Origin of the sequence: Paenibacillus sp. PDC88 (assembly GCF_900106725.1) — a bacterium.
Lineage (GTDB): Bacteria > Bacillota > Bacilli > Paenibacillales > Paenibacillaceae > Paenibacillus > Paenibacillus shunpengii.
In genome coordinates, this window is the sequence record NZ_FNNT01000017.1 from 1 (window position 1) to 52,473 (window position 52,473).

The following is a 52,473-nucleotide window of genomic DNA, read 5'->3' on the forward strand; positions in this document are numbered from 1 at the left end:
ATCAACTTCGTTGCGTTTCAACTCTCGTCGTCAGCAACTTTTATATCATATCATGTCCGGTTTAGAAATGCAAGCTTTTTTTTAAAAGTTTTTTTAACTTCTGATCGAAGCTTACTTGCCATGTTCTTGTTGAAACGGCTTATTTCTTGGCCGGAATTAGAATATACCATGCACATAAAAATTATGCAACACTTTTTTTAAGAAAAATTTAATTGCTAATCTCTCTTCTATTAAACTCATCCCTCGATGAAGACTCACTATAAACAAAAAACCTGTCTAAGTGACAGGCAAGCTTGTTTGTAGTTCTATAATGATAGAGATGAACTCATTATCCGCATATACTCATCCAGATGATCTGCCGCGCTAAAGACAGGTTGTCCGTGACATACCTCCACTCTGCGTGGCTTCAGCTCTTTGACTACACGGCTGCTTCGCACAGCTTCCTGCATATCAGCTGTAAACATGGGCATCGGGCGATTCAACCTGCCTTTCTTAGATGTAAATAGATCACCTGCGAGCAGAACTCCATCCTTCTCATGATAGTAAACGACATGTCCTGGAGAATGCCCAGGTGTATGATAACACTTTAATGAGCCCACACTCTCAATCCTGCCGTCCTGATCCACTGAAAGAGGAGTTGCGAGCTGCTTAGGCAGTGAGGCGGCAGCTTTTTTTCGACGAGGGTAGGCTATATCTCCTTCCATATAGGGGATCTCAACAGGATGCACATAAACAGGGACCTGATGATGTTCTCTTATTGAAGTCACGGAGCCGACATGATCGGAATGTCCATGAGTAAGTACAATCTGCCGAATCGGTCCTGCTCCCAGTTGCTCAACGAACTTCAGTATTCCTTTTGCCATGGAACCCACTCCGGCATCCACGAGAGTCACTCCATCCTCTTCTGCTACAATCCATACGCGCACCGGAAACAGCATCCACGTCTTCAATGCCCAAATATGCTCGGAGACTCGCTCTATTTTCATTGTCTTACCTCCTTGATTTTAGCTTCTCGGTAAAGCCCAATAATACGATCTCAAATGATTCCTTAAATGTAGGCAAGAGTCTCGCTGATAATTCCTCAGCTGTCTCGCTTGATTGATGATAGGTTCCCACGATCCCGTGCAGCATATAAAAATATATTCTAGAAAAGGACAACAATACCTCACTTAGTTCTTCAAGCTGATAGATGTCTCCAAGAGCTCTTTTAAATAGATTAAAAAGTTCATTGCGCAGTTTATTAAGCGGAAGCTCTGGCTCGATATCCACCCTCTCTGTATTGGTTCCGAAAAATATCGTGTGCATGTTGCGATGATGCAAACAGAATTCAATAAAACGCCAGCTCACTTCTATAAGCCTCTCTTTAGAACTCATACTCGTATCATCAAGTGCCAGAAGCATATTCGACTTTAAACGCTCCAAAGGTGGTACAGATAATTCGTGAAGCAGCGCTTGTTTATCTTTGAAGTAGATATAAATCGTTGTATGTGAGCAGCCTGCTGCTCTTGCAATCTCTCTCATCGACACCATATCAAAGCCACGTTTCGAGAAAAGCTCAGCTGCCATGGCCAAAATGACCCGTTTTGTTTCTTCAGAACGAATTTCTTGCCTGTTTCCTGCCATTAAGAACTCTCCTTGTAAGTAACCACTGGTTTGTAACCTCTGGTTATAATATAACCAACGGTTATGTAATAGTCAACCATCAATTTCCATTAAAAGAAATGGAGTTCTTTTTGTGGCTAAATAGCTAAATCAACTTCCTAGCTTGCAGCTTCAATGTTTGTCTACAGTACTTCTTATAAAAAAACCGAGTCAGGCTCGGCCTGCTCGGAATTCATTAAATGACGATATTACTTTTATTTAGTCGCCTGTAATAGCCCCATGCCAAAATCCAGGCCGCGAGGATGCACCTCCCGGAATTCTTCTTCTATAGAAAGAAGCAGCTGCAGATCAGCCGGGATCTCGTATTTTCCAAAGTTAAGACGGACGGATTCAGACGAAAGATCATGCATCGTGATAATCCCCTTTTCAACTAAGTATTTAAGCTACTAATACGAGATCCCTCTATATTATTCCTCTATTCTCTCTGCAAGCTCAGCTCTTATTCTCCTTTAAGACAATAGCCGTCAGCGGCTCCAGAATAATCGTATCTGCCGTGAGCTTCACTCCAGTCGGATGATCCAGCCGGATGACTCCTGCACGTGTTTGGTCTACAACAACTTCACATGAAGTGAAGTCCTGTTGTAATCTGAGCTTCCTTGACTTCTTGTCCGCATTTACAAACACATGATAGCATTCTCGCTCATCACTTGAGAGACAGCTGTATGCGATGACAAGATCTGTTTTTTGAATATCCGGTGTATTTATTCGTGTTACATTGCGGTCGATCAGCTCCATGCTGCCCAAACGGAATGCATCTGAAGCCTTCCTGAGTTCTATCAGCCCTTGAAGATGCTTGCGGGTCTCGATATTTACCGGGTATTGCTCTTCATCTGTGACTTTTGCCCACTCGAACATGTTGACGGCATCCGTTGAGTCGTGAGAATCATTAATATAATAGTGGATCTTATCTCCGGTGGACGTAAACTCATGGAATTTATGCTCCGGTATACCCTCTGCCTTCCATTGCTTCGTTCTTCCATACTCCTGGCCTGCATGCAGGAACACCGTTCCCTGAGAAGTCAGCACAAGCACATGTCCCAGCCGAATCCGCTGATGAATTTCCCGATCGTCCTTAGGAATCTCTGGATCTTTATCTGTTGAGATCGCAATTACATCATAGAGCGTTAAATTGTCGTGCGCTTCAATATATTGAACCACATCCCCCGGACTATCTGCCGCGATATTGGAGGGCTGTGCCTTTATGTTGTTGAAGATGAGTTCGATGTCTCTTGGCCCGCCTGTTAGAAAACGGGGTTCCCCCTCATTTCCAAAACCCGACTTCAGCTCATTGCGGATTTCATCTGAGAAAACACCGACATCGTCTGTCTTGTCCATCCAGTCCTGATCTGCAGCAAGGCCCTTCAAAGCCGGATCGGATTCATCTCCTGCAAAGGTACGCCATCCTTCACCGATAAATAGTGCTTGAGGGTTGATTTTAGCTGCTTCATTATATGCCTTCTGCACAGCAGGGTACGTGGCATCTCCCATCATATCCCAGCGCAGACCATCGATTTTATACTCACTAAACCAGTATTTGACCGAATCCACCATCAGCTTCTCTGCCATCTTCCGATCTGTCGCCAGATTATTGCCGAAGCCCCCGATAAATTCTCCCTTGGCATTCTGCCAGGCATAATAACCGGGTACAATATCATTCAGGAACTCCGGGAGTGCCATGTGCGTGTATACGACATCGAGGATAACACCCATTCCGGCCTCGTGAATGGCATGGATGAGTGACTTCAGCTCCTTGATGCGAAGCTCGGGGTCAGCAGGATTCTCGGAATACGCCCCATCTGGTGAAAAATAATTGTGCGGGTCATAGCCCCAGTTATATTCATTGTCGAGGGCAGAATAGTGAAGCTCTCTCTCTCCCATCTTCAGCTCATTCCCTAAATACCAAGCCATAACAGGCAGCAGCTGAACATGGGTCACTCCCAGCGATTTAATGTAAGCTAATTTGTCCTCAAAAGCTCTGTAGGTCCCCCATCTTGCAGACAACTCCCCTTCAATCTGAGGATCAGCGGTAAAATCACGGATATGAATTTCCCAAATGATGGCGTCTTCTCTTTTGTTGTATCCTTTAATAGAAGCAAAGCTCAGATCAGCGACACGAGTTCGTTCCAAATCTACAATAGCCGCCTTGCCAATAAGGTCGCCGTCCTCACCTGGATCGCCCTTGGTATCCACTCGTGATGGGGCCATGGATCTGGCATAGGGATCAAGCACCTTTTTGGTGACACCCTGATTTGTAACTTCATATTGATAAAAATAACCGTGAAGGTCATCTGCAGATAGATCATCCGGTGATAGAACCAAACTCCAAATACCGCGTTCTCCTTGAACGAGCGGGAATTGGCCAGCCAGCTTCGTATCGTCATTCGGATGGTATAGACTCACTTTAACTTTAGAGGCAAGTGGAGCCCATAATTTCAGTGTTACAGTACCGTGATGGTAATGAGCGCCTAAGTCATCACCGCTGTATGCATACTGCTCATCGAATTGCTTCCAATCGACTGGATTGTGTGAAGCTGTGGAATGCGTAGTTTTATGTACGTTCAACTGATTTTGTTCGATCATACCTTGAGCCTCCGGTTCGTTATATAATCGTGCTGCTAAGCTGGAATTAACCAATATACGTCCTATCTAATTACACGGGCTGCAACTGACTCCATTGCATAACTCATTTCAACTAATAGGTATTTCCCAAACCCATTCAAAATGAAACATCTTCAATATAAATTTAATTCATCGTAAATGCAACCGTTTGCATAACTTTGCACTAACTTTTTATTTTCTTACCACTTCAGCATTCTTCTTATTCACTTCAGGATTCTTCTTATTTTTAGAAAGAAAAAACCCAGTCTTTTAAATAAAGACCAGGTTTCTCTACTGAATGTATTACATTAAGATCGACTCAATACGAGCTCCAGACGCACATTCACATCATTTTCTGTCTCCACAACGACATTATGCGGGTTCTCCATCCCAAAATCATCAAATGTCACTTCCGTTTGTCCGGACAATAGCAGGTTTCCTTCCTGATAGCTGACTTCAGAGAAGAAGGTCACATCCTTTTCCATCCCTCTTACCGTCATGGTGCCTTCAATCGTTACTGGCACAACCTCACCTTCTGTCCACTCCTCCGGAAGTCCTGTAAAGGTGTCGGCAGTAAAGGTAGCCTCAGGGTATGCTGCTACATCAAAAAAGTCGCTCTCCTGTAAATGATCATCACGCTGAGCATTACCTGAATCGAGGGCCGACATATCCATGATGCCTTCAGCCGACATCGACTCCGGTGCTGTAAAATCAATACTCCATGCTCCCGTCACCGCATCATTCACAAAGTTTACGGTTTCTTGAGAAGTTGTAATAGACCAGTATACTTTGGATTCATCCTGCAGCGCCCAGGCTCCAGTTAACTCTTCACTGCTTACGGTCTGTGCTTCACCCGAAGGCTCTGTATTGCCAGACATAACCGATTCAATCTCTACATTGTTGCCAAGAAAATTGTTGATTCCTCCATAAGCGGCTGTGCCGCCAACAATAAGGGCCGCTGCTGCTCCTGCAATAATCCAATTTCTCTTTTTCTTATTCATTATTATTCCTCCCAGCATCTCTCATGTTTTTGATCTAATCTATGGTTTCTCTCTCGTGTTCTGGCTGCGGCATGAAAGAATCATAGCAAAGGAATGTGTCAGGAGAATGTCAAAAGAAATAGAGAAGTGTTTATGATAAAATTTATGCATATCCTTGCACAAGGACAGCCATCGTTCTACGTTCATGTGAAAACAAATCAACCTTTAAATGATTAGAGAATAAAGCTTGTACCGTTTAACTGTAACGGATAAATAGAGAATTAGACCTGTGCTGTAATCCGGGAGGAGAAAGGAGAAGGTGTCTGTTGAAAAAAATAATGATCGTGGAAGATGAGCGGGCTATTTCAAAAGTACTCAGCGCTTATCTGAAAAAAGCGGGATTTGAAGTGAACGCTGTATATGATGGAGAAGAAGCCGTAAGGCAGCTAACCATTCAGGTACCGGCGCTTGTCATATTGGATATTATGCTCCCCCGCAAAAACGGCTGGGAAGTGCTGCAGCACATCCGAAAAACGAGCAGCGTTCCTGTCATCATGCTTACCGCCAAGGACGGTATAGATGATAAGCTCATCGGATTGAACAATGGGGCCGACGACTATATGTCCAAGCCTTTCATCCCCGAGGAGGTCGTTGCCCGTGTGAATGCCGTACTGCGCAGACCGCTTGGCTGGACAGACAATGAGGAGCATAGACGCAGCTATGGCTGTCTCTCTCTCGATTTTCGCTCACAGAGAGTCATGTTAAACGGAGCCGACGTCCCGCTTACTCCGCGGGATACTTCTGTACTCTTCTTTCTCGCAGAGCATCCCAATCAAACCTTTACACGGGAGCAGCTAATCGAGAACATCTGGGGACTGGATTACGAAGGCAGTGATCGGGCTGTGGATCTATCGATTAAACGGATCCGGCATTCCCTCTCCCACTGGCCTAAAGAAGAAGGAGATATCAAAACATTACGAGGAACGGGGTATCAATTTTGGATAAACCGCTGAGATCGATAAAAGTATACTGGACAAGGCGCTATTTCCTCGCCCTCTTCGCTGGGCTGGCAATCCTGAGCCTGCTGTCCTTCTGGTGGGTCAAGCATGAATCCATGGATCGGCGGCTTGAGACCACCCGAATCCTTGCCCAAGAGATCGCTGACAAAATCGTTCAAGGAGCCGGCAGCGATGAGGTTGAGTACCACAGGCAGGATTTAAATGCGCTCATCGATAAACGTAAAAATATGATCGAAAAAAGCGCGGGCATGTGTGTCATTATTACGGATCAGGAGGGTAAACCTGTGTTCTCCAACCCTCCGATGCCAGAAGAGCAGTTGAAGCAACGGATTCTATCGCCGGAAGCATCTGGCTCGAAAAAGATTACCGCCCCTATTATGCAATCAGGGACAGAAATTGGCGAGGTTATCCTGCTCCTTCCAATAAAGTCGTTCACGATCATTACGGACCAAACCTGGCTTGTTGCCGGGGCCTTTGTCTTTCTTGCCGTCCTTGGGTGGGTCACAATCCACCTGCTCACAAGAAAATTGGTCAGCCCGATCCGTGATGTCGCCGAGGCAGCACGCGAAATACGCCAGGGTAATTACAATGTAACTCTAAGCACCGACGTGAAGGAACAGGAAATTTATGAGCTGACGACCTCGTTTAAGGAGATGTCCGAGCGTCTGAAGACGTTGGAGCACTCCAGATCATACATGCTTGCAGGACTGACACATGAACTGAAGACGCCTGTCACTTCCATCAAAGGATTGCTTCATGCCGTACAGCAAGGCGTCGTTGAACAAGAGGAAGCTGGCGAATTTATGGAAGCTGCACTCAAGGAAACGAATAGGTTAGAGCATATGGTTGCTGATCTGCTGGATTATAACGCCATTGCAGCCGGAGTCATTCCGCTCAGGCCTGAGTCAATATCAGCGGTTCCCTTCTTCAGAGAAATGATCTATCAATGGTCACTTCATCAGAGCTGTGACATGCAGACGCCTGAGCTGACGTGGGAAGAATCCGTAACAGAGACTACTCTATGGGGAGATCCGCTGCGTATCCAGCAGATCATGACGAACCTGCTCAACAATAGTGTGGAATCTGCAACAGAAGATCGACAGTTTCATTTAAGCGTCCATGTAGCTTCAGCGGGAAGTCAGGACTTGTCCATCGTCGTTAAGGATAATGGCAGGGGTATACCGGCAAACGAGCAGGAGCTCATCTTCGAACGCTTCTATCGCGGGAATGACAAACAGGAACGGGTTCGTGGATTAGGGCTGGGTCTCAGCTTCAGCAGATTGCTAGCCGCTAATATGGGCGGTCATCTGCGGCTTATCGAAACCTCTACTGCAGGAAGTATGTTTGAGCTTCAAATTCCTTTGACCTCTGGAAAGAACTGAATACACGAAAAACAGCCGCTTGTATGAATTGTGAACTTCGCCCTGTTGTTAGATGGCGTTCTAACTATGGAGGGATCACTTCATTCAAGCGGCCGATTCATGTTTAGGCGTTATTTTTAGATGAGATGCTTACTTTCTTTTCAGTTCCAAAATGCTGTTGCTTAAGGCACGGCGCTCATTGGGTATTTCTCGCTCACGGAATCGCTCATCCAACGTGTCCAGCCCTGCACGATAACCCAGAGCGATAACCGCTTGCAGCTCAATGTAATCCGGAATGTCTAGAATTTCACGCGCTTTGTTTCGGTCATAGCCTCCCATGGCCCGAGTAGCCAGCCCCAGCAGATGTGCCTGCAGTGCGATGGAGCCCCAGGCAGCACCTGCATCAAAAGCATGTGCTCCATTAACTCCACCGTTCTCGTCTCTGCGTGTATCTGTAGCAAGCAGAATCAGAACAGGCGCATGATCTGACCATATCCGGTTACCAGGAAGTATGAATTCCTTGAACAGCTCGCGCTCTTCTTCTGTCTGAGCGATATAAAAACGCCATGGCTGCAAATTGTTGGAGGACGGCGCCCAGCGTGCGGCCTCAAGCACCGTATACAGCACATCTTGTGGAACCGGTTGATCCGCGAAGGAACGGGAAGACCAGCGCTCCACAAACAATGGATTCACCGGATAGTCCGGTGTCCGATGAGCACTCACATCCTGCAAAGATACTTCCAGCACATTCTGACGCTTTGTCTCATTATTACTCATTCTCTATCACTCCTTGTTTGGTGTTATAAAAAACAGAGGCATCGTCCCTATGCAGTAGAGCAACACCTCTGTTTGTTCACAGTCAGCTATATTTATGTCATGTCTTAGATAACTTACAAATTCGATGAGATTGGTATAGATTGAAAATAGCACCAACGAATTGGTGTGTCAATCTATATTTAGGATTATACTTAGAAGCAGGATATCCAAAGGAGGCAGCAATTCATATGGCAATTTCATCAGAACAAACCGCTGTAGGATTCATTGGTACAGGCGTAATGGGCAAAAGCATGGCAGGACATATCCAGAAGGCAGGGTACAAGCTTCATGTATACACAAGAACTGCAGAGAAGGCAGCCGAGCTCGTAGAGCAAGGGGCCGTCTGGCATGAAACTCCTGCTAGTCTGGCTGAGGCCTGTCAGGTCATCATAACCATGGTCGGCTATCCGAAAGATGTGGAGGAGATTTACCTCGGTGAGAATGGACTTATCGCAAACAGCGCTCAAGGAACTTATCTGATTGATATGACGACGTCCAGTCCTCAATTGGCAGAACGCATCCATCAAGAAGCCGCTGCAAAAGGACTTCATGCCCTGGATGCTCCCGTATCAGGTGGTGATATCGGCGCGCGAGATGCGAAGCTGTCCATTATGATCGGCGGAGACGCTGCGGATTTTGAGGAGGTCACTCCTCTGTTTAAGCTGATGGGAACCAACATCGTTCACCAAGGCGCAGCCGGTGCGGGACAGCACACCAAAATGTGTAACCAGATCGCCATTGCCTCGAACATGATCGGGGTAGCGGAAGCACTGGCTTACGCCAAGACTTCAGGACTTGATCCGGAGACGGTACTGAAAAGCATCGCGACGGGCGCCGCTGGCAGCTGGTCGCTCAGCAACCTCGGCCCTCGCATGATTGGCGGCAACTTCGAGCCTGGATTCTATGTGAAGCATTTTATCAAGGACATGCGTATTGCGCTTGAGTCGGCGAAGGAGATGGGACTGGATACACCAGGCCTCGCGCTCTCTGAATCCATCTATGAGCAGTTGTCCAAGCTGGGTTACGATGAGAAGGGAACCCAGGTCATTTACAAACATTTTATTGAATAATAGCTTACCCGAATGCTTGAAGCTCCTCTTTCGATCCTTGAAGGAGGGGCTTCATTTCTTTTAGAAAAAAATAGGTCCATTTGCTCTCTTAAAATTAAATGAATAAGATTGAAGGACAGACAAAAAAAGGGGGTCTGCAGATGCCGCGTACTATATACGAGCTGGTTGAAATTGATGATAAACTGCCTTTTGACGTGTCGCTGCATCAGGTGAACTATGTACCAAGCCACTGGCATAACAGTGTGGAGATCATTTTTGTACTCAATGGCAAGCTGGAGGTTAGAGTTGGTACAGAGACGCAGACCATCACAGAGGGCGACATCTGTCTGATCAATCAGTCGCATGTCCATGAGGTTGTCGGTCTTACTTCCAACATCATTGCCACTTTCCTAGTTCCTGTGCCTTATCTCAAAGTACATGTACAAGGCATAGATCAAATGTATTTTGATGCTTTGGCAGGTAAACCCGATATGGAAGACAATGAATCCTACCGGCGCATTCGTCACCTGCTTGCAGAATTGGTTCTGCTGAAATATAAACGAGGCAAGGTTTACGAGCTGGACATGCAGACTCGCATGCTCTCTGTCTTTGCCATTCTAATCAAGCAGTTTCGAAACGACCCGGTGCAGGGAGCAGTCAACGAGAAATATAAAGAACGTATGCTGAGCATCATCAATTACATTGACGATCATTATAAGGAGCCCATTTCACTGCAGGCCTTGGCAGAACGCGAGTACTTGTCTGTACCCTATCTGTCCAAATTCTTCAGCGAAAATATTGGTCTCAACTTCCAATCCTATTTGACAAGCATCCGGCTAAAATATGCTGTGGAGGAGCTATTACGTAATGAAGGGACCTCCGTCGCTGACATTGGATCGAATCACGGCTTTCCTAACATGAAATCATTCTATACTGCTTTTAAAAATAAGTACCATAAGACGCCAAACGAATATCGCCAGCAGTATGAACGATCCATCAGCATACCGTCTCACGCACCGGACTTCTCGACGAGCTATGCAGAATTTAGCCAGACAAGGGCGCTGGATATCATTGAGCAGTTTTTGGAATATATGAAGCAGGAAGAGAACACAGACACTTCCGTACTTATCGGACGTACGTCTACTGCAAGACAAGTGAATGTTACTCATTCCAAAAGATCCATTCAGCATACGTGGAAGAACCTGATTACGATCGGAAAAGCCAAGGAAGGTCTGCATGCAGACGTTCAGGATCAGCTCAGATACTTGCAGGCGCGCTGCCCGTTCAACTATTTACGGTTCCACGGCATTTTTGACGATGAAATGATGGTCTATGATGAGGTAGATGGAGAGCCGCGGTATCATTTTCGTCTGACGGATCAATTGTTCGATTTTTTATTGTCTATTGGTATAAGGCCGTTCATTGAGCTTGGATTTATGCCTTCCAAATTAGCACAAGATCCGGAACAAACCGTGTTTCGCAATAAAAGCTGTGTCAGTCCTCCCATTTCCATTAGGATGTGGTGCGAATTGATCGATCATTTTGTCCGCCACTGCGTGAATCGTTATGGACTCAAGGAAGTCAGCAGCTGGAGATTTGAATTCTGGAATGAACCCGAGCTCGCCTACTTTTGGCCGGGATCGCAGGACGAATACAAAGAAATGTATTTGCAGACTTACCGTACGCTCAAAAGTATATCTACAGAGCTGCAGATCGGCGCACCAGGAAGAATATTAATGATTCCATATGATTGGTTTGCAGGTCCCTTCTATCAATTCTGCAGAGAGAACAATGCGATTCCAGATTTTATTCCGGTGCATTACTATCCGAATGAGCTTGTTCCTGAGACCGAAGAAACACACAGACAATCATACCCGGATCTCATTCATAAGAAGATGAATATATTCAGCGGTATTTCAAAAGACTCCGATCGACTGAACAAGATGCTGAACCAGGAACTAACGATAATGAAAAGAGAAGGTCTTGATCATCTTCCGATTCACATCACGGAGTTCAATTCGACGACCGACCACCGGGAATTAACCAATGACACGCTTTACAAAGCAGCATATATCGCCAAGAATATTGTTGAAAACTTGGACAAGGTTGAGAGCTTCGGCTATTGGGTCCTAAGCGATAACATTGAGGAATTTACTGCATCGTGCCATCTCTATCATGGAGGTATGGGGCTCATGACACAGTATGGTATTCCAAAAGCAGCCATGCTCAGTTATGAACTACTCTCAAAGCTGGGGGATCAGCTCCTTGATCAAGGTGAAGGATTTATTGTAACCCGTAATAAGGAGGCCTATCAGATTCTCGCCTATAATTACTGTCATTATGACGAGTTGTATTTGGCAGGAGATGTATCTCTGATCCATCAGACAAGCCGATATCATCGGTTTAAGGATGAGAAAATATTAAATCTGGAAATAGCGCTGCGTGGTCTTCCTGAGTGTAATTTTCGCATAACCAGACAGAAGCTGACTCGACAGCAAGGGAGCAGTTATGATGCCTGGGTTCGGATGGGAGCCCCGGAACAGTTAAGCTTGGAAGACATCCAGTACTTAAAATCAACTGCATTGCCGGAAAGGTTTACGGAAATCAGGACGCCGAATGAAGCACAATCTTTTGTTTTTGAGCTGGAGCCGCACGCTGTTGAGTTAATCGAAATATCGCCTCTACTATAACAACGAACAGATAGGTCAATTTTTAATGTTGGACATCTTTATTTCAAAACATCATCTGTCCAGAGATTAAAAATTGATACTAAAACAGATAAAGAAGCCGCCTGCCGAAAAGCAGACGGCTTCTTTACAATATAAATGTAAGCGTTTTATGAAACCGCTTTAATAAGTTGTTTATTTCATTTGGGAGGTTATGAATATGGGGGAAAATAGAGTGAAAGGCCAACAGTACACCCCGCTCGGCAGACTGAAAGCATCCGTTATTTTTGGATATTTCTGTATGATGATTGCTTTGATGACACCGGCTACCCTGCTCTTAACGTTTAAAATTTTAGAGATCACACCTGACGCAAGTGCATCGAACGCTGCTTTTGGTGTTGTAACAGGCGTCGGTGCCTTCTTTGCCCTCATTGGCAACCCCGTTGGCGGTGCCCTTAGCGACCGTACGAACATCAGGTTAGGCCGCCGGCGCACTTGGATTATAATTGGTCCAGTGGTTGCGTGTTCCGCGCTTGTACTTATCGGATTTGCAACCGAAGTATGGCAAGTCGTCATCCTGTGGTCTATCGTGCAGCTGTTCTTCAATTTCGGTATGGCAGCTTATACAGCGCTTGTTCCGGATCAGGTTCCCGTTGAAAAACAAGGCTCGGTCTCGGGTCTGATCGGCATTGCTATTCCGGTAGCTATCGCGCTAGGTATGGTCCTGATGAACCTTATGCCAAATGCATCTACTCCTGCAAAATGGATTACACTTGCGATCATTGGTATTGCAGGTCCAATTATAAGCACCTTCTTCATCAAAGACGGCAAAGTTGAAATTGAACGAGAAGCAAGCTCCGTTCCGCTTGGCGAAAAGCTGCGTAATATTTACCCCAATCCCCGGAAGCATCCTGCCTTTACTTGGGCGATGGCAGGTAAATTCCTGCTTATGATGGGATATTGCAGCAGTGTTTATTTAACGATGATGCTTGTGCAGCGAATGGGACTCTCCGAAACGGCTGCAACAGGTGTTGTTACGACGATTAACATTGCTTCCATGGCAGCGGCGGCCGTTATGAGTGTGCTCGGCGGCACGCTGTCCGATAAATTCGGCAAGCAGAAGCCATTCCTGTACGTATCGGGAGCCATTATGGCGATTGGCGTATTCATCTTTGCCTTCTTCCCAAGTATTCCTGTATTCATTGCAGCTTCTGCCATCATCGGTCTCGGTTATGGATGCTTCTCTGCTGTAGATACCGCGCTGGTAGCACGTATTCTGCCGAACAAGGAAAATGCCGCAAAGGATCTTGGATTTATGAATGTAGCCAATGCCCTCCCTCAATCCATCGTTCCCGCTATCGCACCGTTTCTGCTGGCTGTCGGCGGATGGGAAGGCTTCTATATCGTGCTCGGCCTATGTGCCGTGCTGGGCGTTATTGTCGTTAAGCCGCTTCCAGAGCGAAGCAGAAAAGATACATCGTTGGGTTCTAAAGAAAGCAATGTAGATGATCACATCGGCCCGACGCATACCGTTTCCTAATAAAGAATACGAAGAAAAAAACAGCTTTATCGCTGGAGGAGAAACACATGACAAAACATACTGACGAAATTAAAACTCAAGAAATCAAATATATTAAAAATGAACGAGGTCCCCTGCTGGGATACACGAGTGGATCAGGTGTTCAAATCATAGAAAAAGACGGTCTGTTCTTCAAGGATCTAAGCAAGAACGGAGCTCTCGACAAATATGAGGACTGGCGGCTGACCCCTGAAGAAAGAGCAAAGGATCTGGCTTCCAAAATGTCTGTAGAGCAGATTGCCGGACTTATGCTCTACAGCAAACATCAATCCATTCCTGCTTCAAGCCATGCCTGGATCAAGAGCACATATAACGGCAAAGCCTATGAGGAGAGCGGAGCTCATCCGTGGGACCTGACCGATGAGCAAAAGGAGTTCCTGGCAAACGATCACTTAAGACACGTACTGGTCACTACGGTAGAAGGCCCGGAAATTGCTGCGAAGTGGAATAATAACGTTCAGGCTTACGCAGAAGGCACCGGACTTGGAATCCCGGCCAATAACAGCTCCGATCCCCGCCATGGCTCGGATTCAAGCTCCGAATTTAATGCAGGCTCCGGGGGACAGATCTCCATGTGGCCGGAATCGCTGGGACTCGCGGCAACCTTTGATCCGGATGTAACAAGACGTTTCGGGGAGATTGCTTCCAAGGAATACCGGGCGCTCGGACTTACGACGGCTCTGTCCCCACAGATTGATATTGCCACAGATCCGCGCTGGTTCCGTTATAACGGCACCTTCGGTGAAGACGCTAAGCTTGCTGCGGATATGGCGAGAGCCTATGTAGATGGTTTTCAAACCTCCGATGGGGACCTCGAAATTCACGAAGGCTGGGGCTATGACAGTGTAAACGCCATGGTAAAGCACTGGCCGGGCGGTGGATCGGGGGAAGCCGGACGGGACGCCCACTATTATTGCGGACAATATGCGGTTTATCCGGGGAACAACTTTGAAGAACACTTAATCCCTTTTGTCGATGGAGCATTCAAGCTGGATGGAAAAACCGGTGAAGCCTCTGCCGTTATGCCGTACTATACCATTTCCGCAAACCAGGATATGAAGAATGGTGAAAATGTGGGGAATTCCTATAATTCTTATCTTATTACAGACTTACTGCGCGAAAAATACGGTTATGACGGTGTCGTTTGTACAGATTGGGGGATTACCGGAGATATTTGGGGTGATAAGGATTCCTTTTTGTCTGGAAAACCATGGGGTGTCGAGCATCTGTCTATAGCAGAACGCCACTACAAGCTGCTCATGGCCGGTGTGGATCAGTTTGGAGGCAATAATGAAGTCGGCCCTGTTCTGGAAGCCTATGAAATGGGTGTTAAAGAGCATGGAGAAGCGTTTATGCGTAAACGCTTTGAGCAATCTGCCATTAGACTGCTGAAGAACCTATTCCGTCTGGGTCTATTCGAGAACCCATATCTAGATCCACAGGTAAGCTCCGAAATTGTAGGAAACGCTGAATATATGCGTGAAGGCTATGAAGCGCAGCTGAAGTCGATCGTTATGCTCAAAAATAAAAATAACGTGCTGCCGCTTAAAGTGAGAAGTAAAGTATACATTCCGCAGCGCTATCTTGCTGCCAGCAAGGATTGGTTCGGCAATCCCATCCCTGAGCGCACAGAATATCCCGTGAACCTGGAGGTGGTCTCGAAGTATTTTGAAGTGACGGATCAACCGGACGAAGCCGATGTTGGACTTGTATTTATCAGCACACCGAAATCAGGCACCGGCTACAGCAAGGAGGATGAACTACAGGGCGGCAATGGATACGTGCCGATCAGTCTACAGTATGGTACGTATACAGCGGAACACGCACGTGAGCTTAGTCTCGCAAGTCATCCATCCGATATCGATGGAAACCGGTCATATAAGGGTAAGCGCGTAACACCGCAAAACACGAAGGATTTAGATGCCGTACTTGATACTAAGGCCAAAATGAACGGTAAACCAGTAATTGTCTCTATGCTGCTATCCAATCCGACCGTGGTTGAAGAGTTTGAAGCGGAAGCGGATGCCATTCTTGCCAACTTCGGCGTACAGGATCAGGCCATTATGGAGATCCTGACCGGCGAAAGGGAGCCATCCGGCCTTCTTCCCATGCAAATGCCGGCCCATATGCGTACCGTAGAGGAGCAGCTGGAGGATGTAGCTCATGATATGGAGTGTCATGTAGACAACGAGGGCCACGTGTATGATTTTGGTTTTGGCTTGAATTTCACTGGCGTCATACAAGATGAACGCACCGAGAAATATGGCAGACAATCTGCCCAAGTATAATTAGCGAATAGTGGGTTTAGCATAGTAACGCTGACGCAAGAGGAGTACTCTTGCATCAGCGTTATTTTTTTTCAAAGATTCAAATGGGAATTGATCGGTTTACGAATATTTATATGCATGAATCAAAAAACCAAGATACTCATATTTCAGTCCAATAATACAAAACCTAAGTAATACATCCTTCCCGCCTTTTGCTCACAATTCTTCCCTTTTCCTATGTCATAGATAAATCAATCCCGCTGTGCTAAAATACTAAGGTTGCTCCTGCAATTATTCTAGGGAGGTTTATATATTCGCCATGCTCATTATTGGTATTGCCGGAGGAACCGGCTCAGGTAAAACTACGGTAGCTCGCTCTGTTATTGAACGTTTGGGGTCGAGCAAAGTGACTTTTATATCTCAAGACAACTACTATAAAGATCAGGCTCATCTCAGTCTGTCCGAACGGGAGCTCACGAATTATGATCATCCATTCGCCTTTGACAATGAGCTGCTGATCCAGCACCTCGCAGCACTTCGTGATGGACAGACGGTCCATGCGCCGGTCTACGATTTTACGATTCATGCCAGATCCTCTTCGGACACGGTAGAGCTGCATCCGAACAACATCGTGATGATCGAAGGACTTCATGTCCTATCGGATGAGAAGCTCCGCGAGATGCTGGACATTAAAGTATTCGTCGATTCCGATCCCGATGTGCGTATTCTGCGACGTGTCGTTCGTGATATTGAGGAACGTGGACGTACGATCCAATCCATTAACCAGCAGTACCTCGCTACAGTGAAGCCCATGCACGAAGCATTTATTGAACCATCCAAGAGATACGCCGATATCATCATTCCGGAAGGCGGGCATAACGAAGTCGGAATTCAGCTGTTGTCCATCCTCACCGAGAAGTATTTATCCGGCGACAAAAAGTGGTCCGGTACAAGATTATAATCCATATAAAAAGGAGACCCTGCAAAGCATGCCGCTTGCGTGAGGATCTCCTTTTTTATTTGCCACGTAACCTTTATCCCTCAATATGTGTCTATATGTATAAGAACGGATACAAGGGAGTGAGCCATATTCGTACAGCAGAAAAATGGGCAATGTACCCTATGCATCTGCTCATCATGTTTATGATTAACCTGTTCTTCGGTTCCATGAACTTGTTCTGGGCCGTGTATGAAAATCACAGCATTTTGTCTACAGCTATCTCCCTGCTCTACCTGGCCACCTGGATGCTCTATGCTCTATTCATGAGACGCCGCAGCGGGGATTTCATGATTCTAACCTCTATTTTTTGGCTAGGCGGTTTGGCATTGCTCGCCTTGCTTTATACGGTAGAGCAGGCAAGCATTATCCTTTTATTGTTATTCTTTAGCTCAATTCACGGTTTCACTCTCAACCTGGAAATGACAGATCTCTGGCTTGTCTTTGAATATGGTCTCATTTCCCTAACCTGTTATATTGTCGTCATCGCGGTTAATTGGATTAGTGCCAGACGCTACAAACAAAACAAGCCTGAAGTTCCTTTTAACTAAAGGTGCTTCAGGCTTTGCACTACGATTAGGCTGTACGTTTGTATGCTTTGAACGGAACGTCCTTTTCCTTAGTTCCCGCGAACGGCGGTTTGATCGTCAGCGCTATAAGCACCGCAACAATACAAAGCGCACCGATGACGATAAAGGTTGGCTTGAAGCCGCCAAGCATGGCAGCAATGAAGGAGCCGGACAGTGCCCCGATACCAAAGCCTTGGTAGACGATGCCGTAATTTTTCGTATGATTCTTCAGACCGAAGAAGTCACTCACAATGGCCGGAAATACTGTAATGTTGCCTCCGAAGCAGAAAGCAATAGCTGCCACACAGACGAAGAACAAACCGTAACTCAGCGGTACCGCACTTAGCACGAGCGCAGCGGCTGCTGTAATGGCCAGCGTACATCCTACCAGCTTGATCCGGCTCACTTTATCCGACAACGCACCTAGAATCAGTCGTCCTGCGGTGTTAAAAATAGCGATCATGGCCACCGCATTGGCTGCCGTAGCGGCATCCAGATGCGCCAGCTGCATACCGATATCCTTGACGATCCCGATCAGATAGAGTCCGCTCATACACGCTGTGAAGAACACTATAAACAATAGGTATGCTTGTTTGGTCCGCAGCATTTCACCTGTGGTATAGTCTTTCGCTCCTTGAAGAGGTCCTGCCACCTGCTTCGCTTCTCTCCCGCCACTCTCGGAGACAGACGGAGCGACGCTTGCTTCTCTAACAAGCAGTGAACCGGTAATAATCATCGCCATGACAATCAATCCCCAGTAAAGAAACGCCTGAGATACACCAACGGATTCAATCAAACCGCCGTTAATGTATTTAAAGACAAGGCTTCCTGTACCGTAGGCTCCGACGGAAATACCTGAGATGAGACCTTTTCGGTTCGGGAACCATTTAATTAGGTTAGATAAAGACGTAATGTAAGCCGTTCCGTCGGCAAAGCCGACAATAACGCCTGCCAGCACATATAAGGCCGCAAGCGAGCTTGCCTGCGAGCTGAGCATTAGCCCAATACCGAGCAATATACCGGACACGGCCGTCAGCTTCCGAAGCCCTATTTTCTCTTGAATCTTACCCGCAAACAATGTGGCGAAGGCAAGCGCAAAGCTTGTAATGGAAAAGGTAATGGATACGGAGCTGAGCTCCCATCCGAACTTACTCACAAGCGGAGCGTTAAACAAGCTCCATGTATAGATGGTCCCAAGACCCATTTGCATAATAATAGTGCCGAGCACATTAAGAAAGCGGTTGCTATTCTTTGAGTTCATATCTCGTTCCTTCTTTCTCTCGCTGTTCTAAGCGTACGATGCAGTGCCCCTTACGCTACTTCATTGTAACGCTTTCACAGAGAGTTCTAACGTGTTCAGGAACGAGATAGCACAAATTAAGAATGAACTGCATTCATATGCGCATGAGCTGCTTGAACTCCTTCGCTTTGCTGCGGCTGACAGGAATCTCCACATCCAGATCCGTTAATTTCAGCAGATACGTATTGTTGAACCAAGGGATGATTTCACGTATCTTGGACAGATTGACCAGATAGGAGCGGTGACAGCGATAGAAAGACTCCCCAGGCAGGCGGGAATGGAATTCGCTAATGCTGACATTCATTGTGTATGTCTCTGCTCTGGTAATCACTTCTGTTGTCTTCTCCTGGGCAGAGGCATAATAAATATCGTCACTATCTACCACGATAATCTTGTCATTCTTCCATAGATTAACCTTACGAATAGCCGGCTTTGACTCTTCTTGTACAGGCTGATGCCGCTGCCCATAAGCAGCTTCCAGCTTCGCCAGCATGGAGGATATGCGGGCTTCGCTGTAGGGCTTCAGAATATAATCAAAGGCTTCGATTTCAAAAGCCTCGGCCGCATGCTCTTTATACGCTGTAGTAAACACGATATAGGGCTTCACCTGGAACTTGCTAATATTCTGGGCAAGCAGCACACCGTCAATCGAAGGCACGTTAATATCCAAGAACAGAACATCCACCTCGTGGCTCTGTAAATATTTGAGTGCATCCAGCCCATCCTCGAATTCCTCTTCAATCTCAATGCTGCTGTGCGTTCGAATCAGATAGGCCAGCTCCTGACGGGCGAGAACCTCATCTTCTACAATGATTGCTTTCATGCCTGCTTCTCCTTTTTTACATCAAAAAATATTTCGGTGCCTTGAGCCAACCGCCGGATATGCAAACCCTCTCCGTAAATGAGCTGAACACGCTGGTGCACGTTATGCAGTCCGATGTGATGCTCAGGCATATTACCTTCCTGCACCTTCTTAATGATCTCCTCCGGAATGCCAGCTCCTGTATCCGCAATGGTAATCCGCACCCTTCCTTCGTGCTCTTTCACGGCAATCGTGACAGTACCTGGTCCTTTTGTTTTCAGTATCCCATGATTAATGGCATTCTCCACCAGCGGCTGAATGATGAGACTTGGAATTCGTACCTGTACTTCATCAATGTCGTACTCCACGTTCAGGCGGTGGCCAAAGCGGGCTTTTTCAATCTCTACATACTGCTGTACCTGCTGCAGCTCGGCATGGATATCGATCATTTTATCTGTAAGCTCCAGATTATAGCGCATATATCCCGACAGATTCACGATCAGCTCTCTGGCTTTATCCGGATTGATTCGAATCGACGAGGCAATTGCATTCAGCGCATTGAACAAAAAATGAGGATTGATCTTCGTCTGCAGCGCCTTCAGCTCTGCCTTGTTCGCCATTTCTTTCATCCCCTCTACCCTGGATACTTCCATCAAGGTCGAGATCATTTGCGACAAACCAATCGCGAGGGCTTGCAGTGAATCTGTGATCTTATGTGCCTTGGCATAATAAATTTTCAGCGCCCCTGTGATCTCTCCCTTCTCTTGAAGCGGAATAATCATCAGTGACTTGATGAATGCATGGGTATGCGCCGTATCGTTATTTCGAATCGTAATTTGCCCGCTTGAGATCGTCTTCTTCGTCTCTTCACTAATAATCTCGTGACGCTCCAGATAGTGCTCTTCCCCCACGCCGACATATGCCAATATCAGCTTCGTGTCCGTGATCGCCACCGCGTCCGCACCAATGTCATCCTTAATAATCCGGCAGATCGTATGCAGCGATTCCTGGTTAATGCTTCGGAAATAGGGGAGCGTCTTGTTCGCAATATCCAGCGACAGCTTGGCCTGCTTGGCCGCTACAACCTCCTTCTCCCCCTCTACGCTTTGAACCAACAGGACAATAAGACCCACACTGACCTGGCTCAAGATCATCGGCATAGCAATTCGCGAAACGATCTCGATCCCTAATGAGGAGGGCTCGGCCATCACTAATATGAGGATCATCGTTAAAGCTTCGCACGCCATACCAGCGAGGATCCCCGCTTTCCACCTCTGCTCGGCTGACTTCAGCTTGTATATGTACCCTGACACGACACCTGCCGTTATGCTTGTGATCAAACAAGGGATGGAAGTGACACCGCCGATGTCGATCAAGAAACGGTGTATGCCCGATATGACGCCCGTAACGAGTCCCACCCAAGGACCGAACAATATTCCACCTGACATAATTGCAATAATTCGCACATTGACGAGTGAGCCTTCGACATTAATACCGCTGTAGGTCCCAAACAAAGCAAACCCGCTGAAGATCAGGCTGGCAATGGTGAGCTCCTTCCATGTCTTGTCTCCGTTCTGAAAAAAAGTCCTGAAACGGGGTACCCGGATCAGCACGAACAAGCACATCAGCAGCAATGCAGCCCGCTCTAATAGCTGCAGCAGCATCAGTAAAGTACTCTGCATGATATGTGACCTCCCCATCCGATAAATCGTGCTCTCATTATAGCCATGGTATTTTTATCTTGTCTAATTCCCCTCACTTTCTTCCATCCGTATTCAGGTAAAAAATAAAGCAGCTCTATTGAGCCGCTCGAGGAATGGATCGTTTATTTGGTCTGATCATAAGATATAAATTTATTGATGAAGCTGCGCAGGTTTTGGCTTGTTTCATTTAACTGCTCGATCGCGGTCATAAAGTTCATAACCAGCTGCGCCTGATCCTGTGAAGCATGGGCGATCTGTCCAATCTCTTCTTCCATCTGTTTAATGGATTGCTGGACACTGTCCAGGGAGGTCTCAATCTGATGCGTCGCCTCTTTAGTGTCAACTGACAGCTTGCGGACTTCCTTGGCAACAACACCAAAACCCGCTCCTGCTTCACCAACACGCGCTGCTTCGATCGCAGCATTAAGGCCCAGCAGGTTTGTCTGCTCAGAGATCTCACGAATAAATCCAGTGACATGATTGACCGCTTCGGATTTTTTCACCGCTTCTTTGGAATTGTTCAAGATTTCATCCGAGGTAGCGGACAATTCTTCGGAATGCGCAGCCACTTGCTGAATACCACTTAGCAGCTGTTCGGCAATCTGCTCTGTGGCCCCCATATATTTCTCAAGCATTTCCTGGTTCTCCAGGCTGTAGTTTACGCTGAGTGCAGCCAGCATTTCTCCATTCTCGTCCTTGATAGGCAGAAACATCGCTTCAAAAGGATATTCGTAGCCGGAGTATTCCACCCGGTCCACCGTCTTCACATATCCGTTAGGGAAAAATGAGAAATTCCGATTATGCTCATCCAGCGGATACCCTGCCTCAAATCCAAACTTCAAAGATTCACTGTCAGACCAATACAATATTTTCTCACGGTCAAATATAGCAATAGCTACATCCTCACGGATGACCTCCTTAATGAACGGCATGCTCTTAATCAGCGCGTCTACAATATTCATTATATTTTCCTCCAGATCTCTGATTATCAATTCGTTGATTCGCTTAATAGATATGTCGGCATAATGTGAATAACATTACAGACATTAATTGTATATAGTGGTGCTAGATCTCTGGTTGATGGAAATTAATAAGGAGCCGCTATAAGCAGGCTCCCTTAAACTCTGATACAAAAAAAGAGAGCGCCCGGCATCATAACCGTGCTGCTCTCTTTTTTTGTATAATAACCTCGCCTATTGAGACTGCGATTCTCCATTTGTAATGTGGAACTCCAGCATCATCTGCTGTAGTCTTGAGCCGAAGCCCTCGGCTGCTTCCATGAAATAGTTCTGCTTCACAATAAAGCTGCCGCCTTTTTCGTTGTCGAACACATAATACCTGACGATCGGGTCATTCCATTCCGAACCGCCAGTACCGCCAATGGCTCTAACTTCCCAGCCTGTGACCGGCGTCTCAATAGCTTCCACAGCGTGTACTTTGGAGTAATCCTTCTCAAGGGTTGCCTCAATGTCGGCTGCCGCATCCTCCGGAAGCATGGCTACCTGGTAGATTTCCATCGACACCTCTGGATACGGCTCTCCTGGCGGATCAGCGAGTACAATCTTGTCCATTCCCTCCTCTTGGATCATTTTGTACATCGTGGTATCAAAATAAATGACGTACTCCTGGTCTGTCCCTTCGTGCAGTGTATCAACACTTGTGGAAGGCATGCCTTCAATCTCTGTCTCCACTGTTTTTTCCGGTGCGAACCATTCCCTTACCTGCTCGACGAGTGCTTGTACGGGCGCGGTTGGCAAGCTCATGACGATAAGAATGGAAGCAGCCGCCACTGCCGGGATAATCCATCGCTTCCGCTTCGATTTCTGCTTCCTCCTTGCAGAATACAGCTCCCCTGCTGCTTCCGTATGTCGACGCTCCTCCTGAATTTGTCCCTTGATGGCTGACCATATCTTGTCCTGTTGCTGTACCGATTCATCCGTCCCTGCTCTCAGCCCGTCCTTCAGCTGGTGATCCAGCTGGTTATCTCGTTCTTCGTTATGAGCCATCCTGCTCTCCTCCTCCATTCAGCCTCAGCCAGCCTTGCAGCTTCTGCCTTGCTTTATACAATCTCGATTTGACGGTGTTTACGTTCAGATCCAGCATCTCAGCGATATCCTTTTCCGCATAATCATTTACGTACTTCAGAATGATCGGAATTCGCTGCTGATCCTCCAGTCTCTGCACCATGTCGTATATATCGCCGTGCTCATCAAAGGTGTAGCGGTCATGCTGCGCTGGCAGCACACGCTCATCCGTCAGCTCCGTCGGAACTAACCTTGAATGCTTCTCCAAATATCTGTTGCATTCATTAACCAAAATTCGATTAAACCAAGGTTCAAAGGGTTTGTTCAGATCAAAGGTATTCAAATTTCGGTATACTCTCATAAATGTTTCTTGCACAACATCCGCTGCACTTGTGGAGCTTCTCGTTATGGCCGTCGCCGTGCGAATCGCTTTGTCGGCATAAACTCTGTAGAGCTGCTCGAATAATTCATCGCTGTACTCTTGTTGGAGCTGCCTGATCAGGTCTTGTGTCAACGCGCGGCCCCCCTTTCTGTATGTCAGTCATATATAATACTCTGGGATCAGGATAAAAAGTTTTCAGTGAAATGAAAATGGATTCCGATCTGTAAAAAAAGAAAAGAACCGCGCTGTTGGCTGCACGATTCTGACGAGATGATTAACCAATCAACACAAATGACAGCGATAAGAATTATCGACCAATAGTTCCCAATAAACCAAATGGAAAAGAAATTGATCATACGGGGTAGGGTACTCCTTTCTACACTAATGAAGCTCTCCTCCAATTATCTTGATATCCTCTTCGGCATTTGCAGCTGTGATCGCAGCAATTTCAAGACCTTTTACAATGTGATCAAGACATAAGCTAGGGGCCCCCGAGTTCAATGTCTGCTCAGGAAGATACGGGATATGAATGAAGCCGCCGCGAATATGTGGTGAGTAGGACTGCAAATAATGCATTAAGCCATAAAATAAATGATTGCATACAAAAGTACCTGCTGTATTGGACACGGCCGCAGGGACGCCGGCTGCTCTCATCGCTTCTACCATCTTTTTGATCGGTAATGTAGAAAAATAGGCGGCAGGCCCATTGGGTACAATCGGCTCATCAACCGGCTGCTGCTGTTCATTGTCTGGTATACGGGCATCATCTACATTGATCGCGATGCGTTCCGGCGTAATCTGTGTCCGTCCGCCAGCCTGTCCAATGCAGATGACAACATCGGGCTGCTCTTTTTCGATAGCGGAAATGACATGCTGAATGGACTTGGCAAAAACGGTCGGGATTTCATAAGCAACCAATTTCACATTGCTCGTCTTCTTGCAATTCAGCCGCTTCACAGCTTCTAGCGCAGGATTGACCCGTTCACCCCCAAAAGGGTCGAATCCAGTTAACAGCACCTTTTTATCCATCTGATATGCCTCCATATGCTATGATCCTTGATTTCTCTACTATATCCTATATTTACCTGGTGAAAATATCCATGGCGTTGAAGGTTAACGATACAATGATGCTTCCTAATATTCACCTTTTAATGAGATATGAAAGTGAATTTATTGCATAATCTTTGACTTTTCTACTATATTAGAGAGTATTTTAGCGAGTTACAAAGCTTATTTCCCGAGAAATAATGACAAGAATCGATGTAAAATGATAATATTTTAGATTTTTGTGTAAGTATTTACATATATACCTTCTTCTCATATCACCAAAAGAAAAAAAGCTGATGAGATCACCTCAACAGCTTTACTACTACTCTTTATATTATATGACGCTTCTATGCTCGCTTGCAATCGATCAGGCAACCGCCAAATTTCTGCGAATTCTGCGATCAATAATAAAAGGTCCAAAAGGTATGATGGAGGCGACGAGTGCAGCCAGCACCATCTTGATCGACCAGCGGTTTAGAAATGCCGCTATCGCTATGGCGATGATGTAGAGAACAAACAAAAATCCGTGTGCTCCCCCCACAATGGTTACAGCTGCTGGAATATCAAATGCATATTTCAAAGGCATGGCAATAGCAAGCAATAAAATGAAGGAAATGCCCTCGATCATTCCGACGACACTAAAAAAACGCATTGCATTCTTGCTTGATTTGTTCATTATCCACCTGTCCTCTCCTGCTATATGCTGTGTCAGACGGGTAACTAACTCGTCTCCCTTCAGCATTCATGGACATCTTACAACGGGTCTAATGATAAGGTCAATGGAACTTGTCCGTTTGTTGGAATTCCGTAACAGATCCTTGTGAATTAAGTGAATTATTGCGCTGCAATCTTGCCACCGATTTGAATCAACACCTCTCTTTAAGGATTGATGAACTCACTCGCCAAGCTTAGTAACTGTTCTTTATCCAAGTCCTGCTCTCCATTAGCGCTGATTGTAAAGTATGCATCTTGTTTCTCATCATACCAATTAACATAATCGTATGAGATTCTGTCTTTCTTCACTTCGTTATAGATGACGTCAGTGCCAGATATTCTAATTACACTCGGATTATTCTCCGTCTCTTGATTAACTGTCACCTGACTGCCATGCAAGTATAGGACCAAAATATTCACATGTGCTTTACCTATAGAGTACTTGGCTGACACTGAGCTTGGTTCAGTCCATGGTATTGATTTGATAAATACCTTCTCCTCACTCGTGTCCTGTTCTGCTTCAAGCATTAGCTCGTCCAGTACACCTTGATAGTAAGGATCCTTCGTTATATCTGTAATCAATGGACTGCTTGCATTTACCGTACCGTATTCAAAAGTGTAACCTGCTAGCGTCTTCGGGAAGATAAGGGCATCCGTCCGTTCAATTTCAGTAGTAAAGGCTGCGTATTGTTCTATTCTGTGTTCTTTATACTGAAAATACAGTTGAGATTCGGGACGTTCTGAGCTTACCGAATCTTCGACATAGTAGGCTACCAGTTCGCCTGGTTTTGCTCTAGCATAAGCTTTCATCCCATACTTGTTATCGAGCACTGATATGCTATCTGTGTTTGAGGGAACATGCTGCACTTTAATTTGTCCTTCTTTATTGAGGATTTGAATGTATTCAGAAGCGGCGTAAGCTGTAAATGATACTAGTAACAAGGCAATGAATAGACTTCCTGTCGTAATCATCTTGTTAAACGGTAAGCCGTACACTCTTTGCCAAAATGCGGGACGTGCCTTCTCCAGCACATAGATGCGCTGCATCACCGGTTCTAGTACATCAATTTTCGGAATGTCCAAGTCAGCTGAAGCCTTCTTTAAATCTCGGAATTCGGTTGCAGCTTCTTGATATCGCTCCAATTCATCTCCTCCTTCAGCATGATAAGCTTCTGCATTTTCTTCTTTATTCGCATCATTCGTTTGGTAATCGCATTCGGGCTAAGGTTCATAATCTTGCTTATCTCCGCATAACTCTTCTCTTCAAATACCCTTAGTATCAACAAACTTCTCTCTTCCGCTGTTAACTGCAATAGAGCTCCTTGCAATTCGGAATTATACATTCTGCTGTCCATTAGTTGTTCTGGACTTTCTGCCGTCATATTCGGCCTAAACAGACGCATCACTTGCATATGAACTCTGCGCTTTCTTAACAGGTTCAGACAGTGATTATGTGCTATACGATAAATCCAAGCTGAAAAATTCATTTTGCTCTCATACTGATGGATCGCTTGGAACGCCTTAACAAGAATATCCTGTACGGCATCTTCTGCTTCATGACGATCATTGAGGAGCTGACAGCAATAGCGATAGATTGGCTGCTGAAGCCCATCCACAATCAACCCATACTTCGCAGTATCCCCCTTCTTCACGTCTGATACCAACGCGTCCAACTCGGCTGAACTCATAGATTGTAGTGTCGATGCAAACACCTCCCATGCTTTATACCTCTATAACACTTCGCGCTAACAAAATCTGCCTATATTTCTATTCATACCATTTTTACTTCTACAGAGCTATGTCCATATCATTTTAAAAGAGTAACGAAAGGCTTGTGTGAAAGGTCTACACCGTGAAAAAAAGCCCCCGCAAACGCGGAGGCCTGTGTGAAACCTTTTATTACACTTGCTTGAAATCAATTTGGTCAATATGCATGCCTGGCTTGATATGCTCAAACGTCATTTCGTACAGCCCTGCTTCGAGCTCCACCTTGATCTGCTTCAGCTTCACCCATTTGCCTTCCGTTCCGTTCGTTTGGACCGTAGTGACCACTTGGCCGTTCAGCATCAGGTTACAAGCACTTTGTGCAAGCTCGCCATCTGGAGACATGACATTCGCAAAAATACGGTACACTCCCGCCGCTTCGACTTTAATCACCGCTGGACTGTCTGGCACGATCTTCACTTGACCTTCCTCTGCTACCGTCTGCACCTGTTCGGGATGCAGGGATGTACTCGCCTCGAAATGTTCCACGCTCTCCTTAATAAAGGTGTCTCTTGAGAACACCGGAGCCTGCATCAGCCACTCACAAATATTGATGGCATTACGCTGTAATTCCCCACGCGTGAGCGTGCCGTTCTCCAGGGATTCTATCGTATTATCACCATACGCGTTCGTTTCCGCTCCATAGTTGCTGACAACCATATACAGATCATTTTGAGCGCGAACCATAAAGTTCGTGTTCTTACGGTCTGCTGGACCGCCGTTCGCGGAATCGTTCATCACGGCCCACCAGTCCGTCATCACGATCCCTTTATAGCCCCATTCACCGCGGAGAATCGTCGTGTTCAGATCATAATTGGACGCAGCCCAATGACCATTAATCGGGTTATATGAGGTCATGATGGAGTTCGCTCCACCTTGTTTTACAGCCATTTCAAAGCCCTTCAGATAAATCTCACGCAGAGCACGCTCCGATACGACCGCATCGACTTTGGTACGATACTTCTCCTGATTATTGCAGGCAAAGTGCTTCAGTGTTGCAAAAGAGCCGCCCTTGCGGATTCCGCGCGTACAAGCTGCAGCAAACAAACCGGTTACCAGTGGATCTTCGGAGAAATACTCAAAGTTCCGGCCGTTCAACGGACTGCGGCGAATATTAAGGCCCGGCCCCAGCAGGGTATCGATTTCGTTACGGACCAGCTCTCTGCCTTCCATCACGTAGAGTTCTTCGACCAGATCAATATTCCAAGTCGCTGCAAGCAGTGTGCCAATTGCCACCTGTGTTGCCTGCTGCCCGCTGTCCATCCGGATTCCGGAAGGGCCATCTGCTGTACACCCTACAGGAATACCGAAGCCTAGCAGACTGTCGCTGACTCCTCCAAAAGCCGAAGCCGTCCCTGGCGTAACGAGCGGGCTGCTCATGCCCTCGCCCCGAACGATAGCTGCCAGATCCTGGTCGCTCAGCTGAGCAATAAATTGCTCTATGCTGACTTTACCCTCGTGCACATCTTTCAGCTTGTAGCCTTGATCTCCCGTCTGTGCTAGTGTCTGCGGAAGATTCTTCTCAATTCGCTCTGCAAGAGAAATCTTCCGTATGGGAACTTCGGCTGCCGACAGCTCATAGGTGCCATCCGCCCCACGTGCACCTGGCATCATCCGCTTGAAGCCTTCGGTTGGCGCCATCGCCTCCTGCAGCTGCTCCACGACGACAAGCGATTCAAGAATATAGCCTTCCTGTCCGTCTACCGTTACCGCATCCAGCTGTTTAACGCTGCTGCCGACATAGAAACGATACACCCCTTCTTCCAGTACGTAAGCCGATGGGTATCCTGTTACGCCGCTGTCATCGTAGGAAGCCATAGAGTCAATGGAGAAGCGGAGTGTCAGCTGCTGTGATTCACCCGGGTCAAAAAGCTTGGTCTTGGCAAAAGCGGCAAGCGCTCGGACTGGCTGTCCCAGCTTCCCTTGAGGAGCTTCGTAATAGACTTGAACAGTCTCTTTGCCCGCATAAGTGCTGCCTGTGTTAGTTACAGTGACTTTCAATTCAATGAATTCGGCTCCGCCTTCGCTTCCCTTCGTCGCTCCCTCATTCTCTATAGAAAAAGTCGTATAGGACAATCCATATCCAAATGCAAACTGCACCTTATCCGGACAGAAGGTTTCGAAATAACGATAACCTACGTAAATATCTTCCTCGTACAGATTCTTAAACTCATGACCGTAATTACGGGTCGAAGGATAATCCTCGATGGAATATGCAATCGTATCGGTCAGCTTACCGCTCGGCGTAACATCCCCTGCCAGCACATCGGCGATCGCATTTCCGCCTTCCATTCCGCCCTGCCAAGAATAGATCACTGCCGAAATCGGGTAAACATGACTTGCATCGTCCAGCCAGCTCATATCAATGATGTTGGAGACATTAAGCACGACAATGGTTTGTTCAAAATACTTCGTTACCATGGTCAGCATCGCTTTTTCATCATCCGTCAGCTGATAGCTTCCCTGCTCGTTCGCATTATCCTGATCCTCACCGGCCGTACGCCCGATCACAACAATTGCCTTTGCCGATTTGTCTCGAGCCGCAGATACCAACTCATCGGTCAATGGCATTTCTTTCTGATGCCAAGGTTCGGCTGCCCATCCGCCTCCGCCGTTATCGAATGGATTTTGTTCAATCCATTTTTCATAGGTAGCTGCAAGCTCCTCATTGACCTCGATTTGAGACTTTGCGCGAAGACCATCCAGCAGATTGGTCGTATATACCACATTGACACTGCCGCCTGATCCGGTACCGCTGCGATAGTAATTTACCTGAGTACGTCCAAAAACTGAAACGTTTTCGGAATGCTGTATAGGCAGCACTAGTCCATCGTTCTTGAGCAGTACTGCACCTTCTGCCGCGACCTTTCTACTGAATTCTGCAAATCCTTCTAATGGAACACCGATAAGTTGTGAGCTCAAATGATTCCCTCCTGAAATGTCTTTTCGAAAGTACTAAATGATTTATGAGATTGATTCATATTGCTATATAAATGAAAGAATACAAGAAAAACGAAGAGTGTAGGCGTTTACAGTTTCAGTTGTATACGTTTACCTCCCTATTCTATTCCATAGTAACAGATTTCTAAAGACATTTGAAAGAAACTAATCACAAAAAGACCCATTCGTTAAAATGGGTCTCAGCAGCACTATAATTAACATCTTCAGCGAATATTCGCTTCCTGAATACAGAATGCGGGTTACTGATGATCGTGAGTACTCTTCTGTTTAACCAGACTGTAGTATTTGTTAATATCGTCATCTACTTCTCTGGATTTCGCAAGTACAATTTCAGAGTTATAACCATACCAATCGGCCAGAAGATTGAGTTCATGTCTCTTCTTCTCAATAAGTGAGTAAATTGAAATCTTCCCCAACATGAATTCCCCCTTAGTATGTTTGTACTTACACAAAATGAGTCATGCTAGTGAGTATTACTGTGGAATTTAACCCTAATTTAAGAATAGTTCGGATGGTAAATCTCAATCTCTTAATTCTCAATCATGAGTTGTCTCCATCAAACTATATATAGATAAAATATATCAAAACTAATCTATATGTACTCTTAATTAGAGCTAACAAAAATAATTCTGAAAATGATATGAATGAGAGAAAAACCTCTCTTTTCGTCTATTTTACTACTTTTTCCACATTTTGCAACTATATTTTATAAACTTTTTACACGTATGGTGTATAAATTTCCTCATTCTTGTCTACACAATTCGTGTATATGAACACTTATTGTGTAAATAAAACTTTATTCTGTGTAACCATGCTAAACTAACTTTTTAGGAGGGATTTCATAATGTCTGTCTTGGGAGATCGTCTGAAGCAACAAAGAGAACACAGAGGATGGTCTCAGGTCTTCGTATCCAAAAAGTTAGGTCTAAAACGCAGCAGCACTTATGCAAACTGGGAGTACGGAATAAGAGAGCCTGACTTGGACATGCTGCAGAGAATCGCTGATCTATATGAGGTTTCTATCGATTGGTTGAATGGCAGAGAGCAGAAATACGAGATTAATCCTGAGCCACAAGAAGAATATATACTGAAGATTATTAGAGAAACTGAGGCCGATTACAACGTACAGCTTCGTGGTGATCCCGTTGTGGAATCTACGCTCCGAGATCTGATACAAAATATAGCAAAGCTTAAAAAAGCAGCACAAAACGAGAAGGACTGATGTCATGTGAACGCTTGTGCTCTTAAGTGCGGTTCCTACATAAGTTGGTTATAATAAGATAAGCAGGACAGGTTACATAAGTTAGTAATAAATAAAGGCAGGATACATATGCGTACACACGTCCACATCATTGCTCCTTATGAAGCGATGATTCCTATTATAGAAGAGTGCATTCCGCTATTTCCCCACTTAGATATTCAATATGCGATCGGTGATCTTGGCAGAGGAGCCGAACTCGCAGCTAGGGCAGAAAAAAACGGGGCAGAAGTTATTATTAGCCGCGGAGGGACGGCTCAATTCATTAAAGAAGCCGTGACGATTCCCGTCATCGACGTCCACCTTTCGGGTTACGATATGATTCGTTCGCTAACGCTAGCCAGTCAGTTTAATGGTCAAACGGCTATCGTCGGATTCTCCAATATTACATCAGGCGCACAATCGATTATTGATCTGATGGATTTGCCTCTAAAGGTGTATACCATACACAGCTCCGAGGATGTGGCAAGACTGCTGCTTGAGTTAAAGGCGGCAGGTTACCGCCAAATTGTGGGGGATGTTATTACCGTGAATACAGCTAATGCTTATGGCATGAAGGGGCTGCTGATTCAATCCGGTAAAGAATCGATATTGAGAGCGCTGGATGATGCCCAGCTTATTTATCGCTATTTGAGCAAGAACAATACCATATCATTAATCTTAAATGAACTCGTGATGAATGAGCATCCCAACCTCATCATATTGAATGAGCATAATGAAGTCGTATACGAACAGCTGAACGATTTTGAGCATAACCCTTTGACAGAGAATCATATCTATGTGACCAATACAAATATCGATTTTCATCAATCGAAGGTGCAGAATGTTTTTATAGTTGATGACTATCAGCTCACCGTTAACGCCTATGAAACGACGATAAACCGTATCAGCTACAAGGTTTACTCCTTGGAAAAGGGACAGCCCTATGCCTTTGCTCATCTTGGCATCAAAGCCTATTATGAGACATCCGTAGAGCCCATTGTAGCTGAATCCACTGCCATGCGCACAACTTTAAGCCATATTAACATGCTCTATAAGTATCATGAGCCCATACACTTGTTGGGCGAGGAGGATACAGGAAAATCCTACTTGGTGAAGTATATTCATCAAACGTATGCCAATGGAGGGCTGCTGCTCCAGATCGATCTGAAGCAAGTTCCTCCAGGTGTATTAAGCGACATTCCGCTGGCCAAAGTAAGAAATGTAGAATTGAATCATGTGGAGCACCGCATTGAGGATCCAGAATGGATCGCATTTATTGAGTCCTGCCTGAATCAGCAGGTTGGAATATTCATTATCAGTGAACAGGCACTGAACGAGCATTGGCCTCCACATCTTAAACTGAATACCATCATCATGCCGACCCTCTTGGATAGACTGGATGATCTGCCATCACTGATTCAGCATTTTCTATCGGATTATTATCAGAAATATGGAACGACAGCTATCAAGATTAAGGAAGATGCATTGCAGCTGATACAGCAAAAAGCATCCCAAATGTCTATAAGCCAGCTAAAGCAGCTGATTAAACAAGCAGCCATGAACGAAACGGAGTATGTACTTTCAGCAAATACAGTTTCCCGATTATTAGACGGATACTCTACTTCGAAAGCCTCGAATTCCATAGAGCTTACAGGTACATTAAAAGAAATTGAAAAAGAAATTATCTCCTATGTGTTGCAAGAAGAAAATAATAATCAATCCAAGGCAGCGGAGCGATTAGGGATTAATCGAGCCACCCTATGGCGTAAACTTAAGAATGAATAAGTTTACGCTTTTTTTATTGCGTAATGTGTTGCATATTTAAACAATTTTTAAATTTAGACACATTTACATAATTTTAATGTTGCTAAAATAAACAACATGATATAGTATTGTTCCTGCAAACGCTTTATTAAAACGATTACACAAGGAGCTAACAATATGAATATTAAAGCGACGTTAGATCGGATCCCTGGCGGCATGATGGTTGTCCCTCTTCTCATCGGGGCATGTATCAATACATTTGCTCCAAACGCTTTGCGGATTGGCGGCTTTACCGAAGCCTTATTTGTCAACAGCTCAAGCACGCTTATTGCACTATTCCTTTTGATCGCCGGTACGCAAATTACGTTTAAAACAGCGGGTTCATCTGTTGCAAAGGGTGTTACGCTGCTGGTGTTTAAATGGGCCGTCGGCGCAATCATCGGATTGATTGCCATCATGTTTGCCGATTCTTCAACCGGACTATTTCTGGGTCTAGCGCCTCTCGCCATTATTGCCGCCATGACGAACTCAAACGGTGGACTCTACATTGCACTAGCTGGACAATACGGGAAAGAGGATGACAAAGCAGCTTACCCTTTCCTTGCACTCAGTGACGGACCGTTTCTTACCATGGTAGCGCTCTCGATCTTTGGCGCGATGGGCTTTGCTGACGGAATGTTCTCACCGATGTCCTTCGTAGCAGTACTGCTTCCGCTGGCTGTCGGCATAATTATTGGTAACCTGGACCGTAATATGGCAGAATGGCTGCACAAAGGCAGTGATAAGCTGGTTCCTTTCTTCGCCTTTTCTCTGGGGATGGGCATCAATTTCTCTTCCATCATCCAAGGTGGCCTTAGTGGTATCCTGCTAGGCGTACTAACCGTGCTGCTCACAGGCGGTCTCGGATTCCTGCTCTTCAGAGCCATTGGCTGGAACCCAATTGTCGGTGCATCGGAAGGATCAACAGCAGGTAATGCAGTAGGTACACCGGCTGCGATCGTCGCAGCGAATGCTTCCTTTGGCCCGATTGCTGAAATCGCCACAGTACAAATTGCGGCAAGTGTCGTAACGACCGCCATCTTATTGCCGATCTTCATTGGCTTCTTATCCAAACGATTGGAGAAATCCGGCGGCGTCGAAAAATATAACAATCCAGCTGCATAGAGGTTATAATAGCCCCTCAATTTGCACTCGTTTTTCTCAAGGAGGAGGTAACTGCATGAAACTAGCCATCATTGCAGATGATTTGACTGGCGCCAATGACAGTGGAGTTCAGCTCGCACGTCATGGCCTTAGAACAAGCGTATTATTTGATATGGATGAGGATAACATTCGCAGCTACGATGCTGTCGTCTATGATACAGACAGCCGCTCCATCACCCAGGATGAAGCTTATCAGCGGGTAAGTAAGGCCGCGGAATTCTTAATAAAGGCCGGATTCAATACCATTTTTAAAAAGATGGATTCCACCATGCGTGGAAATATCGGTGCAGAGATCGATGCATTATATGATGTCGTTAAGCCTGACTTTATGATGATTGCACCCGGCTATCCCAAAAACAATCGAACCATCTTAAACGGTGTCCACTATTTGAATGGTATCCCGCTTGGTGAAACAGAAATTGCAAATGATCCCAAGACTCCGGTTACTCTCTCTTACCTTCCAGATTTGCTTAAGCTGCAAACGAAGTATGAGGTCGGTGAAATATCCGCAAGTGATCTGGATGCCGGGAAAGATCATGTTGAAAATAAGCTGAAACACTTTATGCAGAACTCCGTTCCTTATGTGCTCGTTGACTCGACCAAGGAGCATCATTTGGAACGGATATTGCAAACAACGAAGCAGCTAAGCTATACGTTTGCATGGGCCGGTTCAGCAGGGATTGCGAACTACCTGCCCGAGCATTACGCTATATCACACGCTCACTCAGAGCTTACGATCGCTGAAAATCAAGGTCCGACTCTTACTGTCGTCGGCAGTGTAAACAAGAACTCGCGCGCACAGCTCAGACAGCTGCTTGAACAAACGGATGTGTGCCCGGTACAATTTATATCTTACAAGGCTGTGTCTGAGCCATCGGATCGCAACGCAGAAATGGAGCGTGTATTTGAAAAAGTGAAGTCCCTGGCCGTAGAGGGTAAGGATATTGTGATCTACTCCACAGCAGAGCAGATCGATATCGAACAAGCACGTACCACCGGCGAGTCCGGAGGACTTAACCATACCGAGGTTAGTAACGAGATTGTGCGAGCCATCGGTGAGGTTTGTGCAAGACTGCTGGAGAAGGGTTATTTTACAGGTGTCTCCATGACAGGCGGAGATACGGCGAAGCAAATCTGTATGATGTGGAATATCAGCGGCTTTGAATTGTTGGACGAGCTGGAAATTGGTGTGCCGATTTCGAAATTTATAGGCGTCAAGGATCTGTACGTGATTACAAAAGCAGGCGGATTCGGCAAGCCAGACGTATTTATCCATGCGATTCAAAAGTTAAAAGGAGGAACTATAGCATGAAACCAACCGTCGGAATTACGATGGGTGATGCAGCAGGCATCGGACCCGAAATTATTATGAAGGCATTAGCCCACCAGGAAATGTACGATAACTGCAATCCTCTTGTGATCGGGGATGCCAAAATATTAGAACGAGTTCTGCCAATCATCGGCTCAGATCTGAAGGTACGTTCGATTCAGGAGCCATCTGAGGCGAAATACGAATTTGGTACCGTGGATGTAATCGATCTGGATCTCGTCCCTGCAGATCTTGAATTTGGTGAAGTATCTGCTGTAGCAGGAGATGCAGCCTTTCAGTTTCTGGCAAGAGCGATTGACCTTGCGAAGCAGCACAAGATCCACTCCATTTGTACGGCTCCATTGAACAAGGAGGCTTTGCACCAGGGCGGACACCTGTATCCGGGACACACTGAAATTTTGGCAGATCTCACGGATACCAAAGATTTCTCCATGATGCTGACGACTCCGAACCTGCGAGTGATTCACCTGACAACTCATATGGGGCTGATTGAAGCCATCCACAGCATTACTCCGGATAGAACTTACACTGTCGTTAAGCTTGCCCATGATACGCTGAAGAAAGCTGGCTTCGACAACCCGAGAGTGGCTGTCTGCGGAATCAACCCTCATGCAGGTGAGAATGGACTCTTCGGTAACGGTGAGGAAGAAGAAAAGCTACAACCCGGCATTGAGCGTGCCCAGAAGGAAGGCATTAATGTAGTAGGTCCTCTCCCTGCTGACACTTTGTTCTTTAGAGCTGGCAGAGGCGATTTTGATATCGTTGTTGCCTGCTACCACGACCAAGGACATGCGCCAATTAAGGTCATGGGTATTGAAGAAGGCGTGAACATTACGGTTGGACTAAAAGGCGGTATTATCCGCACCTCTGTCGACCACGGAACAGCATTTGATATTGCAGGCAAAAATATTGCTGAAGACAAGAGCATGCTGGCGGCGATCCGCTCTGCCATTGAGCTTGCTCCAAAGGATCGACTCAAATACCTAGCTTGACTGCAGCTTGCACATGAAAGACCCAGCGATCGCTGGGTCTTTTTTGATGTGTTGCTTTCATGTGTTTTCGTTTGCTGCTCTTGCGAGTGAAATTTGCAATACAGATCTGCTCCTCGCACGAATAGGTGCATATAAGCCAGCACATAATATACCTCATAAACCGATCTCAGTTAGATAAGGAGGACTCATCAATTGAGTACTAATCAACCGGACAAGAACCTTATTAATGAAGTGAAGGATCTAGAAACCACGGCTGTGAACAGCCTGGATGCACAGCAGAAGCAGCAAGCCCGCAATGACCGCCGGAAGCAGTCGCAGCATGACAGCAATGGTAAATATAACGAGAGTGAATCGAACAACTATCATTAGGACTCCCCTCACACTCAGAAAAGGCCAGGCCACATAGTCCAAAGCAGAAAAAAAGAATCGGTTCCGTGAAGCATCATTTTAGATGCCTGCGGACCGATTCTTTCTATTATATAGATCTACTTTTTATCCATTTATTTATTCAGGAAATCGATTAACGCTTTATTGAATGGCTCAGCGTGAGTCGCATTCAAGCCGTGTGGTCCACCTTCAATGACAACAAGTTCACTGCCTTTCACTGCTTCATGTGAGAGCTGACCGCTGACCTCAAGCGGAACGACCGCATCGGAATCCCCATGAATGACGAGCAGCGGGATATCGAATTTGGCCAAGTCTTCACGGAAGTCGGTCCGGCCGAAGGCAGCAACACAATCCAGCGTTCCTTTTGGAGAAGCAGCAGAAGCAATGGCAACATTGTACAACCGGAAGGGCTCGCTGACCAGATCTGTTCGATCTCCTGCCTTAAAGAAGTTATGCGTGAAGCCATCGAGAAAAGCGATTCTGTCTTCTGTCAGGCCGGCTTGAAATTCTTGAATCGTCGCTTCGTCCAGCCCCCCTTCCGGATGCTCGGCAGATTTGTAGAAATACGGAGGAACGGCACCTGCCAGTACGGCTTTTCTAACACGACTCGTTCCATAAGTACCAATATAACGGGCAACCTCACCGCCGCCCATGGAGAAACCGACCAGTGTTACATCGCTCAGATCCAGATGTGTAATCAGCTGATCAAGATCAGCTGCAAACGTATCGTAGTCGTATCCATTATACGGCTGAGAGGATTGTCCAAATCCGCGGCGGTCATAAGTAATTACACGATAGCCCGCATTGATAAGCGCTGGAACCTGTTTCTCCCAAGAACGACCGCTGAGCGGCCAGCCATGAATGAGAATGACGGGTTTTCCTGCACCAAGATCCTCAAAATACAATTCAATCGGTTGTCCGTTTTCGGTTCCCACATTTAATTTAGGCATATTTATACGTTCCTCTCGATTTAGTTTTTTAGGGTCAGCTACCACTGACCTTTTTCATCATTATCATAGCGGTTTTTTTAAGTATTGTATTTTAGCAATTTACTATACCTTCTATAGGATTTTTCTATATGTAATTACCCTGAATGAAGTGAACATAATCTAATGATATCTATAATGAAAAGCTATACGAGATATAGTCAGATCCATATTGATCAGCAGTTAGGCAGCTTATAAGATGGGTTTAATTACAAGCAAAGGAGAATATTAATGAAGATTCAATTCGAGTGGGATTTCATTTCTCTGCAAATCAGTGACTGCATGAAGAAGGGGGTTAGCCCTTGAGCCGTCTATCCACAGAGAGTGCACCCCGCTCATTTGTTACTGTCATCTTGTTCTGGTGTTCTCTGATCGTCGTCTCTGCCGTCTACATTACCATTCCTTTAATCTCGTTATTTGCTGAAGTATTTAACGTATCTTCCTCTCAAGCCGCTTGGGTCGGCAGTGCATTCTCGTTTGCTTTTGCAGGCGGCGGGCTCCTCTTCGGCGTTCTATCCGATCGATATGGACGTAAGAAACTAATGATCGCCGGACTTCTGCTGCTGACCTTAACAACACTATGGATCGGGACTGTACAAACCTTTCCCTGGCTTGTAGCTTTGCGTTGTCTTCAGGGCTTGGCTGCCTCCATGTTCCCCCCATCTGTTCTAGCCTATGCCATGGAGATGTTCCCCGCGAAGAAGCGAGTAACGATTATCGGATTTATTAGTACCGCCTTCCTGATGGCCAGTATCATAGGACAAATTTACAGCAGTATCATCGTATTCACGTTCAGCTGGTCGTACGTATTCTATTTTTTGTTCGGCATCTATCTCATATCCTTTGTGATCATCACCTTTGGAATTCCAAGGGACTCCAATGATCGGGAACAAGGCAGCATTGCTGCTTCATTCGTCCGGATCGGTACCATTTTTCAGATCAAAGGACTCCCTTTCTGCTACATTATATCAACGATCCTGTTCACTGCACTTGTTGGATATTTTACGACGCTCGGCAGTTACTTAACGAGCCCGCCATTCCAATTAAGTCATGAGGATATTTTATGGATTCGGGCGGCAGGCATTATCGGCATGCTGGTGTCTCCATTCGACGGTAAACTGGTCGCCAAGTATGGGGTGAAGCGCGTGTTGTGGAGCGGATTAATGTTGGCAGCTATCGGTCTCGGATTGCTCGGAGTCTGGCCTAACTTAACCTTCCTGATCCTGATGAGCATCGTATTCACAACAGGCGTTGCCATTGCACTTCCTGCCCTCATCTCGCTGATCGGTCAGCTGGCAGGAGAGGCTAGAGCCATTGCCGTTTCGTTCCACATGTTCATGCTATTTATAGGTGCGTCGCTAGGACCTATACTCTCCATTTATCTCATTGATAGGGGAGGTCATCTACTTACATTTGAAATCCTGGCTGGCCTGCTCTGTCTAAGCATGATCGTTCCACTGTTAATTCCGCTTCGAGAGCCGCCTGCTGCAACCGGCCATCAGCATCAGCCGAACCGTTCGATTTAAGTCTATAAAAAATTGCAAAAAGCATGCACCCGTGAAACCTCGGTTTTACCGGTGCATGCTTTCTTTTCATTTTATTCAAATAAGCTTATTGCTCGATCGCAAGAAAGGCAGCGACTTCAGCTAACCGGGAAGCATAGCCCCATTCATTGTCGTACCAGGCTGCGACGGATAAGAGCTCGCCCTGCACCTGTGTTAGCGGAAGATCAATAATCGAAGAGTGCGGATCTGCCACGATACGGGAGGAAGCCCACTCTCCCTCCAGCACATCCAGCACACCTTTTAACTCGCCTTCTTGGGCAGCCTTGCGGAACATATCATTGATCTCCTGCGCTGTACACGGCTTCTCCGTAATGAGATTCAATTCCGCAATACTGCCGGTTCGGGTTGGAATTCGATAGGCTTTGCCTGTGATCTGAAGATCCTTCCATATGAACTTAAGTGCTTTGGCAGCTCCCGATGAGGATGGAATAATGTTCTCCGCCGCCGCCCAGGAGTCTCTGCGGTCTTTCATCGGCTGATCCGTCAATGATTGGGTATTGGTATAGGAATGAACGGTAGAGAACAAGCCATACTTGATCCCATAATTCTCTTGAACCAATTTAACTACAGGTGCCAATGCGTTAGTCGTGCAGCTGGCCATACTAATAATTTTATGCTCTACTGGATCAAAGCTCGACAAGTTAATGCCTTTTAGGAGCACCGCATCACAATCCTCCAGGCTCTTGCTTGGACCGCTTACGAGCACCCGGTTGGCTCCCCGGTGAAGATGGAGCTCTGCAACAGACCGTGTAACCGCGCGTCCTGTGCAATCAATAACCAGATCGACACCGAGCTCTCCCCAGTTCGGGATTTCCTGTGCTGCATTCAAGTAGTGGATGTGACGGTCGCCTATCGTAATTTGTCCTTCACTACCTTGAACAGGCTCATGCCAGCGCTTATAATTTGTATCTACTTCAAACAAGGCAGCCAGCGCAGCTTCATCTCTAATGTCTGAGATGGAATAAGGTACAAATAAATCGTTTAGCAGTGCTGCACGAAGCAGCTGTCTTCCAATGCGTCCGAATCCAAAAATCGCAATTTTCCCCATGGTATCCTCCTATTTATCTCCTTAGGTTTATCTTTAATGTATATCTTCGCCTAACACACGAACTTCAATGGGAAGAAGATTCCCCTCTACAATGTCTCGCTGGGATTCCAACCATGGTGGAAGCTGAAGCTTCTCCCCCAGGCTCTCCAAAGGCTCATCGGTTGCAAATCCCGGAGGGTCGGTAGCGATCTCAAACAGGATTCCTCCTTGTTCGCGGAAATAAATCGCATTAAAATACTGGCGATCAATGATTGGCGTGGCTTGAAAACCATGCTGCACAACATGCTCACGCCACATGACATGATCCTCGCTATCCTGTGCCCGCCATGCAATATGATGAACGGTGCCTGCGCCTTCACTCCCCCATCCCATGGGTTCAGCATTAACGTCGATGATGTTACCAAGATCACCATAGGAACGATATCGTACCAGTCCGCCCTCTTCGCCGACTTTGTCCAAGCCCATAACGGTTCTTAGCGTATTCTGGGTTTGTTCGGGATTCGTGCTGTATAGCACTGCTCCGCCAAACCCTTTGATCGCTTTATCGGCTGGCACGCCCCCATAGGACCACTTGCTTAACGCACCTTCTTCTCTCGCAACCACTTCCAGCTGCAGGCCGTCCTTATCATTGAATTGCAGATAGGTCTCATTGAAACGCTGCGTGCGCTTAAATTCAACGTTCAGTTTAGCCAGACGCTCTTCCCAGAATGTCAGTGCTCCAGCCGGGACCACAAACGTAGTGAGTCCAACCTGGCCGCCTCCCACTCTGCCGCGGCGGGCTCCATCGAATGGAAAGAACGTCACCGCTGTTCCGGGACTTCCCACTTCATTGCCGAAATAAAGATGATACACTTCGGGAGCGTCGAAGTTGACGGTCTTTTTTACGAGCCGGAGACCTAATACCCCCGCGTAAAAATCAACGTTTCTCTGCGGATTACCCACAAACGATGTAATGTGATGAATTCCAGCTGTTTTTTTAGTCATGATAAACAACCTCCAAGTTATGCTTAGTAAGAAACAGGGAAGCTCTTGCAACCATCAACAGGCCGCCGATCGAACGGCAGCCTGTGCACAGCATCTGCTTCGTATAGGACTTATACTTCTAGAACACAAAACAATCCAAGTCGCAGAATCCGCTGCCATGGTGGTGGCTGCATCTGTGATGATGGTGGAGCTGTTGATGCTGTTGATCTAACACTTGCTGGCCGTTTGCCCCTCCGGATATAGGTGTCTTATAATAGCCGCCGTAATAGTTATGAGGCGACCAGTCCGGACTTGCTTTGGGAGCTGGAGGTGATAAATGCTGGAATTCGCCGACGCCATAGACGATCTTCCCTCCCACTACCGTCAATACCGATTCAATTTTTTTGATCTCCTCTTCAGGAACATTCAAGAAGTTAGCTGAGAGCAGTGAAAAATCCGCATAATAACCAGCTTTGATCTGCCCTTTGACATCCTCTTCCTTGGAGAACCATGCATTCCCTGCCGTATACATCCGAAGCGCTTCATGGCGCTCCACACGGTTGGATTCCGGATACAAGGAGAGTCCGCCGAGTGTTTTGCCCGTTACGAGCCAGTACAAGGCTACCCATGGATTATAGCTCGCCACCCGAGTCGCGTCCGTTCCAACGCCTACACGCAGACCAGCCGTAAGCATTTTCGCAATCGGCGGCGCATTCTCGGCTGCCTCAGCCCCATAACGGTCAACAAAATATTCTCCCTGGAACGCCATCCGGTTTTGTACAGCGATCGACCCGCCTAAGGCTACGACCCGCTCCAAATCTCGCTCATGAATGGTCTCGGCATGATCCAGAATCCAGCGCAGATCCTTAAAAGGCACCTCTTTATTCACACGTTCAAATACATCCAAGAATCGGGAGATCGACTCTCCATATGTTGCATGCAGACGGAATGGCCACCGCTGCGAAACGAGATGCTGTGTAACCCCAAACAGCTCATCTTCCAGGACTGCAGGCAGCTCTGGGCGTGGCTCGACAAAATCCTCAAAATCTGCCGCGCTGTATACGAGCATTTCACCCGCACCATTATGCCGGTAATAAGCACTTCCCGTATAAGGGGTGGATGAAGCTGTCCATTTCTCAAAATCAGCCAGCTCCTTATTCGGATTCTGTGTAAACAGATTATAGGCCGTGCGAACCGTGATCTCCTCCCGCCGGTCCAGTTCTTCAAATACTTGATAGTCATCCGGGTAATTCTGAAAACCGCCGCCGGCATCAATGACACTCGTGATGCCAAAACGATTGAGCTCCCGCATAAATAGGCGAGTGGAATTCAGTTGATCCTCGTAGCCCAGCTTCGGACCTCGAGCCAAGGTTGCATATAGAATCGTTGCATTTGGTCTTGCGATCAGCATCCCTGTTGGATTCCCCTTGCTGTCCCGCTGAATCTCGCCGCCTGGTGGATTCGGTGTGTCCTTCGTATAGCCAACTACGCGAAGAGCCGCTTTATTCAAGAAGGCCTGACGGTACAAATTAAGAATGAACACCGGCGTATCCGGTGCGATGCGATTAATCTCGTCCAGCGTAGGCATTCTTCGCTCCTTGAATTGGAACTCTGTCCAACCACCGACAACTCTAACCCAATGCGGTGCGGGTGTGCGGTCAACCTGAGCCTTTAGCATACGCAAAGCATCAGCGACCGACGGCACCCCGTCCCAGCGAAGCTCTAGATTGTAGTTCAAACCACCGCGAATCAGATGAATGTGAGAATCATTCAGTCCCGGAATCAGCATCCGCTTATTGGCGTTTACCATACGTGTTGCTGCCCCTTGATACTGCATGACTTCAGCCTCTTCTCCAACGGCTATAAACCGACCCGATTTGATGGCTGCAGCGGAAGCGATCGGATTCGCCTCGTCCATTGTAATCATGTGCGCATTATGGATAATGAGTTCTGCTTCTGTAACACGCGTTTGCTCGGACATCGTATATCCCCCTTTACATGTTATGTACTACTTACTGGATAGCCAGAGTTTAATCCATGGAATTAATCGCTGCCCCAGGAACATGCCGAATAAGCCTAGCAAGCCTAAGAATGGCGGTGCGGGAGAGGGTATACGAAGCGATTGGAACACGATGCCGATTGCAATCCCTGTGCCTAATGCCAAGATCATGGATCCCCACATGTAGAAGTACCTCCTTACGCTCAGAATTGATCTTATAAGTTTCATTCTATGGGAAGGCTTCAAAACCCATCAATAAGGCTCTCTCTATACCTGATATAGTAAAAACTTATATTCAAGGTATAATTTCTTCCTATCTTTCCTATAGAAAAAAGCCAATTGTTTAAAATGGATTATTTTTCTAGTATAAGTGACATACAACAGCACATCGCTTAGCCGATTAAAGTCTGCTGTATCCAAAATAGAGCGAAGGTGGGACTTTTATATGTTTAAGGACAAAGAAGATTTGCTTACACCAGACAACTCCGCTATTATTCTTATCGATCATCAGCCACAGATGTTATTTGGCACGCAAAGCGCTGATCGCCAGGTCATTATTAACAACACGGTGGGATTGGCTAAGACGGCTAAAGTATTCAATGCTCCGATCATTCTGACAACGGTGGCTTCCGAATCCTTCTCAGGACCGCTTCACCCGCATATCCAGGAGGTGTTCCCTGAGCAAAAACCGATTGATCGTACCTCTATGAACTCTTGGGAAGATGAGAATTTTGTAAATGCGGTGAGAAAAACAGGCCGTAAGAAACTGATCATGGCCGCTTTGTGGACGGAGGTATGTCTGGCATTTCCGACAGTGGCCGCCATTAAGGACGGTTACGAAGTCTATATCGTTACAGATGCTTCGGGAGGAACAACAACAGAGGCTCATGACATGGCAGTGCAGCGAATGATTCAGGCAGGCGCTATTCCGGTCACCTGGCTCTCTGTCCTGCTCGAATATCAGCGCGATTGGTCTCGTCAAGAAACCTATAATCCTGTTATGGATGTCGTCATTCGGAATACGGGAGCTTACGGTTCCGGCGTTTTTTATGCGAAAACAATGTTTGACGCACATGAAGGATAAGAACTGAAGCTGCCAAATACCTACGAAAAAGCGACATCCCTCCCACATGTTTTTGGGGAAATGTCGCTTTTCTTTGCAGCAGTGCTGTATATGGATTGAGATGTTATAAGTACGATCCTACGCTGGCACCGCTTATACTTCCGTTTCAAACCGCCTTCGCTGGCTTCGGAATTCCAATGCTGTGATGCCTTCGGTATCTTTGAATATTCTCGTAAAATGCTTCACATTCTCGAATCCAACCTGTGCACTGATCTCATACACCTTCAGATCAGAGTGAACCAGCAGCTCCTTTGCCTTATCCAGCCTTAGCCGGCGGACATAGTTCGAGAAGCTCTCCCCACTATACTCCTGAAAGGCATGGCTAAAATACGAGTAATTGAGCGAGAAATGATTGGAGACGACCGCCATGTTCAAATCGTCAGCATAATGCGTCTGCAAGTAGTCGAGAACTTTTTGCATCGTATTCTGTTCCGTCGGCACCTGCTCTTTGCGGTTCTGAATGAACAGATCCAGACGATGGAGAAGCTGCTCGACAGCTATGTAATAATCTTCTAATCGATCGAAGTTTCCGATGTGACCTACAGGGGCATACGTCCTTAATAATTCAAGCACCCTATCTCCGTAGATGCGGAACAGCTTATCAAACAATTCCTCGTTTAGCAGCTGGCTAATCCGTTCTAGATAGCCGATCTCACAGCTGCTAATAATACGGACATCAAGGATTTGGTCAAGAAGCTGCTTGATCTCATCTCTGCGCCCCATTCCAATGAGATTCGATAATCGCTGAATCAGATCAACAGGAACGACACGCCGCTCCTCAGTGCGTTTGCTTAAGCTGGTGTAGTCCAGCACATCAAACTCAGGGAGCAGAATACCGTATTTCAACGTTTGCTTCGCTTGACTGTAGGCCAGCCGTACCTGCTCTATTCCCTGAACAGAACCGCTAATTGCAATCCGCAGCCCCGGCTCATCTCTACTAAGCTTCCACTTCTCTGCCAATTGGTAGAACATCACCGGATCGCGGGCGATCATCATCATACCACCTTTTCCATCACGAGTGAGCGTCCAATCCGTATGCCCTTGTAATCGTTCAGCGATTTGATTCCGGAGATAAGCTGTATCCGCACTGCCAGGTCCTTCCCCACTGCGTCGCGTAAGCAAGCCCAGCGTATATCCTGCAGCTAACCAGCTTAGGCCAGCCTGCTTCAGCTTGTTCGGTGTTATGGCATTACCCACATCTACCTGGTTCACATGTAAAGTAACCAGCTCGGCGGCATACAGACTGGCATCTTCGTCTGCCCTGTCCGCTCGTTCTCCTTTGATCCTTATGTCCCGTATTAAGCGGGTCAGGACGGCAAACAGCTCCTCCCGCACTACAGGCTTGACAAGATAATCCTTCACACCACAGCGGATTCCCTTCTGTGCATAAGCAAAATCATTATAGCCGGACAGCAGTACAACCTCTGGAATAACCGGGTAGGCTTGAAGCTGTTCCATCAGTTCAATCCCATCCATAATAGGCATTCGAATATCTGTGAGCATAATATCCGCAGATTCCTGGTCAAGCAGCTCCAGCGCCTCTTGCCCGTTCTCGGCAAAACGGAAGCTGAACAAATGTGGAAACTTTCTCTCAATTACCGACTGCAAGCCTCTCCGAATGATCTTCTCGTCATCGACGATCAGCAGGCTGATCATATAAGTTCACTCCTTCCCCCATGACTCGATAAGGCAAAGTCATCATGACGCGTGTATAGCTTCCTTCCTGACTCTCGATTTGGATACCATATTCGGCCCCGTAGCTCATCACTAAGCGTTGGTCCACATTACGCAGTCCGATTCCATTGCTGTCCTGATCCCTGCGAACAAACAGCTTCCGGGCATCCAAGTAAGCAGACTCCTCCATCCTTAACATTCGGTTCAATAATTCAAGCCTTTCCGTCGGTATGCCGCAGCCGCTATCCGTGACCTCTATAATACACGTCTGATCCTGCCGAACAGCAGAGATCGTAATGACGAGGTTTCCGTCGCTCGAATGCATCCGGCTCATCCCATGCTTGATTGCATTCTCGACTGCGGGCTGCAGTGACATTTTGAGTGTTTCCTGCTTGAGACATTCTGGTGCAATCATCAGACGGAGATCAAGTCTCCCATCATAACGGATGTTCATGACCGATATATAATGCTGCACATGCTGAATCTCATCGGTGAGCATCACATAATCCTGCTTCCATTCCATTGAATACCGCATCATGCCTCCCAGCGAGGTCATGATATCCGATATCAGGTCCTGCCCTTCAAGCTCAGCCAGCATCTTGACGTTCTCCAGCGTATTGTAGAGAAAATGGGAGTCAATCTGGTTCTTCAATGCCCGCAGCTCGGCTTCCTTGCCCGCCGCCTGTCTGGCTGCCTGCTCTTGAATGAGCTCGTTAATCTTCAGAATGAGCTCTCGATAATGAAAGCCCAGTTCACCTACCTCATCCGTACCCGAAATCGGCGGCAGCTCGACCTTGAAGTTGCCGCTTCGCACCTGCTGCATAGATTCCCTTAATACCTTAAGCCTGCGCAAAATGATTGCCTGCATCGAATAAGACAGCAGTACGAGAAAGGCTACGAGTAGCGAGATGAAGACAATATTTCGAACTCTCGACTGGTTAATGCCTTCAAGTGTGTCCGCAAGACTCACCATATTGACCAGATGTAAGTCAATGGATGGAATATAGCTCTGAAATGCTACGTAGGACTGCCCTTGAACCTTGAACTGTAACTCCTCGACAGCTGCATTACGCGTCAGCTTCACATTGCTCATCAATTCCTCTGCGCTATGCTGAGCGAATACAGGCGCCTCCTTCAAGCTGAACACATCTCCGCTCCTTGCCACTACGATGAACTGAGAGTTCTTATCCTGCACACTGTCAAACGTTTGAGAGAAGAAGTTCGACAGCTTCATCGAGATCTCCAGAATTCCGTTATGTGTTGCATTGTCCGGATATTTGAATTCCTGCAGATAGGTCATGAACGGTTCATTCGGTGAAGGCTCGGTTGGCTCATTCGTGATCGCCACATTCTCCTGTATCTCCCACCAAGGCAGTCCGCTGCTCTTCATTACCTCATCATACCAAGGCTTGGCCTGAATACGTGATTCCTGCAGGATAACGGGCCAAATCTCATTCACATACACATTGTCCGTAAACAACCGGACATTGGCAATCCGTGGATTGTTGAACAGATAATATTGAAAGCTGTTGACCACATCGTTCTTGATACGAAAAACTTGCGCTGCATCCTGGAACTGTTCAATTTGCAGATAGTTGTTCATTTCTCGATTGGATAAGGCTAGCTGACCGGTCCATCCCATCAGCTCTATGTTATTCTCAATATTTATCTTCTCAACCTCCAGCACATTCTTGCTGTTCTCCGCCAACTCTTCCATTGCATTGGCAGACTCTTCATTCAGTGTGTACCAAGAGAATAGAATTACGGGTATGAAGATGACGATGACAAATGACAGAATCAGTTTGACTTGAAGCGAAAATTTAAATGAAAAGGTACGTATCCTCAATAACCTGCGGATGACCGCAAATTCCATCTCCTGTTTCACAGCTTGCTCCCTCTAAGAACTATGGATTAAGTGTCGATCTCAGCTTCTCTACATTTCGTTCATAAGCTGCTTGGCGGCTAGCGATGATCGCTTCATATTCGGGCGCATCGGTAATTGTGTTCATATATTCAGCGAATAGCTCATCGAATTCAGCATCTGACTTCGCCATCAGCAGCTTCGGCAGTGTCTCGGCCCAGAGCCGCGTATTCTTGCCTTCCGCAATCCCTTCCTTCGTCGTTGGATCTGGATCCAGATTCTCAAATTCGGACATGCTGACCGTCTTGCCCCTCGTCCAATCCGAGATCTGCTTGGCAGGTTCAGCATCCATTCCTGTCATCCATTCCAAATTCTTGTTTGTGTCCATTAGCATCCAGTACATATAAGAACCGCCATATTTGCTGTCGAACGCTTGACGGTCGGTGTTAAGCAGCTGCAAGACCTCGGGCAGAAACTGATCCTTACCGTCTATTCGATCGTAAGTAACACCCTTCTCTCCGAGGAACAGATCCCGGTTCCCCTCCTCGCTGAGCAAATAACTGAGGAAGGCAATCGCCCGCTCCTTATCCTTGACGTCCTTCGAGATGAGCGTCACCGTCCAGCCGGAGACACCATTCCCTGCAAGGGTTGGGGGATCATGTGCATCATTCGCCGGACCATCAATCGCGATATATACTTTATTCGGGTCCTTCTTATACAAGGCTTGATTAATCTCTGAAAAGTCAGACCACTGATAGAGCATGGCGAAGTAGCGGCCTTTCGCTATTTTCTCATCCTTTTCCAGCCGTTTCTCATCAATATATACATCTGTAGGGATCAGCCCATCCTCATGTGCTTGGCGAAACACCTTCAACCATTTTAGATAGGTAGGATCACTTCTACGATCGTATAGTTTACCGTTCTTCTGCTGTGGAATAGCCAAGAAATTCTGAAGGTACTCTTCCAGCGAATAATTGCCGGTCTCCGTAAATTCATGCAGACCAATCGGAATAAGCGGCTGACCGTCTACCTCCGGAAACTTCTCTTTCGCAGCCTTAAGTGCGCTCAAGAACCCTTCCGGTGTGCTCATATCTGGCTTTCCAAGTGCTTCATACATGTCTTTGCGAACAACAAAGGTCTGATTAGATGTAAATAACGGACCATACTTATGATAGTCCGCGGGGGATGAAGAGGCATTCGGGTAGGCGTAGACATTCCCATTAGACTGTGTGTACCAGCCAAGCTTCGCAGGATCTGCGACTTTGAAGAAATAAGGATCATACTGATCCGCCAGTTCATTCAACGGAAGAACCATGTCACCATTGATCAACTTCTGTACGGAATCCTCGTACCAGGCCAGTGTGATGAAGTCAGGGAGTGACCTCGCTGCCATCATCGTGTTCAGCTTCTCGCTGGCATCGCCGGCAGGCACGATAAAGTTCAGGCTGACTCCTGTCTTTTTCGTTATATAATCGGATACTACGTTACCTCCCCACTTGCTGGTGAACCAATCAAAATTGATGTACCAGTCAAATGTAATAGGTGCCGTGTCCAGCTTCCAGGCTGGCTTATCCGGGGAAGACTTCATTGGAGAAGAATCTGCCTCGATGGGTTTGGGGCTCGAGTTCGATGGAACCTCAGCAGTGTCTTCACTCGAGGTGCCTGTGTTGCCGGAACAAGCCGCTAACGCCCAGCACATCATCAGGGCTAATAACACCATCATTGCTGAGATACGCTTTCTAACCATTCATAGATCACCTCATATCTTCGAATTTTTAATGTGAAGTATAGTGCCATTTATAGGAATTTTATGCTCAGTTTACTGCTAGTATAAATGTTATTCCAGGCAAAGGACAGGGGAAAAAGGCTCATCGATTCCGGATTACCATCCTTATCTTTCTCTGTCCTTCGTGAACTCGAATAAGCGAGCATGACAAAGGATAGCCCCTTCGTTTCAGCTCGCATTTATTAGATATATAGTGCAGTTATTACACTACACAAATAGATTATAATCGCCCTTTCTGCCCTATTATCTGGATTTCTCTAGAAGAAATTCGATACATTGCTGAACAGAAGGATTGCTGTACTGATACTTCTTATACATGAGCTTAATTTCACGAACAGGCGTGGGATCGATGAGACGAATCATTTTGATGGGCTGACCCGCATGATTCTCAATGGATGAGACAGGTAAGATCGCGACTCCCATATGCTGCAGTACCATAGTAAGAAGGATCGAATTAGAAGTAGATTCGAACATGGACTGCAGGGAACTAGAGGACTTAGGATTGGATGCATGAAGCTGCTCGTGTAAATTTAGATCGCAGGCAAATAACGGAGTATCCAACTCTCCTAACTCTCGAAAAGAAACAGAAGTCCGATCAGCCCAAGGATGACCTGCATAAACGGCCAAAGCCTGCTCTTCTGTATGTAGATGCATCGTATGAATTTCTTTGTTTGGATTCGGATTGTCGGTGATCCCAATATCGATACTGTCATTCAATAGTTGCTGAGTCGTGTATTCCCCACTCGTAAATTGGACTGAAATATCGGGATACTGCTCATGAAACTTCAAAAAAAGAGGCGCTAAACTTAAAAAGTCCATCGGCGAAATGCCGATCGAAAGTTTATTGACCCGAGCCTGAGCATGGCGCAGCTCATTGGTTTCTTTCTTCGCTTCGTCAAGGAGCCTCATCACGGAAAGGGCTTTTACGTACAGAATTTCCCCGTCAGCTGTAATCTTGATCCCTCTGCCAAATCTCTCAAACAATGGGGTTCCTACCTCTGCCTCCAGGAAGCGGATCTGTTGACTTAAGGTCGGCTGAGAGATCATTAGTACCTCTGCTGCCTTAGTAAAGCTGCCTGCTATGCATATTTGTATGAAGCACTCTAATTGCCGGAACAAGATAGCTTCACCTCATTCTCTCTTACATAGGAATGAATCTCTTGAATGAATAGGCGTACCGACGGCCTCATCGTTACAGATTTTAGATATGCGAGGGAGATGTCCCAGCTAGGAACACGGCCTTCTAACTTTACAATACGTAGAGAATCGTCCCTTAAGCTGTCAAGTACCGACGATGGGATTAGAGATGCTCCCAGTCCATGCCGGACCCAATGGATTAATACGGAGGTGGAGGAGGTATGCATGATGGAGTTAAGTGTGAACCCATAAGAGAAGCAGCACATATCAATTAAGGATTTGTTTTGTTCTAAGAACATCATAGAGTTGATTTGCTTCAGAGCTCGGAAAGGGATCGAGGATTTATCCGCCAAAGGATGCGCTGAGTGAATCAGCATAGCCAGCTCCTGTCTATACAAATGAGTCGTGGTGACAGAAGTATTCGCGATTGTTTGTGCAGTGATTCCAATATCTACACGCTGCTCCAGCACTCTATCCTCCACATCCTCGGCATCGACGATTTTCAATACTATATGAGGGTAATTCTGATGAAATTTTATAAAGTATGGAGCAAGGTATTCCAGCTCAGCAGGACAGCAAGCAATGGAAATGGTTTCTACCGATTTATGTCGCCTTTCATGTATTTCATTACGTGCCTCTTCCAGAAGCTCCATAATCGCGTTGCCCTTATTCAAGAGGATCTTTCCTGCTTCCGTTATTTCTACCCCCCTGTTTACCCGATCGAACAATGGAATGTTATACTCATCTTCCAACACCCTAATTTGCTGACTAAGTGTAGGCTGAGTCACACCTAATTCTTCTTTGGCCTTGGTGAAGCTCCCCGATTTGCATATCTGAATAAAGTATTCAAGCTGGCGCAATTCCACGGGCATATCCCCCTTCCAAGCTGACGATTAACCATATAGACATCCCTTTGTAAATATTATAAGAAGAAATCTGCCTATTAAGATATCCGCTAAATTTCAGGTAAGGGTTACTGGATTTTAGGGTGGGTGCTTGACCCCTTCTACGAAAGTCATATGAAATTCTATTAAAAGTCACTTCAACTATTTATGTGTATTCAACTCCCTCAATATAATTCGTTTTCCTCACTCAAGCTCATGAATTCGTAGGATTTCATCCCTTGTTTAATTCGAAGAAAGAGATGTTTGAGGA

General features: G+C 46.3%; 43 protein-coding genes and 1 pseudogene. 16 read left to right on the forward strand and 28 right to left on the reverse strand.

Annotated elements, in window-relative coordinates:
• Positions 1–305: 305 nt before the first annotated feature.
• The 5 genes and pseudogenes from BLW49_RS26820 to BLW49_RS26835 form a co-directional block, all read right to left on the reverse strand.
• Positions 306–986 (reverse strand): MBL fold metallo-hydrolase, encoded by a 681-nt coding sequence (locus BLW49_RS26820; RefSeq protein WP_090727944.1) that lies wholly within the window; start codon positions 984–986, stop codon positions 306–308.
• Between the two features lie 4 nt (positions 987–990).
• Positions 991–1,623 (reverse strand): TetR/AcrR family transcriptional regulator, encoded by a 633-nt coding sequence (locus BLW49_RS26825; RefSeq protein ID WP_076315609.1) that lies wholly within the window; start codon positions 1,621–1,623, stop codon positions 991–993.
• Positions 1,624–1,856: 233 nt separating this feature from the next.
• Positions 1,857–2,012, reverse strand: coding sequence for a hypothetical protein (locus tag BLW49_RS28985; protein ID WP_177178849.1), 156 nt, complete (start codon positions 2,010–2,012; stop codon positions 1,857–1,859).
• Between the two features lie 82 nt (positions 2,013–2,094).
• Positions 2,095–4,254: pseudogene (locus BLW49_RS26830) on the reverse strand (alpha-amylase family glycosyl hydrolase); the annotation flags it as partial.
• Between the two features lie 314 nt (positions 4,255–4,568).
• Positions 4,569–5,261 (reverse strand): YceI family protein, encoded by a 693-nt coding sequence (locus tag BLW49_RS26835; RefSeq protein WP_090727947.1) that lies wholly within the window; start codon positions 5,259–5,261, stop codon positions 4,569–4,571.
• A gap of 305 nt (positions 5,262–5,566) precedes the next feature.
• Here BLW49_RS26835 and BLW49_RS26840 point away from each other — a divergent pair, with 305 nt between their 5' ends.
• Positions 5,567–6,253, forward strand: a complete 687-nt coding sequence (locus BLW49_RS26840) for a response regulator transcription factor (RefSeq protein WP_047913954.1) — start codon at positions 5,567–5,569, stop codon at positions 6,251–6,253.
• Complete coding sequence (locus tag BLW49_RS26845; RefSeq protein WP_143042167.1) at positions 6,238–7,641, forward strand: HAMP domain-containing sensor histidine kinase; 1,404 nt, start codon at positions 6,238–6,240, stop codon at positions 7,639–7,641. Before BLW49_RS26840 ends, BLW49_RS26845 begins: the two co-directional genes overlap by 16 nt.
• Positions 7,642–7,770: 129 nt before the next feature.
• Here BLW49_RS26845 and BLW49_RS26850 read toward each other — a convergent pair whose 3' ends face one another.
• On the reverse strand, positions 7,771–8,397 hold the full coding sequence (locus BLW49_RS26850; protein ID WP_047913952.1) for a nitroreductase family protein: 627 nt from the start codon (positions 8,395–8,397) through the stop codon (positions 7,771–7,773).
• 227 nt (positions 8,398–8,624) lie between these two features.
• Here BLW49_RS26850 and BLW49_RS26855 point away from each other — a divergent pair, with 227 nt between their 5' ends.
• The 6 genes from BLW49_RS26855 to BLW49_RS26880 all read left to right on the forward strand — a co-directional run bounded on the left by BLW49_RS26855 (position 8,625) and on the right by BLW49_RS26880 (position 17,545).
• Positions 8,625–9,506, forward strand: coding sequence for an NAD(P)-dependent oxidoreductase (locus tag BLW49_RS26855; RefSeq protein ID WP_047913951.1), 882 nt, complete (start codon positions 8,625–8,627; stop codon positions 9,504–9,506).
• A 140-nt stretch (positions 9,507–9,646) separates the two neighbouring features.
• Complete coding sequence (locus BLW49_RS26860) at positions 9,647–12,175, forward strand: GH39 family glycosyl hydrolase (protein WP_090727950.1); 2,529 nt, start codon at positions 9,647–9,649, stop codon at positions 12,173–12,175.
• 196 nt (positions 12,176–12,371) lie between these two features.
• Positions 12,372–13,691 carry an MFS transporter gene (locus BLW49_RS26865; protein WP_047913950.1) on the forward strand — a complete coding sequence of 440 codons (1,320 nt, stop codon included), beginning with the start codon at positions 12,372–12,374 and terminating at the stop codon, positions 13,689–13,691.
• Positions 13,692–13,738: 47 nt separating this feature from the next.
• Complete coding sequence (locus BLW49_RS26870; RefSeq protein WP_090727952.1) at positions 13,739–16,018, forward strand: glycoside hydrolase family 3 protein; 2,280 nt, start codon at positions 13,739–13,741, stop codon at positions 16,016–16,018.
• A 298-nt stretch (positions 16,019–16,316) separates the two neighbouring features.
• Complete coding sequence (udk, locus tag BLW49_RS26875) at positions 16,317–16,958, forward strand: uridine kinase (RefSeq protein WP_090727953.1); 642 nt, start codon at positions 16,317–16,319, stop codon at positions 16,956–16,958.
• Between the two features lie 119 nt (positions 16,959–17,077).
• The gene (locus BLW49_RS26880) at positions 17,078–17,545 is read left to right on the forward strand and encodes a hypothetical protein (RefSeq protein WP_143042168.1); all 468 of its coding nucleotides are present in this window, start codon (positions 17,078–17,080) and stop codon (positions 17,543–17,545) included.
• A gap of 25 nt (positions 17,546–17,570) precedes the next feature.
• Here BLW49_RS26880 and BLW49_RS26885 read toward each other — a convergent pair whose 3' ends face one another.
• The 12 genes from BLW49_RS26885 to BLW49_RS26940 all read right to left on the reverse strand — a co-directional run bounded on the left by BLW49_RS26885 (position 17,571) and on the right by BLW49_RS26940 (position 30,679).
• Entirely contained in the window at positions 17,571–18,824 is a 1,254-nt protein-coding gene (locus tag BLW49_RS26885) for an L-lactate MFS transporter (RefSeq protein WP_090727956.1), read from the reverse strand.
• Positions 18,825–18,957: 133 nt separating this feature from the next.
• Positions 18,958–19,686 carry a LytR/AlgR family response regulator transcription factor gene (locus BLW49_RS26890; protein WP_090727957.1) on the reverse strand — a complete coding sequence of 243 codons (729 nt, stop codon included), beginning with the start codon at positions 19,684–19,686 and terminating at the stop codon, positions 18,958–18,960.
• On the reverse strand, positions 19,683–21,347 hold the full coding sequence (locus BLW49_RS26895) for a sensor histidine kinase (protein ID WP_177178850.1): 1,665 nt from the start codon (positions 21,345–21,347) through the stop codon (positions 19,683–19,685). Before BLW49_RS26895 ends, BLW49_RS26890 begins: the two co-directional genes overlap by 4 nt.
• A 143-nt stretch (positions 21,348–21,490) precedes the next feature.
• Entirely contained in the window at positions 21,491–22,330 is an 840-nt protein-coding gene (locus tag BLW49_RS29415) for a methyl-accepting chemotaxis protein (RefSeq protein WP_090727959.1), read from the reverse strand.
• Positions 22,331–22,561: 231 nt separating this feature from the next.
• On the reverse strand, positions 22,562–23,374 hold the full coding sequence (locus BLW49_RS26905) for a hypothetical protein (protein ID WP_090727961.1): 813 nt from the start codon (positions 23,372–23,374) through the stop codon (positions 22,562–22,564).
• Positions 23,364–23,906: an RNA polymerase sigma factor gene (locus tag BLW49_RS26910; RefSeq protein ID WP_090727962.1), complete on the reverse strand. Its 543-nt coding sequence runs from the start codon at positions 23,904–23,906 to the stop codon at positions 23,364–23,366. The genes BLW49_RS26905 and BLW49_RS26910 overlap by 11 nt, the downstream gene beginning before the upstream one ends.
• A 249-nt stretch (positions 23,907–24,155) precedes the next feature.
• Positions 24,156–24,803: a pyroglutamyl-peptidase I gene (gene pcp / locus BLW49_RS26915; RefSeq protein ID WP_090727964.1), complete on the reverse strand. Its 648-nt coding sequence runs from the start codon at positions 24,801–24,803 to the stop codon at positions 24,156–24,158.
• 385 nt (positions 24,804–25,188) lie between these two features.
• Positions 25,189–25,497 carry a DUF3817 domain-containing protein gene (locus BLW49_RS26920; RefSeq protein ID WP_076315594.1) on the reverse strand — a complete coding sequence of 103 codons (309 nt, stop codon included), beginning with the start codon at positions 25,495–25,497 and terminating at the stop codon, positions 25,189–25,191.
• Positions 25,498–25,700: 203 nt separating this feature from the next.
• Positions 25,701–26,678, reverse strand: a complete 978-nt coding sequence (locus BLW49_RS26925; RefSeq protein WP_090727965.1) for a hypothetical protein — start codon at positions 26,676–26,678, stop codon at positions 25,701–25,703.
• A complete protein-coding gene (locus BLW49_RS26930) occupies positions 26,636–27,208 on the reverse strand; it encodes an RNA polymerase sigma factor (RefSeq protein WP_256209949.1) in 573 nt (190 codons plus the stop codon). The genes BLW49_RS26925 and BLW49_RS26930 overlap by 43 nt, the downstream gene beginning before the upstream one ends.
• Before the next feature lie 226 nt (positions 27,209–27,434).
• Positions 27,435–30,221, reverse strand: a complete 2,787-nt coding sequence (locus tag BLW49_RS26935) for a glycoside hydrolase family 3 C-terminal domain-containing protein (RefSeq protein ID WP_090727968.1) — start codon at positions 30,219–30,221, stop codon at positions 27,435–27,437.
• 278 nt (positions 30,222–30,499) lie between these two features.
• Positions 30,500–30,679 carry an aspartyl-phosphate phosphatase Spo0E family protein gene (locus BLW49_RS26940; RefSeq protein WP_090727970.1) on the reverse strand — a complete coding sequence of 60 codons (180 nt, stop codon included), beginning with the start codon at positions 30,677–30,679 and terminating at the stop codon, positions 30,500–30,502.
• A 425-nt stretch (positions 30,680–31,104) separates the two neighbouring features.
• Here BLW49_RS26940 and BLW49_RS26945 point away from each other — a divergent pair, with 425 nt between their 5' ends.
• The 6 genes from BLW49_RS26945 (at position 31,105) to BLW49_RS28990 (ending at position 37,158) form a co-directional block, all read left to right on the forward strand.
• Positions 31,105–31,482, forward strand: coding sequence for a helix-turn-helix domain-containing protein (locus BLW49_RS26945; RefSeq protein ID WP_047913937.1), 378 nt, complete (start codon positions 31,105–31,107; stop codon positions 31,480–31,482).
• Positions 31,483–31,590: 108 nt separating this feature from the next.
• Entirely contained in the window at positions 31,591–33,285 is a 1,695-nt protein-coding gene (locus tag BLW49_RS26950; protein WP_090727972.1) for a PrpR N-terminal domain-containing protein, read from the forward strand.
• Positions 33,286–33,441: 156 nt separating this feature from the next.
• Entirely contained in the window at positions 33,442–34,428 is a 987-nt protein-coding gene (locus BLW49_RS26955) for a 2-keto-3-deoxygluconate permease (RefSeq protein ID WP_047913935.1), read from the forward strand.
• Between the two features lie 55 nt (positions 34,429–34,483).
• Complete coding sequence (locus BLW49_RS26960; RefSeq protein ID WP_090727974.1) at positions 34,484–35,779, forward strand: four-carbon acid sugar kinase family protein; 1,296 nt, start codon at positions 34,484–34,486, stop codon at positions 35,777–35,779.
• Entirely contained in the window at positions 35,776–36,789 is a 1,014-nt protein-coding gene (gene pdxA, locus BLW49_RS26965) for a 4-hydroxythreonine-4-phosphate dehydrogenase PdxA (protein WP_090727975.1), read from the forward strand. Before BLW49_RS26960 ends, pdxA begins: the two co-directional genes overlap by 4 nt.
• Positions 36,790–36,981: 192 nt before the next feature.
• Positions 36,982–37,158 carry a hypothetical protein gene (locus BLW49_RS28990; RefSeq protein ID WP_177178851.1) on the forward strand — a complete coding sequence of 59 codons (177 nt, stop codon included), beginning with the start codon at positions 36,982–36,984 and terminating at the stop codon, positions 37,156–37,158.
• Between the two features lie 131 nt (positions 37,159–37,289).
• Here the strand turns inward: BLW49_RS28990 and BLW49_RS26970 are convergent, their stop codons facing one another.
• Positions 37,290–38,126: an alpha/beta fold hydrolase gene (locus tag BLW49_RS26970; RefSeq protein WP_047913932.1), complete on the reverse strand. Its 837-nt coding sequence runs from the start codon at positions 38,124–38,126 to the stop codon at positions 37,290–37,292.
• A 338-nt stretch (positions 38,127–38,464) separates the two neighbouring features.
• Here BLW49_RS26970 and BLW49_RS26975 point away from each other — a divergent pair, with 338 nt between their 5' ends.
• Positions 38,465–39,688, forward strand: coding sequence for an MFS transporter (locus tag BLW49_RS26975; protein ID WP_090727977.1), 1,224 nt, complete (start codon positions 38,465–38,467; stop codon positions 39,686–39,688).
• A gap of 85 nt (positions 39,689–39,773) precedes the next feature.
• On the opposite strand, the gene BLW49_RS26980 is transcribed toward BLW49_RS26975, so the two are convergent.
• From BLW49_RS26980 to BLW49_RS26995, 4 genes are all read right to left on the reverse strand, one after another.
• Positions 39,774–40,775 (reverse strand): type I glyceraldehyde-3-phosphate dehydrogenase, encoded by a 1,002-nt coding sequence (locus BLW49_RS26980; protein ID WP_090727979.1) that lies wholly within the window; start codon positions 40,773–40,775, stop codon positions 39,774–39,776.
• Between the two features lie 33 nt (positions 40,776–40,808).
• Complete coding sequence (locus BLW49_RS26985; RefSeq protein ID WP_090727980.1) at positions 40,809–41,759, reverse strand: ring-cleaving dioxygenase; 951 nt, start codon at positions 41,757–41,759, stop codon at positions 40,809–40,811.
• A gap of 118 nt (positions 41,760–41,877) precedes the next feature.
• Complete coding sequence (locus BLW49_RS26990) at positions 41,878–43,719, reverse strand: amidohydrolase (protein WP_076315584.1); 1,842 nt, start codon at positions 43,717–43,719, stop codon at positions 41,878–41,880.
• Positions 43,720–43,746: 27 nt separating this feature from the next.
• The gene (locus tag BLW49_RS26995) at positions 43,747–43,920 is read right to left on the reverse strand and encodes a XapX domain-containing protein (RefSeq protein WP_076315583.1); all 174 of its coding nucleotides are present in this window, start codon (positions 43,918–43,920) and stop codon (positions 43,747–43,749) included.
• 262 nt (positions 43,921–44,182) lie between these two features.
• On the opposite strand from BLW49_RS26995, the gene BLW49_RS27000 reads away from it, so the two are divergent.
• A complete protein-coding gene (locus BLW49_RS27000; protein ID WP_076315582.1) occupies positions 44,183–44,821 on the forward strand; it encodes a hydrolase in 639 nt (212 codons plus the stop codon).
• A 132-nt stretch (positions 44,822–44,953) separates the two neighbouring features.
• On the opposite strand, the gene BLW49_RS27005 is transcribed toward BLW49_RS27000, so the two are convergent.
• The 5 genes from BLW49_RS27005 to BLW49_RS27025 all read right to left on the reverse strand — a co-directional run bounded on the left by BLW49_RS27005 (position 44,954) and on the right by BLW49_RS27025 (position 52,184).
• Positions 44,954–46,516 carry a response regulator gene (locus BLW49_RS27005; protein ID WP_090727982.1) on the reverse strand — a complete coding sequence of 521 codons (1,563 nt, stop codon included), beginning with the start codon at positions 46,514–46,516 and terminating at the stop codon, positions 44,954–44,956.
• Positions 46,491–48,419: a sensor histidine kinase gene (locus BLW49_RS27010; protein ID WP_256209950.1), complete on the reverse strand. Its 1,929-nt coding sequence runs from the start codon at positions 48,417–48,419 to the stop codon at positions 46,491–46,493. The genes BLW49_RS27005 and BLW49_RS27010 overlap by 26 nt, the downstream gene beginning before the upstream one ends.
• A 19-nt stretch (positions 48,420–48,438) precedes the next feature.
• Positions 48,439–50,097 (reverse strand): extracellular solute-binding protein, encoded by a 1,659-nt coding sequence (locus BLW49_RS27015; RefSeq protein WP_090727992.1) that lies wholly within the window; start codon positions 50,095–50,097, stop codon positions 48,439–48,441.
• A 327-nt stretch (positions 50,098–50,424) separates the two neighbouring features.
• Positions 50,425–51,300 (reverse strand): LysR family transcriptional regulator, encoded by an 876-nt coding sequence (locus BLW49_RS27020; RefSeq protein ID WP_090727984.1) that lies wholly within the window; start codon positions 51,298–51,300, stop codon positions 50,425–50,427.
• Positions 51,285–52,184 (reverse strand): LysR family transcriptional regulator, encoded by a 900-nt coding sequence (locus BLW49_RS27025; RefSeq protein WP_090727985.1) that lies wholly within the window; start codon positions 52,182–52,184, stop codon positions 51,285–51,287. Before BLW49_RS27025 ends, BLW49_RS27020 begins: the two co-directional genes overlap by 16 nt.
• Between the last annotated feature and the right edge of the window lie 289 nt (positions 52,185–52,473).

Excerpts from the sequence above, each read along its gene's own strand:
- BLW49_RS26820 (WP_090727944.1), bottom strand. The coding sequence starts at position 986 with ATGAAAATAGAGCGAGTCTCCGAGCATATTTGGGCATTGAAGACGTGG.
- BLW49_RS26825 (WP_076315609.1), bottom strand. The coding sequence starts at position 1,623 with ATGGCAGGAAACAGGCAAGAAATTCGTTCTGAAGAAACAAAACGGGTC.
- BLW49_RS28985 (WP_177178849.1), bottom strand. The coding sequence starts at position 2,012 with ATGCATGATCTTTCGTCTGAATCCGTCCGTCTTAACTTTGGAAAATAC.
- BLW49_RS26835 (WP_090727947.1), bottom strand. The coding sequence starts at position 5,261 with ATGAATAAGAAAAAGAGAAATTGGATTATTGCAGGAGCAGCAGCGGCC.
- BLW49_RS26850 (WP_047913952.1), bottom strand. The coding sequence starts at position 8,397 with ATGAGTAATAATGAGACAAAGCGTCAGAATGTGCTGGAAGTATCTTTG.
- BLW49_RS26855 (WP_047913951.1), top strand. The coding sequence starts at position 8,625 with ATGGCAATTTCATCAGAACAAACCGCTGTAGGATTCATTGGTACAGGC.
- BLW49_RS26860 (WP_090727950.1), top strand. The coding sequence starts at position 9,647 with ATGCCGCGTACTATATACGAGCTGGTTGAAATTGATGATAAACTGCCT.
- BLW49_RS26865 (WP_047913950.1), top strand. The coding sequence starts at position 12,372 with ATGGGGGAAAATAGAGTGAAAGGCCAACAGTACACCCCGCTCGGCAGA.
- BLW49_RS26870 (WP_090727952.1), top strand. The coding sequence starts at position 13,739 with ATGACAAAACATACTGACGAAATTAAAACTCAAGAAATCAAATATATT.
- udk (WP_090727953.1), top strand. The coding sequence starts at position 16,317 with ATGCTCATTATTGGTATTGCCGGAGGAACCGGCTCAGGTAAAACTACG.
- BLW49_RS26885 (WP_090727956.1), bottom strand. The coding sequence starts at position 18,824 with ATGAACTCAAAGAATAGCAACCGCTTTCTTAATGTGCTCGGCACTATT.
- BLW49_RS26890 (WP_090727957.1), bottom strand. The coding sequence starts at position 19,686 with ATGAAAGCAATCATTGTAGAAGATGAGGTTCTCGCCCGTCAGGAGCTG.
- BLW49_RS26895 (WP_177178850.1), bottom strand. The coding sequence starts at position 21,347 with ATGCAGAGTACTTTACTGATGCTGCTGCAGCTATTAGAGCGGGCTGCA.
- BLW49_RS29415 (WP_090727959.1), bottom strand. The coding sequence starts at position 22,330 with ATGAATATTGTAGACGCGCTGATTAAGAGCATGCCGTTCATTAAGGAG.
- BLW49_RS26905 (WP_090727961.1), bottom strand. The coding sequence starts at position 23,374 with ATGGCTCATAACGAAGAACGAGATAACCAGCTGGATCACCAGCTGAAG.
- pcp (WP_090727964.1), bottom strand. The coding sequence starts at position 24,803 with ATGGATAAAAAGGTGCTGTTAACTGGATTCGACCCTTTTGGGGGTGAA.
- BLW49_RS26920 (WP_076315594.1), bottom strand. The coding sequence starts at position 25,497 with ATGAACAAATCAAGCAAGAATGCAATGCGTTTTTTTAGTGTCGTCGGA.
- BLW49_RS26940 (WP_090727970.1), bottom strand. The coding sequence starts at position 30,679 with ATGTTGGGGAAGATTTCAATTTACTCACTTATTGAGAAGAAGAGACAT.
- BLW49_RS26945 (WP_047913937.1), top strand. The coding sequence starts at position 31,105 with ATGTCTGTCTTGGGAGATCGTCTGAAGCAACAAAGAGAACACAGAGGA.
- BLW49_RS26950 (WP_090727972.1), top strand. The coding sequence starts at position 31,591 with ATGCGTACACACGTCCACATCATTGCTCCTTATGAAGCGATGATTCCT.
- BLW49_RS26955 (WP_047913935.1), top strand. The coding sequence starts at position 33,442 with ATGAATATTAAAGCGACGTTAGATCGGATCCCTGGCGGCATGATGGTT.
- BLW49_RS26960 (WP_090727974.1), top strand. The coding sequence starts at position 34,484 with ATGAAACTAGCCATCATTGCAGATGATTTGACTGGCGCCAATGACAGT.
- pdxA (WP_090727975.1), top strand. The coding sequence starts at position 35,776 with ATGAAACCAACCGTCGGAATTACGATGGGTGATGCAGCAGGCATCGGA.
- BLW49_RS26970 (WP_047913932.1), bottom strand. The coding sequence starts at position 38,126 with ATGCCTAAATTAAATGTGGGAACCGAAAACGGACAACCGATTGAATTG.
- BLW49_RS26980 (WP_090727979.1), bottom strand. The coding sequence starts at position 40,775 with ATGGGGAAAATTGCGATTTTTGGATTCGGACGCATTGGAAGACAGCTG.
- BLW49_RS26985 (WP_090727980.1), bottom strand. The coding sequence starts at position 41,759 with ATGACTAAAAAAACAGCTGGAATTCATCACATTACATCGTTTGTGGGT.
- BLW49_RS26990 (WP_076315584.1), bottom strand. The coding sequence starts at position 43,719 with ATGTCCGAGCAAACGCGTGTTACAGAAGCAGAACTCATTATCCATAAT.
- BLW49_RS26995 (WP_076315583.1), bottom strand. The coding sequence starts at position 43,920 with ATGTGGGGATCCATGATCTTGGCATTAGGCACAGGGATTGCAATCGGC.
- BLW49_RS27000 (WP_076315582.1), top strand. The coding sequence starts at position 44,183 with ATGTTTAAGGACAAAGAAGATTTGCTTACACCAGACAACTCCGCTATT.
- BLW49_RS27005 (WP_090727982.1), bottom strand. The coding sequence starts at position 46,516 with ATGATCAGCCTGCTGATCGTCGATGACGAGAAGATCATTCGGAGAGGC.
- BLW49_RS27015 (WP_090727992.1), bottom strand. The coding sequence starts at position 50,097 with ATGATGTGCTGGGCGTTAGCGGCTTGTTCCGGCAACACAGGCACCTCG.